Annotated in this window: 35 protein-coding genes (1 of these 35 only partly in view); 14 read left to right on the top strand and 21 right to left on the bottom strand. The window is 71.5% G+C overall.

Translation table 11 applies throughout. From position 1 onward, the window contains the following. Nucleotides 1–205: 205 nt before the first annotated feature. Nucleotides 206–1,261, top strand: coding sequence for a hypothetical protein (locus tag ACN27J_RS27825; protein ID WP_421370755.1), 1,056 nt, complete (start codon nt 206–208; stop codon nt 1,259–1,261). Between the two features lie 105 nt (nt 1,262–1,366). Here ACN27J_RS27825 and ACN27J_RS27820 read toward each other — a convergent pair whose 3' ends face one another. Further along, complete coding sequence (locus ACN27J_RS27820) at nt 1,367–1,663, bottom strand: hypothetical protein (protein WP_421370753.1); 297 nt, start codon at nt 1,661–1,663, stop codon at nt 1,367–1,369. 436 nt (nt 1,664–2,099) lie between these two features. Here ACN27J_RS27820 and ACN27J_RS27815 point away from each other — a divergent pair, with 436 nt between their 5' ends. Next, nucleotides 2,100–3,692, top strand: coding sequence for an acyl-CoA carboxylase subunit beta (locus tag ACN27J_RS27815; protein ID WP_421372538.1), 1,593 nt, complete (start codon nt 2,100–2,102; stop codon nt 3,690–3,692). Between the two features lie 40 nt (nt 3,693–3,732). Here ACN27J_RS27815 and ACN27J_RS27810 read toward each other — a convergent pair whose 3' ends face one another. From ACN27J_RS27810 to ACN27J_RS27800, 3 genes are all read right to left on the bottom strand, one after another. Beyond that, on the bottom strand, nt 3,733–4,461 hold the full coding sequence (locus ACN27J_RS27810; RefSeq protein ID WP_421372535.1) for a M50 family metallopeptidase: 729 nt from the start codon (nt 4,459–4,461) through the stop codon (nt 3,733–3,735). A gap of 39 nt (nt 4,462–4,500) precedes the next feature. Continuing rightward, nucleotides 4,501–4,746: a hypothetical protein gene (locus ACN27J_RS27805; RefSeq protein ID WP_278167086.1), complete on the bottom strand. Its 246-nt coding sequence runs from the start codon at nt 4,744–4,746 to the stop codon at nt 4,501–4,503. A gap of 70 nt (nt 4,747–4,816) precedes the next feature. Beyond that, complete coding sequence (locus ACN27J_RS27800; RefSeq protein ID WP_421370751.1) at nt 4,817–7,069, bottom strand: protein kinase domain-containing protein; 2,253 nt, start codon at nt 7,067–7,069, stop codon at nt 4,817–4,819. 173 nt (nt 7,070–7,242) lie between these two features. On the opposite strand from ACN27J_RS27800, the gene ACN27J_RS27795 reads away from it, so the two are divergent. From ACN27J_RS27795 to ACN27J_RS27785, 3 genes are read left to right on the top strand one after another with little or no spacing between them, the layout of a single operon-like run. Beyond that, nucleotides 7,243–7,464: an acyl-CoA carboxylase subunit epsilon gene (locus tag ACN27J_RS27795; protein ID WP_421370749.1), complete on the top strand. Its 222-nt coding sequence runs from the start codon at nt 7,243–7,245 to the stop codon at nt 7,462–7,464. A 40-nt stretch (nt 7,465–7,504) separates the two neighbouring features. Then, nucleotides 7,505–8,149, top strand: coding sequence for a Maf family protein (locus ACN27J_RS27790; protein ID WP_421370747.1), 645 nt, complete (start codon nt 7,505–7,507; stop codon nt 8,147–8,149). A gap of 19 nt (nt 8,150–8,168) precedes the next feature. Next, nucleotides 8,169–8,822 (top strand): O-methyltransferase, encoded by a 654-nt coding sequence (locus ACN27J_RS27785; protein WP_421370745.1) that lies wholly within the window; start codon nt 8,169–8,171, stop codon nt 8,820–8,822. Nucleotides 8,823–8,962: 140 nt separating this feature from the next. On the opposite strand, the gene ACN27J_RS27780 is transcribed toward ACN27J_RS27785, so the two are convergent. The 3 genes from ACN27J_RS27780 to ACN27J_RS27770 form a co-directional block, all read right to left on the bottom strand. Then, a complete protein-coding gene (locus tag ACN27J_RS27780; protein ID WP_278167079.1) occupies nt 8,963–9,727 on the bottom strand; it encodes an ABC transporter permease in 765 nt (254 codons plus the stop codon). 16 nt (nt 9,728–9,743) lie between these two features. Next, complete coding sequence (locus ACN27J_RS27775; protein ID WP_421370743.1) at nt 9,744–10,703, bottom strand: ATP-binding cassette domain-containing protein; 960 nt, start codon at nt 10,701–10,703, stop codon at nt 9,744–9,746. Between the two features lie 118 nt (nt 10,704–10,821). Next, nucleotides 10,822–11,469, bottom strand: a complete 648-nt coding sequence (locus ACN27J_RS27770; protein WP_421370741.1) for a PadR family transcriptional regulator — start codon at nt 11,467–11,469, stop codon at nt 10,822–10,824. Nucleotides 11,470–11,576: 107 nt separating this feature from the next. Here ACN27J_RS27770 and ACN27J_RS27765 point away from each other — a divergent pair, with 107 nt between their 5' ends. Further along, nucleotides 11,577–13,328 (top strand): acetyl/propionyl/methylcrotonyl-CoA carboxylase subunit alpha, encoded by a 1,752-nt coding sequence (locus ACN27J_RS27765; protein ID WP_421370738.1) that lies wholly within the window; start codon nt 11,577–11,579, stop codon nt 13,326–13,328. A gap of 2 nt (nt 13,329–13,330) precedes the next feature. On the opposite strand, the gene ACN27J_RS27760 is transcribed toward ACN27J_RS27765, so the two are convergent. From ACN27J_RS27760 to ACN27J_RS27745, 4 genes are all read right to left on the bottom strand, one after another. Then, complete coding sequence (locus tag ACN27J_RS27760) at nt 13,331–13,594, bottom strand: hypothetical protein (protein ID WP_421370736.1); 264 nt, start codon at nt 13,592–13,594, stop codon at nt 13,331–13,333. Between the two features lie 4 nt (nt 13,595–13,598). After that, the gene (locus ACN27J_RS27755; protein ID WP_421370734.1) at nt 13,599–24,770 is read right to left on the bottom strand and encodes a LamG-like jellyroll fold domain-containing protein; all 11,172 of its coding nucleotides are present in this window, start codon (nt 24,768–24,770) and stop codon (nt 13,599–13,601) included. Nucleotides 24,771–25,002: 232 nt separating this feature from the next. Further along, nucleotides 25,003–25,440 (bottom strand): hypothetical protein, encoded by a 438-nt coding sequence (locus ACN27J_RS27750; protein ID WP_421370732.1) that lies wholly within the window; start codon nt 25,438–25,440, stop codon nt 25,003–25,005. 63 nt (nt 25,441–25,503) lie between these two features. Then, nucleotides 25,504–36,147, bottom strand: a complete 10,644-nt coding sequence (locus tag ACN27J_RS27745; protein ID WP_421370730.1) for a LamG-like jellyroll fold domain-containing protein — start codon at nt 36,145–36,147, stop codon at nt 25,504–25,506. Between ACN27J_RS27745 and ACN27J_RS27740 the strand changes: the two genes are divergently transcribed. Together ACN27J_RS27740 and ACN27J_RS27735 are read left to right on the top strand one after the other, a co-directional pair. Further along, complete coding sequence (locus tag ACN27J_RS27740; protein ID WP_421370728.1) at nt 36,128–36,622, top strand: hypothetical protein; 495 nt, start codon at nt 36,128–36,130, stop codon at nt 36,620–36,622. The genes ACN27J_RS27745 and ACN27J_RS27740 overlap by 20 nt on opposite strands. A gap of 262 nt (nt 36,623–36,884) precedes the next feature. Next, nucleotides 36,885–38,321, top strand: coding sequence for a GuaB1 family IMP dehydrogenase-related protein (locus ACN27J_RS27735; RefSeq protein ID WP_421370726.1), 1,437 nt, complete (start codon nt 36,885–36,887; stop codon nt 38,319–38,321). Nucleotides 38,322–38,357: 36 nt separating this feature from the next. Here the strand turns inward: ACN27J_RS27735 and ACN27J_RS27730 are convergent, their stop codons facing one another. From ACN27J_RS27730 to ACN27J_RS27715, 4 genes are all read right to left on the bottom strand, one after another. Then, a complete protein-coding gene (locus ACN27J_RS27730; RefSeq protein WP_421370724.1) occupies nt 38,358–39,221 on the bottom strand; it encodes a transglutaminase family protein in 864 nt (287 codons plus the stop codon). After that, nucleotides 39,218–40,171 (bottom strand): alpha-E domain-containing protein, encoded by a 954-nt coding sequence (locus ACN27J_RS27725; RefSeq protein WP_421370722.1) that lies wholly within the window; start codon nt 40,169–40,171, stop codon nt 39,218–39,220. The genes ACN27J_RS27730 and ACN27J_RS27725 overlap by 4 nt, the downstream gene beginning before the upstream one ends. Beyond that, a complete protein-coding gene (locus ACN27J_RS27720; protein ID WP_421370720.1) occupies nt 40,165–41,805 on the bottom strand; it encodes a circularly permuted type 2 ATP-grasp protein in 1,641 nt (546 codons plus the stop codon). The genes ACN27J_RS27725 and ACN27J_RS27720 overlap by 7 nt, the downstream gene beginning before the upstream one ends. Before the next feature lie 852 nt (nt 41,806–42,657). Continuing rightward, nucleotides 42,658–44,061, bottom strand: a complete 1,404-nt coding sequence (locus tag ACN27J_RS27715; RefSeq protein WP_421370718.1) for an NAD(P)H-quinone dehydrogenase — start codon at nt 44,059–44,061, stop codon at nt 42,658–42,660. A gap of 133 nt (nt 44,062–44,194) precedes the next feature. Between ACN27J_RS27715 and ACN27J_RS27710 the strand changes: the two genes are divergently transcribed. Continuing rightward, a complete protein-coding gene (locus ACN27J_RS27710; RefSeq protein ID WP_278167063.1) occupies nt 44,195–44,650 on the top strand; it encodes a gamma-glutamylcyclotransferase family protein in 456 nt (151 codons plus the stop codon). A 44-nt stretch (nt 44,651–44,694) separates the two neighbouring features. Here the strand turns inward: ACN27J_RS27710 and ACN27J_RS27705 are convergent, their stop codons facing one another. From ACN27J_RS27705 to ACN27J_RS27695, 3 genes are read right to left on the bottom strand one after another with little or no spacing between them, the layout of a single operon-like run. Continuing rightward, complete coding sequence (locus ACN27J_RS27705; protein WP_421370716.1) at nt 44,695–45,453, bottom strand: SCO6745 family protein; 759 nt, start codon at nt 45,451–45,453, stop codon at nt 44,695–44,697. A 54-nt stretch (nt 45,454–45,507) separates the two neighbouring features. Next, nucleotides 45,508–46,482, bottom strand: a complete 975-nt coding sequence (locus tag ACN27J_RS27700; protein WP_421370714.1) for a hypothetical protein — start codon at nt 46,480–46,482, stop codon at nt 45,508–45,510. An 11-nt stretch (nt 46,483–46,493) separates the two neighbouring features. Further along, a complete protein-coding gene (locus ACN27J_RS27695; RefSeq protein ID WP_421370711.1) occupies nt 46,494–47,123 on the bottom strand; it encodes an MBL fold metallo-hydrolase in 630 nt (209 codons plus the stop codon). A 127-nt stretch (nt 47,124–47,250) separates the two neighbouring features. Here ACN27J_RS27695 and ACN27J_RS27690 point away from each other — a divergent pair, with 127 nt between their 5' ends. Beyond that, the gene (locus ACN27J_RS27690) at nt 47,251–48,372 is read left to right on the top strand and encodes a DUF4349 domain-containing protein (protein WP_421372532.1); all 1,122 of its coding nucleotides are present in this window, start codon (nt 47,251–47,253) and stop codon (nt 48,370–48,372) included. A gap of 8 nt (nt 48,373–48,380) precedes the next feature. Here the strand turns inward: ACN27J_RS27690 and ACN27J_RS27685 are convergent, their stop codons facing one another. Beyond that, on the bottom strand, nt 48,381–49,640 hold the full coding sequence (locus ACN27J_RS27685; RefSeq protein WP_421370709.1) for an amidohydrolase: 1,260 nt from the start codon (nt 49,638–49,640) through the stop codon (nt 48,381–48,383). Between the two features lie 472 nt (nt 49,641–50,112). Between ACN27J_RS27685 and ACN27J_RS27680 the strand changes: the two genes are divergently transcribed. The 4 genes from ACN27J_RS27680 to ACN27J_RS27665 are packed head-to-tail and all read left to right on the top strand — an operon-like array spanning nt 50,113 to nt 56,397. After that, complete coding sequence (locus ACN27J_RS27680; RefSeq protein WP_421370707.1) at nt 50,113–52,152, top strand: protein kinase domain-containing protein; 2,040 nt, start codon at nt 50,113–50,115, stop codon at nt 52,150–52,152. Between the two features lie 3 nt (nt 52,153–52,155). Beyond that, complete coding sequence (locus ACN27J_RS27675; protein WP_421370705.1) at nt 52,156–53,883, top strand: phospho-sugar mutase; 1,728 nt, start codon at nt 52,156–52,158, stop codon at nt 53,881–53,883. Nucleotides 53,884–53,939: 56 nt separating this feature from the next. Next, the gene (locus ACN27J_RS27670; protein WP_421370704.1) at nt 53,940–55,877 is read left to right on the top strand and encodes a hypothetical protein; all 1,938 of its coding nucleotides are present in this window, start codon (nt 53,940–53,942) and stop codon (nt 55,875–55,877) included. Between the two features lie 28 nt (nt 55,878–55,905). Beyond that, nucleotides 55,906–56,397 (top strand): NUDIX hydrolase, encoded by a 492-nt coding sequence (locus ACN27J_RS27665; RefSeq protein WP_421370702.1) that lies wholly within the window; start codon nt 55,906–55,908, stop codon nt 56,395–56,397. A 10-nt stretch (nt 56,398–56,407) separates the two neighbouring features. On the opposite strand, the gene upp is transcribed toward ACN27J_RS27665, so the two are convergent. Beyond that, complete coding sequence (gene upp, locus ACN27J_RS27660; protein WP_421370700.1) at nt 56,408–57,040, bottom strand: uracil phosphoribosyltransferase; 633 nt, start codon at nt 57,038–57,040, stop codon at nt 56,408–56,410. After that, a protein-coding gene (locus tag ACN27J_RS27655) for a glycosyltransferase (protein ID WP_421370698.1) crosses the window boundary here: on the bottom strand, nt 57,021–57,671 show its end. The gene runs 651 nt beyond the window's last position; the window shows 651 of its 1,302 coding nt (coding positions 652–1,302); its start codon lies beyond the right edge, outside the window; its stop codon occupies nt 57,021–57,023. The genes upp and ACN27J_RS27655 overlap by 20 nt, the downstream gene beginning before the upstream one ends.

The raw sequence follows: 57,671 nt of genomic DNA, 5'->3' as shown, positions 1-57,671 counted from the left end.
TTGCGATCCGATGGACGCAGCTTGAAGGCACCCGTACCCTATGGGGCATGGAGAGCCGCCCGCTTGACCTACTGCTGTCGATGGCAGGAGTGGCTGGGTGAGCACCTCGGCGATCGCCGGAACCAGCTCGGCTCCACGCGGCGGGCGCCTCCGTCGGTGGCTTTCGCTTCCCGACCGTCGTCCCGTCACGGTAGCGGCAGCGGTCGTGGTCACGGCGGTGCTCGGGGCGTTCGGCGCGGCGACCGGATCCATGCTCGGGGCAGCCACCCTGACCGATCTTCCCAGCGACACCGCGATGGTCGACCTGACCAGACGTGCCAGCGGCGTCGAGGCTCCTTCGGTCGTGCTGCGGCAGACCTCGGCACGAACAGCGGACCGGGTATTCACTGCGGTGACCTTGGACGGCAGGTGGGACGCGTCGCAGGCCCGGCAGCGCTACGCCGCCGCCGGCTGGTCGGTCTCAGAGATCGAGGTCGTACACGACCAGGCAGGCGTAGCGGACCCCGCTGCCTGGACCAGCGACTACATCCCCTCCCGTTACGACCGGTTCACCGCCGAGCATCACGGACTGGTCGTCGCGATCGCCGGCATGTCCGTCGGCGGCAAGACCACGGTCGGGGTGGACGCCTGGGCCGCAGGCTCACCAGTGCTGCGCATCCTGCTGGTCGCAGGCGTGGCGCTCGGGCTGTCCGCCGGATGGCTGCTCGCGGCGGCGGTAGCGCGGCGGATCCACTCGACGCACCCCGCGCACCGGATCACCGTAGCTGCGCTGTCCGCTACCACCGTCCTCGTCCTCGCGGCACCCGTCATCGCCCTGTATGTCAGCCTCGCGCACGCGATACGTCCGCACTCTCACACCGGCGGCCCGCTCCCCAGTGTGCACCACGCGCTGTCGCCCGTCCCGTACTGGACAGCGGCACCGCCGTGGCTTCTTCCCGCCTCCAGCGCCGTCGGCGGGCTGCTCGTCATCGTCACCGTCGTGTTCGCCGCCCGGCCGCAGCCGGCCCGACTCGCCGCAGTCGGCATCCCGACTGGCGGCGTTCGCATCGACGACGACTTCGAGGTGGCGGCGAACATGGTCAAGGACTCGATCGCCGAAGCCCGAACCGATCGCCGCGCCGCCCAGCGGTTGTTGTTCCTGTCCGCCTATCCAGACTGGACACCTGACGCGCTCGACCGGATGCGCGGTCATCTCATCGACTCGGGCGTGCCCGCCGCCTTCCTCACCACCACCCAGCCATCCGGGCCACCGCAACCCTGACCCAGGCCCTCTCACTGAGACGCGGGTCCCGGAATCGTGGCTGCTCCGCCGCCTCCCTCCGCAGCGGAGCAGTCTTTCAGGTTGGGCCGGTGTCGCTCCGTCGCGCTACCAGTGGTCGCGCCACTGCGGCACCGGTGCCACGCCGCGGAACGGATGCCCGGTGACGGTCGTACCGACCACCGGCACTGCTACCGGCGGGTCCGACGCGAGGACGGCCGGATCCGACACGGGAACGGCCGGGTCCGAAGGAGGGACGGCCCGGTCCGACGCTCGTACGGGTTGTGCGTAGGCGTCCGTCGGCCGGTCGAACCAGTCGAAATCCTCGTCAGCAGCAGCCGGCGGCGCGGCAGCCGGCGGCACAGCAGCAACCGGCGGCACAACGACGGGCGGCACGGCGGCCACCGGCGGCTCCGGCAGTGCGACGGCGGGTCGGCCGCCCCGACGTTGGCGCGGCACGGCCACGCCGACCGTGTGGCGTCCACCGGGCGTCGTCCGGCGACGGAACAGCCCGGTGCGGGTGGCCCGACGTCGCCCCCGCCCTCGCCGGCGCCGATGCGGCGCGGCGTCCAGACTTCCGGCCCTACGGCTGCCGACGGTGGCCGCCCGCGCCGGCCAGAGCGTCCGCCGCATCACCAGCAGCACCGTCAGACCGGACGCGATCAGCGCAACTCCCAACACTGTCACGTGGTGGTAACGAATCGGGCAACAGGCAGGAAACGTCGTCCCGGGGTCGATCGGGCCGGGCCGGGGCCGGGGCGACGACGGCGTACTGAGGGAAACCGCACACCGTCGGCCCCTGACCGGCGGTCGCGACGTCGATAGCATCCGCGGTGTGGGCGTGACGAGTGAGCAGTCCGGGACCGGAACCGACCTCCACAGCACCGCCGGCAAGCTGGCGGACCTGGAACGCCGGGTCGACGAGGCGGTGCATGCCGGCTCGGCCCGCGCGGTCGAGAAACAGCATGCCCGGGGTAAGAAGACCGCCCGGGAACGGATCGCGATGCTGCTCGACGAGGGTTCCTTTGTCGAGCTGGACGAGCTGGCCCGGCACCGGTCGACCAACTTCGGGCTGGAGCGCACCCGCCCGTACGGCGACGGGGTGGTGACCGGCTACGGCACCGTCGACGGCCGGCAGGTGTGCGTCTTCGCGCAGGACTTCACCGTCTTCGGCGGCTCGCTCGGCGAGGTCTTCGGCGAGAAGATCGTCAAGGTGATGGACCTGGCGATGAAGATCGGCTGCCCGGTGATCGGGATCAACGACTCCGGCGGCGCGCGCATCCAGGAGGGCGTGGTCAGCCTCGGCCTGTACGGCGACATCTTCTTCCGCAACGTCCGCGCCTCGGGCGTCATCCCACAGATCTCCCTGGTGATGGGGCCGTGCGCGGGTGGCGCGGTGTACTCCCCGGCGGTCACCGACTTCACCATCATGGTCGACCAGACGTCGCACATGTTCATCACCGGCCCGGACGTGATCAAGACGGTCACCGGCGAGGACGTCGGCATGGAGGAGCTCGGTGGCGCCCGCACCCACAACGCCACCAGCGGAAACGCCCACTATCTGGCGACCGACGAAGAGGACGCCGTCGACTACGTCAAGGCGCTGCTGGCGTACCTGCCGAGCAACAACCTGGACGAACCGCCGACGTTGCCGACCGAGGCGGAGCCGGCAGTCACCGACACCGACCGTGAGCTGGACACCATCGTCCCCGACTCGGCCAACCACCCGTACGACATGCACCGGGTGATCGAACACGTCCTGGACGACGGCGAGTTCCTGGAGGTCCAGCCGCTGTACGCGCAGAACATCGTGGTCGGCTTCGGCCGCATCGAGGGCCGGCCGGTCGGGGTGGTCGCCAACCAGCCGATGCACTTCGCCGGCTGCCTGGACATCGGGGCCTCGGAGAAGGCCGCCCGGTTCGTGCGCACCTGCGACGCGTTCAACGTCCCGGTGCTGACCTTCGTCGACGTGCCCGGTTTCCTGCCCGGCACCGACCAGGAGTGGGACGGCATCATCCGGCGCGGCGCGAAGCTGATCTACGCGTACGCCGAGGCGACCGTCCCGAAGGTCACCGTCATCACCCGCAAGGCGTACGGCGGCGCGTACGACGTGATGGGGTCGAAGCATCTCGGCGCGGACCTGAACTTCGCCTGGCCGACCGCGCAGATCGCGGTGATGGGCGCACAGGGCGCGGTGAACATCCTCTACCGCGCCGAGCTGGCCGCCGCCGACGACCCGGCGGCGGTTCGGGCGCAGCGGATCGCCGAGTACGAGGAGCGGCTGGCCAACCCGTACGTCGCCGCCGAGCGCGGCTACGTCGACTCGGTCATCGCACCGTCGCAGACCCGGGTGCAGGTGGCGCGCGGGCTGCGGATGCTGCGCGGCAAGCGGGAGACCCTGCCGCCGAAGAAGCACGGCAACATCCCGCTCTGACCGGTACGGGTCGCAGCGGTACCAGTCTCAGCGGTACGGGTCACCCGCCCGGCGGCGTCGGCAGCTCCAGGTCGGCCAGCCACGGGCTGGCGAGCAGCAGTGCTCCGATGAACAGCGCGGCGAGGTTGATCAGGCCGAAGAACCCCACCCAGACCAGGCCGGGCACCCGGGTCAGCCAGGCGAGCTGGTCGGCGTCCGACTCCGGCGAGCGGCCCTGGGCCCGCAGCCGCTGCAGCTCACCGACCGGCCGCACCCCGCCGATCAGCAAAAACCACACCCCGGTGTACGCGAACGCGGCCTGCACGTCCGGGCCGGCGAACCACGAGACGGCGAAGACCACACCGCCGGTGACCAGGATGGACACGATCCCGAAGAGATTGCGGATCATCACCAGCATGGCGAGCAGCAGCGCCACGGCGATCCAGAGCAGCAGGGTGATCCGGTTGCCGCCGAGCAGCAGGGCCCCGGCCAGCCCGACCAGCGACGGCGCGACGTAGCCCGCCAGCAGGGTGAGGATCATGCCCAGCCCGGTCGGCCGACCGGCGGACAGGGTCAGCCCGGAGGTGTCCGAGTGCAGCCGGATCCCCTTAAGCTTGCGGCCGGTGAGCAGGGCGATCAGCGCATGCCCGCCTTCATGGGCGATGGTGATCGCGTTGCGGCCGATCCGCCAGGGCAGCCGGGTGAGCACCGCGACGAGCGCGACGGCGGCGGTGATGAGCACGAGCAGTGGCGGCGGGTCGGTCTGGGCCGTGAAAAGGCGGTCCCACATTTCCGTCAGCCCGGTGATCGACACAGCCAGCGAGCCTACTCACCGCTCGCCACGCCCACCAGACCACCGTCCGCCGGCAGGTAGGACCGTAGGTTCGGCGCCGGCCCGGTCACTGACGGTCACGCGGTACGCGGCAACGGCGGCGACCGTCACGGCCGCACCGCCGGACAGCACCAGCAGTACGGGTATCAGACCGACGCTGGCGACCAGCAGGGCCGCATCGGCCAGGGCCACCAGCATCCACAGTGCCACGCTCGGTTTGGCGATCCGTCGACGGTTGACCATGTCGCACTCTCCTTCCGTCGCGCTCCGGTTGTACCCGGAAGATCGGAAGTTCATGCGGGTGAGCCGTGGCTCAGCTCCCGGCGGGCTGGAATCTGCTCGCCATCAGCTCGAAGTAGACCAGGTCCTGCTGCCAGCGTTCGGCCGTGGTGGACCAGTAGATGGAGTACGCCTTGTCCGGTGCGGTGACGAACCCCCGGTTGCGCACCTGCAGTCGGTTGCCCTGGTTGCTGGTGTAGCGGAACTCCCAGTCGGCGGCGTCGAGGAAGTAGTCGACGGCTTCGATCCGTACCCGCTCGTAATTGTTGTAGGTGCCCCGCCGCGTCTGCTCCTGGTTCTGCCAGTCGGCGACCGGATCCGGCTTCGGGTTGTCGGTCTGGTCGATGATGATCAGCCGGCCGAGTCGACCGTTCTCCCGGAACTCCACCCGGGTTCGTTCGCGGCTGACCGACCAGCCTTCCGGCACCGGCACCGAGAACCCGGTCTGGTCCTCGTGCAACCGCCAGCCGTCGGGCAACGGCGACTGCGGGTCCGGCGGCTGGGGCGACTCATCGCTCTGCGGCGGCACCGCCGGCACCTCGGGCGACGTCTCGGCCGCCGGTGAACTCGGTTCGACACTCGGCTCGGCGCTCGGCGCGCCGGAGGTCGGGGCCGGGGCCGACGGCGTGGCCGAGGCGGCCGGACCGGTGCCAAGCTGCCCGTCGGGCTCGTCCTCGTCGCCGGTGGCAAGCAGCGCGACGGTCACCAGCAGCGCCAGTACGACGACAGCGGCCACACCGCCGATCAGCCAGGTACGGGGCAGCTTGGTGACGGACCGGACAGCCCGCGCGGCGCGGTCGAGCAGCAGGGCCGGGATGGACCAGTTTCGCCGGTCCGACGCGGTGGCGGCCGGCACCGACTCGGGTTGTTCCTGGACCGGTGGCCGCTCGGCGGGCTCGGCGACCGTCGGCTGCTTCGTCGCCGTCGGCTGCTCAGCCGCCTTGGCCGTCGCCGTCGGCTGCTCAGCCGCCTTGGCCGCCGCCGGCTGCTCAACCGCTGGCTGCTCGGCAGGCTCGGCGGCCGGTGCCCGCTCGGCCGGCTTACGGCTCGGCGCCGTCTCCTTGCGACCCGGCACCACCTGGGTGCGCTCTGCCTGGGGCAGCACGGTGGTCTCCGACGGCGGCTCACCGGATTTGGTCGGCAACACACTCGTCTCGGCTGCGCCCGCAGCTGCGGTCGCCGCGCCGGCGGGTTGGTCGGTCGGCGGCACCACCCTGGTCGGGTCCGCCGAGTTGGTCGGCCGGGTGACCGGCGGGCCGTACTTGGCCGGGCCGGGGACCACCGGCAACGCGGTCGGCAACGGGGCCACCGGCGGCGACACCGGCTCCGACGGGACCGGGGTGCGCGGCGTGCCGCCGCGCGGACCGGGCACGATCCCCGACCGGGACTCGCCGGGGCGGACCTCCCGGCTGCCGTACGGGCTGGGTCGGCGTACCCCGTCGAGCAGTGAGCGACCGCGACGCGGACCGCGCCCGGCGGCGCGGGTCAGTAGCCGCTCCGCCTCGTCGGCCTTCATCCGGGTGTACGGGTCCTTGCGCAGCAGCCCGGCCAGCACCGGCTTGAGTGGACCGGCCCGGCGGGCGGGCGGCGGCGGCTCGGTGGCCAGCGCGGAGAGCGTCGCGATGGCGGTCTGCCGGGCGTACGGCGACTGCCCCTCGACGGCCGCGTACAGCGTCGCGCCGAGCGACCACAGGTCGCCTTCCGGCCCGGCACTGCCGGTACGGGCCCGCTCCGGGGCGATGTACGCCGGTGAGCCCAGCACCAGCCCGGTACGGGTGACGTTGGGGTCACCCGGCACAGTGGCCAGGCCGAAGTCGGTGAGCACCACCCGGCCGTCGTGGCCGAGCAGTACGTTGCCGGGCTTGACGTCCCGGTGCATCACCCCGGACAGGTGGGCGGACCGGAGCGCGCCGAGCACGCCGAGGCCGATCTCCGCGGCCCGGGTCGCCGGGACCGGGCCGTTCTGGGCGAGCACGTCCTGCAGCGACCGGGACGGCACGTACTCCATCACGATCCACGGGTCGCCGTCGGTGCGCAGCACGTCGAAGACGCGTACCACGTTGGTGTGGTTGAGTCGGGCGATCGCCCGCGCCTCGCGCAGCGAGCGCTCCCGCATCTCGCGGCGTTCCTGGTCGGTGAGGCCCGGCGGCGGCACCAGCTCTTTGATCGCCACGTCCCGGTGCAGCACCTCGTCGCGGGCCTTCCAGACCCGGCCCATGCCGCCCTGACCGAGCGGCTCGACCAGCCGGTAACGGTCTGCAACTAGTTGCGGGGGCACAGCGGACATCCAAATGACCGTACCCGGAAGGCTTGGGTGCCACACGATCGGCACGCGGCCGGTGTGAGCCGCGCGTCATATGGTACCGGGGTGGCAACCTGACGCCGAGGGTAGCGCGCCAGTAATGATCACCACTCGCCGGCCGGTCGCCGGCCGGCCTGGTCGGCACGTACGCTCGGCCGATGAGCGACGCGGAGCCGGCCTGGCGGATCGTCCGGGGCACCCCGACCCCCGAGGAGTTGGCGGCGCTGGTGGGCGTGCTCGTCGCCCGTACCCGTCCGATTGCCGACAGTGGCACCGACCGGTCGGCACCGTCGCGGTGGGCCCGCAGCGCCCGACCCATGCCGGGTTTCCCGGGCCGGCTCGGTCCGGACGCCTGGCGCGCCAGCGCGCTGCCCCACTGATCATCGGTACCGCATGCTGCGGCCGGTAGCCTGACCACCCGTGGCTACCTCCCTGCGTCCGCGTCTGGTGCTCGCCTCGGCGAGCCCGGCCCGGCACAAACTGCTGCAGGCCGCCGGAATCACCCCTCAGGTGCTGGTGAGCGGCGTCGACGAGGAGTCGGTGACGCTGGACCGGGCCGACGAGCTGTGCCTGGAGCTGGCCCGGCTCAAGATGGCCGCCGTCGCCGACCGACTCCGACCGGACCTCGCCGACGACGACACCGACCTGCTGGTCCTCGGCTGCGATTCGGTGCTCGACTTCGACGGGGAGATCCTCGGCAAGCCGGCCGACGCCGTCGACGCGACCGCGCGGTGGCGGCGGATGCGCGGGCGGTCCGGGGTGTTGTACACCGGCCACGCGCTGACCAGTCTGGCCACCGGCGGGTACGCCGGGGCCGCCGCCGCGACCGTGGTGCACTTCGCCGACGTCACCGACGACGAGATCGCCGCGTACGTGGCGACCGGCGAACCGCTGCAGGTGGCCGGGTCGTTCACCATCGACGGGTTGGGCGGGCCGTTCCTGGAACGGATCGAAGGTGACCACGGCACGGTGGTGGGGTTGTCGCTGCCGCTGCTGCGCCGGCTGGTCAGCGAGGTCGGCTACCGGATCACGGATCTGTGGGGCGAGCCCGACACCGGCCGGTAGTCGGACTACCGTCTGCCCCATGACCACCAAGACCTTGCCGATGACCGACGCCCTGCAGGCGTACGTCATCGCCCACGGCACCCCGCCGGACGAGATCGTCAGTGACCTCATCGCCGAGACCGCCAGCACGCTGCCGGAGAACGCGCAGATGCAGGTCGCGCCGGAGCAGGCGGCGCTGATGACCCTGCTGACCCGGCTGGTGAACGCCCGCCGGGCGGTGGAGGTCGGCACCTTCACCGGGCTGTCCGCGCTGGCCATCGCCCGTGGTCTGCCGGCGGACGGGCAGTTGATCTGTCTCGACGTGTCGGAGGAGTTCACCGCGGTGGCCCGGCGCTACTGGCAGCGGGCCGGGGTCGACGGCCGGATCGACCTGCGGATCGGTCCGGCGGCCGACTCGCTGCGGGCGTTGCCGGGCGAGCCGCACCTCGACCTGGCGTTCATCGACGCCGACAAGATCAGCTACCCGGTCTACTGGGGTGAGCTGGTGCCCCGGATGCGGCCCGGCGGGCTGATCGTGATCGACAACGTGCTGCGGCACGGTCGGGTGCTGGATCCGCAGAGCGAAGAGGACGAGGCGATGGTCGCCTTCAACCAGCAGGTGGCCGCCGACGACCGGGTGGACGTGGTGATGTTGGCGATCGCCGACGGGCTGACCCTGGCCCGACGCAGGTGACAGCGGGTCGACGCAGGTGACGGCAGGTCGACGCAGGTGACGGCGGGCCGGCCGGGACGGCGGTAGCCTGGAGCGGCTGCCCTCTGTGCCGTTGCCGTGCGCAGAGGGCAGCCCCGTGCCCGGCTACCGAAGAGCGGGGACTACCGGACGCTGCGGGCGAAGGCGCGGGCCGCCCAGGTGACCGCGAGACTGGCCAGCGCCAAGGTGATCAGCAGACCCTGCCAGACCGCGTCGTCGCCGAGGTTGCCGGCGAACAGCGCCCGAGTGCCGTCGACCGCCCAGGAGAACGGGTTCCATTGCGCCACCCGCTGCAGCCACAGCGGCGCGAAGGCCAGCGGCAGCAGGATGCCGGAGAGCAGCAGCACCGGCTGGGCCACCGTGTTCATCAGCGGGGCCAACGCGTCCTCGCTGCGCACCAGCAACGCCACGCCGTACGACACCGCCGAGGTCATCAGCGCGATCAGGGCGAGCAGCAGGTACGCCAGCAGCAGGTAGCCGAGGTGCACGGTGAGCCCGAACGGGATCGCCAGCACCGTGATGATCACGGCCTGCAGCAGCAGGGACACCACGTCGCGCAGGCTGCGGCCGAGCAGCAGGGCGAGCCGGCTGACCGGGGTGACCCGGGAGCGCTCGATCACCCCGGCGCGCAGTTCGGCGATCAGGCCGAAGCCCTGGAACAACCCGCCGAAGATGGCCAGCAGCACCAGCAGGCCGGGGACGAAGAGGCGGTAGACCTCCGCGTTGGTGGTCGCCCCCATCGGGGCCAGCGCGGGCTTGAGCAGCGGGGCGAACAGCACCAGGTACATGATCGGCTGGAACACCCCGACGAAGATCCAGACGGGATTGCGCAGCAGCAGCAACGCCTGCCGTTGGAAGATCAGCCAGGTGTCGCGGAAGAACTTCATCGTGCGGTCTCCATGGTCAGCTCTCACGCAGCGAACGGCCGGTCTTGGTGAGGAACACGTCGTCGAGGCTGGGCCGGTGCAGCTCGATCGAGCCGAGTTCGAGACCGGCGCCGTCGATGGTGCGCAGGATCTGCGGGATGGCGGTGGCGCCGTCGTCGACGAAGAGCCGTACGCCGCCGTCGTCGGGGGTCTCCAGCTTGCTGACGTACGGCTGGCTGTCGAGCAGTTGCGCGGCGGCGGCCGACTCGTCCGGGCGCAGCCCGACGGTGACCACCTCGCCGGCGACCTCCCGCTTGAGCGCGGCCGGGGTGCCCTCGGTGACGATCTCGCCGTGATCCATGATCGCGATCCGGTCGCAGAGCGCGTCCGCCTCGTCGAGGTAGTGGGTGGTGATGAAGACGGTCATACCTTCGGCGCGCAGCCGGCGGATCTCGTCCCACATGTGGGCCCGGCTCTGCGGGTCCAGCCCGGTGGTCGGCTCGTCGAGAAAGACCACCTTCGGCTCGTGGATGATGCCCAGCGCGATCTCGACCCGGCGGCGCTGACCGCCGGAGTACGTCTTGCACTTGCGGTCGGCGTACTCGGTCAGCTGGAAGGCGGCGAGCGCCCGGGTGGCCCGACGTTGCGCCTCGGCCTTGCCGATGCCGTACATCCGGGCGTGCATCACCAGCTCTTCGCGGCCGGTGACCTCGTCCCACGTACTGCCGCCCTGGGCCACGTAGCCGATCCGCCGACGGACCTCGCCGGGGTTGCGCAGCAGGTCGGCCCCGGCGATGACGGCCTCCCCGCCGTCGGGCTCGATCAGCGTGGCGAGCATCCGCAGCGTGGTGGTCTTACCGGCGCCGTTGGGCCCGAGGAAGCCGAAGATCTCCCCCTGCTCGACCAGCATGTCGACGCCTCGGACCGCGTCCACGGTCTTGGCGCCGCGCCCCTGTCGGGAGCGGAACGACTTCCGCAGCCCTTTGGTCTCGATCATGAAGTGTCTCCTGGCTTGCCGAGCCGGCCGGCCGCCGGCCGCTCTCCCCCGTGGGCAGGCCGGGCCGCCCAGCTCCCCACGCTGCGTCTGGCACGCTAGACCCCGGCGATCGGGCTAGTCAACGTTGATTATTGCCGGGTGATCTGGCCGACTCCCGGTCGGCGGCGTCCAGGTCAGCCTGCCACCCCGCCCAGGTGCCGTCAGCCGGCTCCTCCGCCGGGTGATACGACGCGCCCGACTCGATCAGCCCGGCGATCCGGTCACACCACGCGATCTCCCCGTCGACCCGGGCGATGGTCAGCTCCAGCATCCAGCCGACGTACGACGGTTTCTGCCGCAACCATCCGGCGGCCAGGTCGTCACGGGCCACCGCGTTGCCGGCCCGCAGCATCGCGGCCCGACCCCGCAACGCCGCGACCGCCTCCGCGCGGGGCAGCGCCGGCAGAAAGGCGAATGCGCTGAGGAACGGATCGGCCGACGGCCGACAGTCGCGCCAGTGCTGCCGCAGCAACGAGTCGAACTCGTCGACCCCGGTGGGGGTGATCTCGTAGCTGGTCCGGGCCGGCCGGGCACCCACCTGGGCGGTGCCGACCTGGCGGAGCAGCCCTTCCTCGGCGAGCTTGCGCAACGCGTGATATATCGACCCCGGTGCAATGTTGGCCCAGCTGTCCGCCCGCCAACTGAGCAGCTCACGGCGCACGTCGTAGCCGTGCACCGGTTGCATCCATTTGACCAGACCGAGAATCATCATCCGGGTGGCAGACACATCCGGGAGCCTAATCGCCAGTGTGTCATCCCACACTGAGCGCCGGTTCAGTTGATCAAGCAGGCCGTTAGACTCCGGCTTGATCCGTGAGCAAAGGAGAACAGGGCGTGCGCAAAGTTCTCGTCGCAAACCGGGGCGAAATCGCGGTCCGGGTGGTCCGCGCCTGCCGGGACGCCGGGCTGGCCAGCGTCGCCGTGTACGCCGACCCGGACCGCTCGGCGGTGCACGCCGGGCTGGCCGACGAGGCGTACGCCCTCGGCGGGGAGACCGCCGCCGACACGTACCTGCGGATCGACAAACTGCTCGACGTCGCCGCCCGGTCCGGAGCCGACGCCGTCCACCCCGGCTACGGGTTCCTCTCCGAAAACGCCGACTTCGCCGCCGCGGTAATCGACGCCGGCCTGACCTGGATCGGCCCCAGCCCGCAGGCGATCCGCGACCTCGGCGACAAGGTCACCGCCCGGCACATCGCCCAGCGGGCCGGCGCGCCGCTGGTGCCCGGCACCGCCGATCCGGTCGCCGGCCCGGACGAGGTGACCGCCTTCGCCGAGCAGTACGGCCTGCCGGTAGCGATCAAGGCTGCGTTCGGCGGCGGCGGACGCGGCCTGAAGGTCGCCCGCGAGATGGCCGAGATCGCCGACCTGTTCGAGTCGGCCACCCGTGAGGCGGTCGCCGCGTTCGGTCGCGGCGAATGCTTCGTCGAGCGCTACCTGGACCGCCCCCGGCACGTCGAGGCGCAGGTCCTCGCCGACCAGCACGGCAATGTGATCGTGGTCGGCACCCGGGACTGCTCGCTGCAACGCCGCCACCAGAAGCTCGTCGAGGAAGCACCGGCGCCGTTCCTCACCGACGCCCAGCGTGCCGAGATCCACGCCAGCGCCAAGGCGATCTGCCGCGAGGCCGGCTACCACGGTGCCGGCACCGTCGAATACCTGGTCGGCGTCGACGGCACCATCTCCTTCCTGGAGGTCAACACCCGGCTGCAGGTGGAGCACCCGGTCACCGAGGAGACCGCCGGCATCGACCTGGTCCGCGAGCAGTTCCGGATCGCGGACGGCGAGCCGCTGCGGTTCACCGAGGATCCGACCCCACGCGGGCACTCCATCGAGTTCCGGATCAACGGCGAGGACCCGGGCCGCAACTTCCTGCCCGCGCCCGGTGCCATCACCGCGCTGCGGTTGCCGACCGGCCCAGGCGTACGGGTGGACACCGGCGTCACCGCCGGCGACGTCGTCAGCGGCAACTTCGACTCGCTGCTGGCCAAGCTGATCGTCACCGGCGAGACCCGCACCGAAGCACTGGAACGCGCCCGGCGGGCGCTGGACGAGATGGTGGTCGACGGGATGGCCACCGCTCTGCCGTTCCACCGCCTGGTGGTCCGCGACCCGGCGTTCACCAGCGAGCCGTTCACCGTGCACACCCGGTGGATCGAGACCGAGTTCGACAACACTGTCCCGGCGTTCACCCCGCCGGCGGCGGCCGACACGCCGGCCGAGGCCCGCGAGACCGTCGTGGTCGAGGTCGGCGGCAAGCGGCTCGAGGTCAGCCTCCCCGCCGGCTTCGGCGGCGGTACGCCGCCAGCGGCGACCGCCGAACGCCGGGCGACGCGCCGACGCGGTGGCGGCACTGCGGCGGCCGCCGCCAGCGGTGACGCGCTGGTCTCACCGATGCAGGGCACCATCATCAAGATCGCCGTCGCCGACGGCGACCAGGTCGCCGAGGGCGACCTGGTCGTGGTGCTGGAGGCGATGAAGATGGAGCAGCCGATCAACGCGCCCAAGGCCGGCACGGTCTCCGGCCTGGCCGCCGAGGTCGGCGCCGTGGTCAGCGCCGGTGCCACGATCTGCTCGATCAGCTGACCTCACTCGCCAAACTGACCTTTTAGCCTCCGGCTCTGCACGACATGGTCGCTCGTCAGCCGACCGAGGAGGTCCGTGCAGGCGTCGGCTTCGGTGGGGTGCCGCACCTCGTCGGTGCGGCGGCCCCGTTCGCTGTAGTAGACGCTCCACCGGCCACCGTCGTGGACCAGGCAGTACGCCTCGTCACGGTCGCTTCCGACGCTGTACGCGTCGGCGGGCACGCCCGCCGCCGGTAGTCGTGCGGTCAGCTCAGCTGAGTTGATCACTAAATCACCCGATCTTACTCAGGTAGCCGGCGTCCAACAGTCCCTGGACACTAGCTGGCAGGTAATACTGGACGCCCATGCCCATCTCGCCGAACCACGGCGCGATCGTGGCCTCCCGGGCAACGAGACGACGCTCGACCTGGTACACGGTGTACGGCTTGAGCTGGGTCCCCGGCGCCAGGGCCCGGTTGGTGTACGGAGTCCCCGTCGGCGACACGTACCGCCCACCCGGGTAGCCGTACCGGTCGACCCGCTGACCCGGCGTCAACACGGTCACCTTCTCCGCGCCGAGTGCCCCGTTGTTCGGCGGCCAGACGACCCCACCGTCCGGGCCGACCCCGCACGTGCAGGACTCAGGATGCCCAGGCGACGCACCACCGCAGTTGTGCACCAGGACCGGCCGGTCGGCCGCCACCACATAGTAGGTGTGGACGCCGGCGACGGTGAGGTCGTTCATCCACTTCAGGCCGGTCCACACCCGGACCGCCGCGACCCGCTGGGTGGTTTCGCCGTCCGGGCTACGCAGCCGGTCACCAGGCCGCAGATCTTCGGCGTCGGTCCACCGGTTGGTGGTGGCGCTCCAGAACGGGTGGTGCGCGGTCGTCTCGACGACCGTGCTCTCACCGGTCTCCGTGTCGGTGACCGTGACATCGGTCAACTCCCGGTCGGCGTGACCGTGCAGCAGCCGCACCGGCCGGGCGGTGGTCCGCCCCGTCGCCGGGTCGGTGGCCAGCACCTGGTCGTCGAGCTCGACCTCGGCGATCGGCTTGCTGCTGCCGTCGGCCATCCGTACCCGGGTGTCCGGGGCGAAACTGTGCCGGACACAGCTGGCGGCCGTGTCTGCGGCGTCGTCGACCCGGCTGCCACCAGTCCGGGCGGCGTCGTCGACCCGGCTACCGCCAGCGCGGGCGGCGTCGTCGACCCGGCTACCACCAACGCGGGCCGCGTCGTCGGCGTAGTCGGCCACCTCCCGGGTGGCCCGGCTGGTGCCGCGCGACACCGCCTGCGACAGGTCGTCGAACTTGCGCCCGACGGCCTTGCCCGCCGACGCGACGGCCCTGCCGGCCGATGCTGCGGCCTTACCGGCCGACGCCGCAGCCTTGCCGACACCGGTGCCGGCGACCTTCTTCGCCCCGGCGGACCCGGCCTTGCTCAACGCCTTGCCCGCTGCCGGGCCCATCATCGGCAACGCCGCGCCCAGACCACCGGCGACCCCACCCAGTACGGCGGTGCGCAGCAGCTCGACGCCGGTCTGGCCCTGCATGGCACCGGTGACCAGGGCACCGGTCACGCCGGAAGCCACCCCACAGGCGACCGCTCCGACCCCGGTCCAGCCGATCGCGACCATGCAGGCGGCTTCGACGAAGAACCCGACCAGCGCGCCGACGATGTCGGCCTTGTGCTCGACGATCCAGTCCCGGGCCGTACGGGCCCACTGGCCGACCTGGTCGACGGCCCCTTTGATCGCCTCGGCCATCTTCTGATAGGCCTGCGACAAAGCTTGCTTGACGTCGTTGAACTTCTCAGCGATCTGTTCGCGGGCCGCCTGTGCCCACTCAGACACTCGCTCCCACGCCTGCTGCACCCCGGCCTTGACCGTGTTCCAGGCCTTCTGCACGCCGGAGGAGATCTTCTTCCAGGCGTTGCGCAGCCGCTTGCCGAAGTGACCGGTCGGGTCGGTGACCGTCAGCGAGTTGCCGTCGCCGTACTGGTAGCGGTTTGCCCGGATCGAGTCGGGCACCGGGCTGACGGTGACGCTGTCGCGGCTGTCGAACTGACCGACGGCCGGGTCGTACCAGCGGGCGTGCATGTTGACCCGATCCGACCGGGGATCGGTCCACTCCGACTGGTAGCCGAGGTTGCCCTCCATGCCACTGGTGGCGGTCACCTCACCCAGCGGCGAGTAGGTGCGGTTGCCGGTCACCGACGTACCGGCGGTGTTGAACTGGGCGACGATGTCGTCGTGCAGATCGGTCCAGAGCATCCGGCTGGTGCCGCCCGCCCGGACCGCGACGGCACCGCCGTCCGGATCCCGCAGGTACTTCGCCGCGCCGTCCATGGCGAGGTCGTTGCCGAGCCCGGTGTACCGGAAGTCGCTGCGCAGCGCCCGGCCCAACGCGTCGTAGGTGTACTCCCGGGCGTTGCCGCCGTCGGTCGGCTGCTGGCTGACGATCTGGTCGAAGGCGTCCGCGACCCCGACCGAGGTGGTGCCGCCGGTGACGGTCTGCTTACGGGTGCCCCGGGCGGTGTAGGTGTAGCTGGTGCCGGTGCTGTCCGAGACGAGCCGGTTGCGGGCGTCGTGGACGTAGTCGACGTCGCCGACCCCGGTCCGGTTGCCGGCGGCGTCGTACCGGTAGCCGACCGTGGTGTTGCCGTCGTCCCAGGAGGTGAGCCGGTCGGCCAGGTCGTACGTGTACGTGTTGCTGACCGTCGTCGAGCCACGGGTGACCGTCTTGCTGGTCTCGTTGCCGTTGGCGTCCCACCCGTAGGTGATCGTCCCGAGGACCTGCCCGTTGGACCGCACCAGCCGGTCACTGGTCAGCCGGTGCAGATCGTCGTAGGCGAACACCCGCCGGTTGTTGGTGCCGCCGTAGGACATCGACGACACCGCCGACATCTCGTCGTAGGAGTAGCCGATCGAAACCCCGGCGCTGCTGTTGCTCAGCGACGCCAACCGGCCGGCGCTGTCGTAGCCGTACTGGGTCAACCCGGCCGCGTCGTCCCGCGAGGCCATCGACCCGTCCGGGGTGTAGGTGAACGACGCGTCCCCGGACGGGCCGGTCACCGACAACGGCAACCCCCGGTCGTCGTACACGACCTGGTTGGTGCCCCCCGGCGCGGAGAACTCCACCATCCGACCCGCCGGGTCGTAGCCGTACGTCCGGTCCTGGGTCGCCGCCTCGGCACCGGAGCCGGACTGGCGCTCCAGCCGACCGGCGTCGTCGTAGACCAGGGTCCGGGTCACCCCACCCGGGGCACGCTGCGACACCGGCTGCCCGGCCACGTCGTACACAGTGGTGTATGTGCGGTCCGCCGCGTTCGGGTACGCCGCCGTGGCCGGCTCGATCCGCGACTGCGGCAACCCCCACACGTTGTACGTCGACCGGAACGCCTGCCCCCGCCCGTCGGTGAACCGGGTCGGATTGCCGGCCAGGTCGTAGCCGTACGACGAGTCGATGGTGGTGCCGGCAGCCACCGGCTCGGACTGGGTGCGCAGCAGGCCCGTCGCGTCGTAGCTCAACCGGGTCGTGGTGCCCCGCGCGTCCGTCGCCGACACCATGTTGCCGGCGGCGTCGTAGGTCCAGGCCGAGGTGGCCAGGGCGGCCCCGCCGGTCGCCCGGTACGCCGCCGTCGCGGTCGGCTGGGACAGCGGGTCGTAGATGGTGGTGGTGTAGGTGCCGTCCGGGTTGGTCTGTTTCACCGGCCGACCCAGGGCGTCGTGGTCGACCCGGCTGGTCTGCCCGGCACCGTCGACGACGCTGGCCAGCTCACCGGCGGCGGTGTAGCCGTACCCGGTGGTCACCCCGGCCGGGGTGACCACCGTCGACAGCCGACCGGCGGTGTCGTAGGCCATCGTGGTGGTGTGCGTCTTGCCGGTCTGGCGGACCGCCTCGCTGACGCTGGTGGTCCGGCCCAACAGGTCGTACGTGCTGCCGGTCACCGCCCCGGTGGGGTCGGTCACCGCCAGCAGGTTGCCCGCCAGGTCGTAGCGGGCGGTCGTGGTGGCGTCGTCCGGCGCCACCTGGGTCACCGCCCGGCCAAGTTGGTCGTAGGTGAACTCGGTGGTCCGGCCCAGCGGGTCGGTCCGCGACACGACCTGGCCGAGGCTGTCGTACACCGTCGTGAAGACCGGGACGACCGGGGTCGACCCGCCCGGCGGGGTGTACGCGGGCGGCCGGGTCTCGAAGGGCCGGCCGGCCCGGTCGTAGGTGTACCGGGTCACCGCGCCGTTCGGGTCGGACTCCGCGGTGACCTCGCCGAACGTGTTGTAGCCGATCCGCTCCACCGGTCGGGCCGTGACCACCGCCGCGTCGAGTTCACCGGTCTCGGCCTGCACCTCGGGGCCGGTCGACACCGCTGGCCGGTCGGCCTCGTCGTGGGCCACGTTCGTGGTGTTGCCCAACGGATCCAGCACCGCCGTGGCCAGACCACCGTCGTCGAGCACGTGGCTGGTGCGCGACACCGTGGCGTCGGCCGCCGGTACGGTGCCGGCAACCACCCGGTCGGCCCAGCCGGCGTCCGCCGACACGCCCTGGTACAGCTGCAGGTCGGAGATGGCCCCGTCGAGCCCGGAGCCGATCCGTAGCCCGCCCCTCGCCATGCTGTGGTAGCGCGCGCCGGTGCTTTCGCCGACCTTGTCGCCGTCGATGAACACGGTGAACCGGTCGGCCTGCGGGTCGACGCCGACGGCCAGGTGCTGCCACTCGTTCTCCTGCACCGCGCCTTCCCCGAAGGGACATTCGCACCGGATCAATCCGCCCATCTGCTGCTCGTTCGTGGACACCCGCCATCCGTCGATGGTGTGGTCGAACCGGAGCTGGAAGGCGAAGTCGCGGTTTGCGGTGGACGCGCTCAGCCGGGCGGCACCGGGCACGGTCAGCACCGCGCCGGACTTGCCGTCGTTGTCGACCCGTACCCAGGCTGCCACGGTGTACGGCCGGGTGGTGTCCACCGCTGGCGCGGCCGTGGTGATCTGCGACGACGACGCACCGGTGAACGCCGCGACCCGCCCCCGCTCGGCGTCGTTCTCCCAGGTCACGCCGGTAGCCGTACCGGGGCTGTTACCGGCCGAGTCGGCCGCCGCCGTACCGCTGGTCTCGTTCAGCCGCCAGCGGGCCACCGGCGTCGTCGTCCGGTCCGTCGCCCGGTAGCGGGTCTGCGAGACCTCCCGGCCGAGGATGTCGTACGCGTGGTCGGTGACGGCCAGCGTCGCGCCGGAGCCGTCCCGGGCGACGCTGGACAGCACCTGGTCACCCGGCGACAGCGTGGTCTCGGTGACCCGGTGCAGCCCGTCGGGGTCGAGCACGCTGCGGATCTGCCGGCCCGCCGCGTCGTAGGCGTACGTCATGACGGTCTGTCCGTTGTCGGTGCGCTGCTCGACCAGGTTGCCGGCCGCGTCGTAACGGTTGTCTTCCAGCAGGAAGGAACTGTCCCCGTCGGTGCGGGTCACCGTCGCGGTCCGCCCGTCGTCGGTGTACGTGTACGTCGTGACGTGCCCCATCGCGTCGGTGGTCGACGCCAGCCGGCCCGCCGGGTCGTAGACGTTCGACTCCACCACCAGGTCCACGGCAGGAGTCGGATCGTTCGGGTCCCCGGTGTAGCCCTTCAGCGTCCGCGACAGCAGGTCGCCGTTGGCATCCACCTGGTAGGCGTTGACCGTCCCGTCCGGGTCGGTCTGCTCCACCAGGTGTCCGTAGACGTCGTAGCGGTAGCCGGTTGTGGCGTCCATCGGGTCGACGGCCTGCGACCGACGGCCGTGGTCGTCGTAGGACCATCCACTGACCCGGGCCACGTCCCCACCGGTGGCGTCGCTGACCCGCTGCTCGGTCAGGAACCCGTCCGGGCTGTACGCGTGCTGCGTCACCGCCGTGTGCACCGCGCCGGTCACCCGGTCCGTCACCGCCGGATCGGTCCGGGTCGCCACCCGACCCATCGCGTCGTACGTGTACGTGGTGGTCCGCCCCTGCGGGAACGACGGCGTCACCACCGTCTCGGTCAGTTCCCGACCCAACCGGTCGTAGGTGTAAGTGGTGGTCGCGCCCGCCGGGTCGACCACCGTCGCCACGTCACCGGCCGAGGTGTACGTGATCAGCTGCCAGCCCTTCGACGGGTCCAGCACCTGTGCGGGCAGCCCGGCCGGAACGCTCCCGCCGGTGGTGTAGGCGATCTCCGTACGCCGGCCGAGCGGATCCACCGTGCTGCGCAGGTCACCGTTGGAGCTGTCGTAGAGGTAGAGCGTCCGGTAGGTGTCGTCCTGCGCGCTGGACGAGCCCGGCCCCCGCGCCTCCGTCAGCCGGTCGCTCTTCGGATGCGTCGGGTCGCTGCTGTAGAAGGTGTAGGTGGAGTAGCTGCTGGAACACTTCTCGGCGGCCTGGTCCTGGCAGGTCACCTCCTGGATGGTGTTGCCGCGCTCGTCCTGCACCGACCGGGTGACGATCCCGTTTGGGTCGTACTCCAGGCTGGTGAACCCGCCGGTGTCGTACCCGTACAGAGTGGTGCGGCCCAGCGCGTCGGTCTGCGACACCTTCCGCCCGGAGACCAGGTCGTAGGAGTACGACACCTGATGCCCGCCCGGGTCGGTCACCGACACGATCGTCACCGGGTTGGCCACCGTTGTGGTCTGCGTGTCCTGCGCCGCCGAGTCGACCTGCGTCGCACCGGGCGGCAGGGCGTCCGCCGGCAATTGGCCGGCCGCCGTCTCCGACAGCCCAGGAGCCTCCGTGCCGCCGCCGGTCGCTGCGGTGACCACCAGCGGCACCGTCTGCCCGACCGACCCGTGGTGCAACGTCACCTCGTCGGTGCCCAACGCCCGGTGGTAGAACGCCACCTCCGCCAGCGACCCCGCGTAGTACGCCGTCGCCCCGACGGCCAGACCCGACCAGCCGTTGCCGGTGTACCCCGCGCCGAGATACCCCTGCCCCTGCGGGCCGGCGGCCGGCAACGCGCCGGTGCTCGACTGCACCGGCACCCCGTCGAGATACAGCACCTGCGTCGTGGCGTCGGCGGCGTCGGTCGTGGTCAGTACGGCGTGGTGCCACGCGCCGTCGTTGACCGGCGACGGTGACGTCAGCGCCAGCGCCCACCGCTGCTTCGCCTGGCTGGTGGCGCAGCTGCGGATGGCCAGCGCGGTGCCGTCAGTGGTGGACGAGCCCGGCACCTCCAGGCAACGGCCCGACCCGGTGTTGCGCCAGCCGCCCTGGTGCGGCGTCCACTTCTGGTTGGCGCTGGTCGAGCAGGTCTGTGCCTGGACCAGCGTGCCGTTGCCGGTGGCCTGGCCGGTCAGGCCCAGACACTTGTCGCCGCGCCGCAGCTGCTGGCTGGTGCCGACGTACCGCCAGCTCTGCGCGGACGTGGCGGCGCAGGTGCCGACCTGCACCTTGGTGCCGTTGGTGGCCAGCTCCGCGCACTTACCGGCGAGCCCCGACGTCAGCGGCCCGGTCGGCTCGGTCGACGGGGCCAGGCCGCGCAGCCGACCGTCGGCGTCGATCCACAGCACCGGCGATCCCGCCGACGGCGTACCGCCGACCGCCGCGTCCTGCGTGCCCAGCAGCACCCCGGCGGTCGCCGTGGTCTTGAACCACAGCTCCTGTGACTTCGCGCCGGTCGGCGTGACCCGGGCCCCGGGCACCGACACCAGCGACGATTCCCCGTCGAACGACACCGCGGTGCCGTCGGCGAACGGCCCTGCCGCGCCCAGCGTCACCGCGCTGAACGTCGCGGTCTCCTGCCACGTCTCGTTGACCGCGTCGACCCCGGCGGCGTCGCGCAGCCGCCAGTAGTCGGTGGGTGCCGAGCCCAGCACGGCCGCCGCGTACAGGGCGCTGGTGCCGGCCACCCGGGGCGTGCCCATCGTCCAGGTCCCGCCGTTGCTGTCGGTCAGCGACGCCAGTTTGCCGGTGACCGGGTCCTTTGCCAGCTCTGCCAGGGTCCGCCCTTCGGCGCTGGTCACCGTGGACAGCTGCCAGCTCTGCGCGCGCGCCGTACCGTTGATCTCGGTGACGTCGGCGTCGGTCAACGTCCGGTCGAAGAACGCCACGTCGGCGATCTGGCCGGTGAAGAAGTTCGCGTGCCCGGTGTTGTTGGCGGAGCCCTGATGCGGCTGGTCCGGCCAGTTCCCACCGACGAACCCGGCACCCACGTACTCGTACGCCGACCCGCCGATGTCGAACATCTCGATCAGGCCGTCGCGGGTCGCCTGCCGGGTGCCGTCCAGGTACAGGGCCTGGCTGGCGCCCGCCCCGGCCAGCACCACGTGATGCCACTGGCCGTCGTCGACCCGACCGGACGACTGCATGGTGGTGCCGGCGAAGCCGTCGTAGAACTTCGCGTGCAGCTTCCCACTCGTCCCGACGTAGATCGCCGGCGTGTAGTTGCGCGACGTCGTACCGTCCGAGACCGGGTCGTGCTGGTAGGAGAACAGCACCCCGGCCCGCGACGACGCGCCGGTGCGGAACCACATGCTGACCGACTGGTACGCGCTGTCGTTGACCAGCCCGCTGGGCAGCCGCACCCGCGACGACGTGCCGTCGAACGCCGTCGACGTCGATGTCGAGCCCGGCCACACCGTCGGCGTCGGCCCCGGCGTCGTACCCTCGTAGAACGCCACGTCGGTGCCGCCGCGTTCCAGTACGTCGCTGGCGGCCCAGGTGGATCCGGCGGGCTCGTTCAACCGCCAGTACGACGACGGCGCGTGGTTGCGCACCGCGTTCGCCCCCTGATTGACGTTGTTGCCCCAGCCGTACGTGGTACACGCCGACGTCGGCGTACACGCCTTCGTCAGGCGGTCGTGGCTGCCGTAGGTGTACTGCCACACGTAGCCGCTGCCGCCAGCGGTCGGCGCGTCCGTCGTCACCTTGGTGACGTGCGACCCGACTGACGGGCTGGCGGTGCCCGCCCAGGTCAGCGTCAGCGACCGGCCTGAGGCGTTGGTCAGCTTCGAGATCAGTCCGCTGCCGTTGTACGTCGCCGTCAGGGTCCGGTCGTTGGCGTCGGTCACCGCCGTGAGCCGGAAGACCCCGCCGCCGGCGGACCGGCCGAACACGTACGTCGTGCCGTGTTTGACGGTCAGCCGGTACCCGGTGACCGTCGTACCGGACTTCGTCTCGGTCAGCACCTCGTAGCGCCCCGGCGGCGGCACGAAGGATCCGTCCGAGGTGGGGCCGAACGCGGCCTCCGAGCCGTCCGGGTAGGTCACCACGACGCTCTGCAGCGCCGCCGTCGTGCTGGTCCGCCCGGTCACCTGGGCGTCCAGCAGGCTCGACCAGCCCTGCCCGAACGCCCCGGACCGCCGGGTGTCCAGCGTGTTGTACGACCGGGTGATCGCCAGCTCCGGGCCGACCCCGGCCACCTGTGCGTCGGTCACCGTGGTCGTGTAGTTGCCGATCTCCGGGTGGTAGCCCACCCCCGGGTTCTGCGCCAGCCGCGATCCCAACGCCGGTTGTGGCACCCGGGTGTAGAACGTGTACCTCGGATACCGGGCCCCGTAAACGGCACCGTCGAACGGCTGCACGACCCACGAGTACTGCTTGTTCGACTGCAGCAGCCCGGCCGGGACGTCGTAGTAGGAGCCGGTGCCCTCGGTGACGTGCAGGACCGTGCCGGCGTCGTCGTGCAGCCAGAGCTTGTAGCTCACCGGCCCGGACTTGTCCGGGTCGTGGCCGTGCACGTACAACCGGGGGGTCAGCGTCGACACGACCGCGCCATGCACCGGGGAGCGCCGGCTCACCTGCGGCGGCAGGTTGGCCGTCATGGTCAGCTCCAGCCGGGGCGCGTGCGCTCCGTTGCCGTAGTTCGCCGAGGTGAACCTCGCCCCGGCGGCCGTGACCTGCTCGTCGTCGATCAGCGCCAGGCCGAGGTTGCGCTGCCCGAGGGCCCACCCCGAGATCAGGTCCCGGACGTCGACCTGCACCCACTGGCCACTCGTCGGGCCCGCCGACGGGTTGGCGCACGCCTGACCGTTGTCGGTGTAGTAGCGGTACCGCACCGAGCCGGGTTCGAGGTCCGGCCCGGGCAGCGCGGCGGTCGCCAGATCGCTGACCGTCCACTCCTGATCGACCAGGCCGACCTGCAGATCCTTGGCGTCGCAGCGCACCCGGTGGTTCAGGAACAACCGCAGGTACGCCGAGGCGATGATCGGCTTGGCGGGGGTCAACGCGGACGAGATGTCGAAGTTGAGGAACGTCCGGGAGCCGACTCCCCCGTTGTAGCCGACCTGCAGGTGGTTGCCGTTCTGCACGGTCGCGCCGGTGGCCGGGTCGGAGTCGACGAACACGTCCCCGTCGGGGCCGGTGGTCACCGTCGGATCCACCCGTACCGGGAAGACCCGCGCCGGGTCGGTCAGCCACGACCGGTCGGCGACCAGCCGCAGCGCCGGCCCGCCGTCGACCTCGGTCAGCTCCATCGTGACGGCCGCCGACTGCGCCGGCAGCCCGGTCTCCGCGTCGACCGACGAGTCCTGCATGAACGCCGGCGGGATCGACGCCACCACAGTGCCCGCGTCGTCGACCAGCTCGACCGAACCAGCCGAGGAGATGCGGGCCGTCACGCCCCGCAGCGTCAGCGGGAACACCCACTCCGACGCGGCCTGCGGCGACGCCAGGATCAGCGTCTCCTTCACCCCGTCCGGCCGGGCAACCAGCTCCAGGTCCGTGCCCGGCAGCACCTGCCGGTACGTCGCCGTCGCGCCGTCGACCTCCGGGGTCACCGCCGCCGCGTCGGCCAGGCTCCACCCGAACCCGCCGCCGCCGGGCAGCGGCAACTCGACCAGCGGCTCCCCCGCCGCCGTGTCGGATGCCGCTGCCCTCGCCCCGGATGCCGCCCCAGCCCCGGATGTCGACCCCAGCGACACCCCCATCGGGTTGTCGGTGACCCCCCACCGGTCACCCCGACGCACCAGGGTCGGATCGATCGGCCGCCACGACCCGTCCGCCGCCCGGTAGTTGACCTGACCGGTGCTCAGCTGCGCCGTCGTCGAACCGTCGGCGTTGTCGTACACCGTCATGGTCGACCGTGACGACCGGGCATCGCGGCGGCTCGTCGCCGGATCGTGGCGCGCCGCCGTCACCGGCGTCACCGACTCGTCCACCGCCGGCTGCCCGGCGTACCCCGGCAACCCGTCGACCAGCTGCTGCGCGGTGCCGGCGCCGCCGCTGGCCCGGGTTGCCGCCGTCGAGGTGTACCCGCCGGGGCCGGCACCGTCGCCGACCGGCGACACCGGGAGCTCAGCCGTCGCCGGGCCGCCCCACGGCAACCAGCCCGGCCGATCGGTGATCCACGACGTCAGCCACCCCACCGGGAATTCACCGTCGGCGGGCACCGCCCCCGGCGGCACCGACGATGACAACCCCACCAGCGCGGCGGCCACCACCGCGACTCCGCCGGCGCACCGCCGCCACCGGGCGAACGTCCGGGTGGTCCCCGTTCGACGACGGCGGTGCGGATCCTGGCTCGTTCCCATCGGTGGCGGCCTTTCTCGCTGCGGTACGCCGTTCGCCCAGTTAGGACCAGGAACAGATCGTGCCGGCTCGGGGCCGCCGAGTATTGAGGGAAATCTGAGGAAGCCGTTGGGGAAAACCAGGGAAGCGCTGAGCGCGCGCCAGCAGCCGGCCAGGCATGATGGACAGAGTGCGTGGTGCCGGCGGCGATGAAGCTGGAGCAGCCGATCAACGCGCCCAAGGCGCGTCCACTCATCAGTGCTGCCGGCGACTCCACTCGCGGCCGTTTGCCGCGCGTAGCAGGGTCAGCGCCGACTCGGCTCCGATCCGCAGGTGAAGCGCCCTGAGGTACTTGGCCTGCCCGGTCAGGGCCTTCCGGAGGCTGGTCAGCGTATGCGCGGACCGCGAGACCTGGTTACGTGGGCCGAGTCCCGCGGCCGCGACAAGATCCGGCAGGTCGGCGACCAGGGTCTTGGCGCCGACGTCCATCGCGACCTGGGTCAGCACGAGCTTGTCGACCGGGTCGAGCATGACGGCGTACCGGGCCACCGGCGACGTGAACGTGACGGTCTGCAGGACGACATCGTCGTACACCGGTCCGACCAGCCCGAACTCGTCGCCGAGGAAGCCGAACGCGGTTCCCGCTTCCTCGGCGAACGACTTCTGAACGGTGACGAACCCCTTACCAGCCACCGCACGTCCACCTTCCACCCCGGTCACCCCGACCGGGACTGTCTCCTACGGTCGGACCTTCTCCTACGGTCGGACCTTGGTGACCAACCAGTGGTCACCCACGGGTGCCCACCCGTACCCCTTGTCCCGAAGGTACTTCAACTCCCGCTGGAACACGTTCCCACCCGCATAGTTCGGAACATTGGGGTTGGTCACGATACGCACCTCGTTGCCGTTGGCGAAGGCATCGTTGATGAACCGCTTGTTACGCGTCCAGTTCCAGCCACCCACGCCACCCTTGCCGTTGTTCAACGTCCCCTTGATGTTCAGGAAGTCCGCGTCAAAGGCTCCGCTGGGCCGATCGAGCATGTACCGCTTGATGTCCGCGAACCGGCCGAGCAACGTGGTCTTCCGGTTGCAGTTGTGCACCAGCACCGGCCGGTCGGCCGCCACCACATAGTAGGTGTGGACGCCGGCGACGGTGAGGTCGTTCATCCACTTCAGGCCGGTCCACACCCGGACCGCCGCGACCCGCTGGGTGGTTTCGCCGTCCGGGCTACGCAGCCGGTCACCAGGCCGCAGATCTTCGGCGTCGGTCCACCGGTTGGTGGTGGCGCTCCAGAACGGGTGGTGCGCGGTCGTCTCGACGACCGTGCTCTCACCGGTCTCCGTGTCGGTGACCGTGACATCGGTCAACTCCCGGTCGGCGTGACCGTGCAGCACCCGCACCGGCCGGGCGGTGGTCCGCCCCGTCGCCGGGTCGGTAGCCAGCACCTCGTCACCGAGCTCCACCTCAGCGATCGGCTTGCTGCTGCCGTCGGCCATCCGTACCCGGGTGTCCGGCGCGAAACTGTGCCGCATGCAACTGCCGGCCCCGTCCGCCGCCCCGTCGGCGGCATCGTCGACCCGGCTGCCACCAGTCCGAGCGGCATCGTCGACCCGGCTGCCACCGGCGCGGGCCGCGTCGTCGGCGCGTTCGGCGGCCTCCCGGGTCGACCGGTTGGTGCCGCGGGACACCGCCCGGGACGCGTCGTCGGCCTTGCGGGTGACTGCCCGGCTGAACGACCGGGCTCCGGCGACGGCCTTCGCGCCGACCCGGGCGGCGGCCTTGCCGGCACCGGTGGCGGCGGCCTTCTTCACGCCGGTGGAGGCGGCCTTGCTCAACGCCTTGCCGGCGACCGGGCCCATCATCGGTAGGGCAGCGCCGAGACCACCGGCCAGGCCGCCGATCACCGCGTCCTGCAGCAGATCCATGCCGGTCTTGCCCTGCATGCCGCCGGTGACCAGGGCACCGGTGATACCGCCGACCATGCCGCAGGCGACCACGCCGACCCCGGTCCAGCCGATCGCGACCAGGCAGCCGGCCTCGACGACCATGCCGACGATCGCGCCGACGATCTCGGCCTTGTGTTCGACGATCCAGTCCCGGGCCGTACGGGCCCACTGGCCCACCTGTTCGGCGGCGGCTATCAGCGCCTCACCGGCCTTGATCAGATCCTGATAGTTCTGCTCCACCGTCTGCCTGATGACGTTGCCCGCCTCGACGAGCTGCTCCTGCGTCCACCTGTTGGCCGCCCCCAGGCCGTCGCCGACCCAGTCGGTGAAGTCTTCGAACCGGTCGCCGAACCAGTCGACGGCGCCGTGGTAGGCGTCCTCGATGTCTTCGTACCGGTCGCCGACCCAGTCGGTGAAGTCGTCCCACGACCTCGCGAACCGTTCTCCGACGTGGCCGGTGGGGTCGACCACGGTCAACGGGCTGCCGTCGCCGTACTGGTAGCGGTTGGCCCGGATCGAGTCCGGCACCGGGCTGACGGTCAGGCTGTCCCGGGCACCGAACTGTGCCGTGACCGGGTCGTACCAGCGGGAGTGCATGTTGACCTGCCCACTACGAATGTCGGTCCACTCCGACTGGTAGCCGAGGTCACCGACCATGCCGGTGTCTGCGGTCACCTCGCCCAACGGCGAATAGGTGCGGCTGCCGGTCACCGTCGCCCCGGCCGGGTTCAACTGGGCGACCACGTCACCGTGCAGATCCGTCCACACCAACCGGCGCGTGTTGTTGTGCCGCGCCCCGACCACGCCACCGCCCGGGTCCCGGGTGAAGAACGCGTTGGAACTGTCCCGGGCGAGGTGGTTACCGAGACCGGTGTACTCCCAGCCGTCCCGAAACGCCCGACCCAGCGCGTCGTAGTCGAACACCCGGGCATTACCACCCGCCGGGGTGTGCTCGACCGCCTGGTCGAACGCGTCCGACACCGTCCTCGCCGCACCAGCCGCGCTGCGGGTGCCCCGCGCCGTGTACTGGTAGCCGACACCGGTGCTGTCCGAGATCAGCCGGTTCCGGGCGTCGTAGACGTAGTCGACGTCGCCGACTCCGGTCCGGTTCCCTGCCTTGTCGTAGCGGTAACCGACGGTCGTGTTCCCGTCGTCCCACGACGTCAACCGATCCGCCAGGTCGTAGGTGTAGGTGTTGACCGTCGTCGACGACCCACGGGTGACGGTCCTACTGGTCTCGTTACCGTTGACGTCCCAGCCGTAGGCGATCGACGCGATCGTCGACCCACCCGAGGACACCAGCCGGTCGCTGGTCAACCGGTGCAGATCGTCGTAGGCGAACACCCGCCGGTTGGTGGTACCGCCGAAGGTCATCGACGACACCGCCGACATCTGGTCGTACGTGTAGCCGATCGCGGTGCCCATGTCCGTGTTGTTCACCGACGCAAGCCGGCCCGCACCGTCATACCCGTACTGCGTCAACCCCGCCGCGTCGTCCCGCGACGCCATCAACCCGTCCGCCGTGTAGGTGAACACCGCGTCCCCCGACGGGCCGGTCACCGACAACGGCAACCCCCGATCGTCGTACACGACCTGATTGGTGCCCCCCGGCGCGGAGAACTCCACCAACCGACCCGCGGCGTCGTAGCCGTACGTCCGGTCCTGCGTCGCCGCCTCCGCACCCGACCCGGACTGGCGCACCAACCGGCCGGCGTCGTCGTAGACCAGGGTCCGGGTCACCCCGCCCGGCACCCGCTGCGACACCGGCTGCCCCGCCGCGTCGTACACCGTGGTGAACGTCCGATCCGCCGCACCCGGATGGGCCGCCGTCGCCGGCTCGATCCGCGACTGCGGCAACCCCCACACGTTGTACGTCGACCGGAACGCCTGCCCCTCCCCGTCGGTGAACCGGGTCGGATTCCCCGCCAGGTCGTACCCGAACGACGACTCGATCGTCGTCGTCGCATCCACCGGCTCCCGCTGCGTCCGCAGCAGGCCCGTCGCGTCATAGCCGAACCGCGTCACCGTGCCGCGCGCGTCCGTCGCCGACACCACGTTGCCCGCCACGTCATACGACCAGGCCGCCGTCGCCAACGCCGCCCCACCGGACGCCCGGAACGCCGCCGCCGACACCGGCCGCGACAACATGTCGTACCCCGTCGTCGTGTACGTACCGTCCGGATTGACCTCCTTGACCGGCCGACCCAGACCGTCATACACCAGACTGCGGGTCTGCCCCGCGCCGTCGACCACACCCGTCACCTCACCGGCCGCGTTGTACCCGTACCCGGTCGTCACCCCCGTCGGCGACCGCACCGACGACAACCGACCGGCGGAGTCGTAGCCCACCGTCGTGGTGTGCACCTGACCGGTCTGCCGCACCGCCTCACTACCGGTCTGCCGCACCGCCTCACTCACACTCGTGACCCGACCCAGGAAGTCGTAACCGCTACCGGCCACCGCACCCGTCGGATCCGTCGTCGCCAACAGGTTGCCCATCAGGTCGTACCGCGCCGTCGTCGTCCCGCCGTCCGGCGCCACCTGGGTCACCACCCGACCCAACTGGTCATAGGTGAACGTCGTCGACCGGCCCAGCGGATCCGTCTGCGACACCACCTGGCCCAGCGGGTCGTACACCGCCGACGCCACCGGCGTCACCGACGACGACCCACCCGGCGGCGTGTAGCTCGGCAGCCGAACCGCCACCGGCCGACCCACCCGGTCCACCCCGAACGTCGTCACCGCCCCGTTCGGATCCGATTCCGCAACCACCTCACCGAACGTGTTGTAACCAACCCGCTCCACCGGCCGGGCCGTCACCACCGGACCGTCCAACTCACCCGACTCCGCCTGCACCTGCGGACCCGTCGTCACCACCGGCCGGTCGGCCTCGTCGTACTCCACGAACGTCGCCTGACCCAACGGGTCCGTCACGGAGGTGGCAAGACCCGCGTTGTCGACCACGTAACTGGTCCGCGACACCCCCGCGTCCGCCGCCGGCACCGTGCCCGCCATCACCCCGGCGGCCCAGCCGTCGTCGTCCGGCACCCCCTGATACACCTGCAGATCGGAGACGGCCCCCTCGAGGCCCGAGCCGATCCGCACCCCGCCAGCCGCCACGCTGTGGAAGCTGCTGCCGGTGAAGTCGTCGACTTTCTCGCCGTCGAGGAACACAATCCACCGGCCGGCCTGCGGGTCCACGCCCACCGCCAGGTGCTGCCACTTGCCCGCCTGTGTCGAGCCCTGCCCGAAGGTGCGGCGGCGTTGTAGTACGCCGCCGCCTTTGAACACGAGTTGCTCGTTCGTCAGCGCCCGCCATGCGTCGTCGGTGTGGTCGTAGTTGAGCGCGAACGCCGGTGCGCCCCACCCGGACACGCTCGTCCGGGCGCGGCCGGGCATCGCCAGCACCGAGACGGGCGCCCGCAGATCGTCCAATCGCACCCAGACGGCGACCGTGTACGGCCGGGTGGTGTCCACCACCGGTGCATCGGTCGTGATCAACGACGACGACCCATCGAACGACGCGACCCGACCCCGCTCGGGATCCGACGCCCAGGCCACGTCCGTGGCCGTACCCGGACTGTTACCCGCCGAGTCAGCGGCCGTCGTCCCACCCGTCTCGTTCAACCGCCACCGCGCCACCGGCGTCACCGACCGGTCCGCCGACAGATGCCGGGTCTGCGACACCGGCCGACCCAACACGTCATACGCGTAGTCGACGACCGACAACGCCTCCCCCGCAGCGTCGCGATCCACCCGCGACAACACCCGGTCGGCCGGTGACAACGCCACCTCGGTCACCCGCTCCAGGCCGCCCGGATCCAGCACACTCCGCACCTGCCGACCCGCAGCGTCGTACTCGAACGCCGTCACCGTCGCACCGTTGTCCGTCCGCTGCTCGACCAGGTTCCCCGCCTCGTCGTAGCCGTTGCTCTCCAGCAGGAACGAGCTGTCCCCGTCGGTGCGGGTCACCGACGCGGTCCGCCCGTCGTCGGTGTACGTGTAACTCGTGACGTAGCCCATCGCGTCGGTGCTCGACGCCAACCGACCCGCCGGGTCGTACACGTTCGACTCCACCACCAGATCCACCGGATCCGTCGGATCATTCGGATCCCCGGTGAACCCCTTCACCGTCCGCGACAACACATTCCCGTTGACATCCACCTCGTAGGCGTTCACCACCCCGTCAGGATCGGTCTGCTCCACCAGGTGCCCGTACACGTCATAGCCGTAGCCGGTCACCGCGCCCTCGGCGTCCACCGACGCCGACCGACGACCGTGCCCGTCGTACGACCAGGTACTGACCCGGGCCACATCCCCACCCGACGCGTCACTGACCCGCTCCTCCACCAGGAACCCGTCCACGCTGTACGAATAACGCGTCACCGCCCGATGCACCGCCCCGGACACCCGGTCCGTCACCGCCGGACCCGTCCGCGTCACCACCCGACCCACCGAGTCGTACGTGTACGACGTCGTCCGCCCCTGCGGAAACGACGACGTCACCACCGTCTCCGTCAACGTCCGGCCCAACCGGTCGTACGTGAACGTCGTCTCCGCCCCCGCCGCGTCCGACACCGTCGCCACGTCACCCGCCGAGGTGTACGTGATTGCCATCCACCCCTTCGACGGATCCAACACATTCCACGGCAGACCGGCCGGGGCGTACCCGCCGTCGACCGCAGGCACATCCGTACCGTCGGTGTATTCGATCTCTGTCTCCCGGCCAAGCGGGTCCGTCACGCTGCGCAGGTTGCCCGCGTAGTTGTCGTAGGCGTACGTCGTCAGGTAGGTGTCGTCCTGGGCGCTCTGCGAGCCCGGCCCCCGCACGTGGGTCAGCCGGTCGCTCTTCGGGTGCGTCGGGTCGCTGCTGTACAAGGTGTAGGTGTAGTAGCTGCTGGAACACTTGTCGGCGGTCTGGTCCTGGCAGGTCACCTCTTGGACCGTGTTGCCCCGCTCGTCCTGCACCGACCGGGTCACGCTCCCGTTCTGGTCGTACACCAGACTCGTGAACCCACCCGTGTCATAGCCGTACAACGTCGTCTGACCCAACGCGTCGGTCTGCGACACCTTCCGCCCGGTCACCAGGTCGTACAAGTACGACACCTCGTTGCCACCCGGATCGGTCACCGACACGATCTTCACCGGATTCGACACCGTCGTCGTCTGCACATGCTCCGCCGCCTCGTCGACCTGCACCGCACCCGGCGGCAACACCTCGACCGGCAACCCACCCGCTGCTGTCTCCGACAACCGGGCTTCGGCAGCCCCGTCGCCCGCCGCGGTCACCACCAACGGCACGGTCCGACCCACCGACTGGTAGTGCAACGCCACCTCGTCCGCGCTCAACGTCCGGTCGTAGAGCGCGACCTCCGCCAACGAACCCTCGTAGTACGCCGTCGAGTCCGAGGGCAGCCCCGGCCAACCGTTGCCCGTGTACCCCGCGCCCAGATACCCGTGACTGAGCCTTTCGACCCCGCCGGCCAGGGCGCCGGTGCTGGACTGCACCCGCACCCCGTCCAGGTACAACGCCTGGACGGTGTCGTCGCCGGCGGCGGTCTTGGTCAGCACCGCGTGGTGCCACTTGCCGTCGTTGACCGGCGCCGCCGACACCAACGCCAACGCCCACCGCTGGTTCGTCTGGTCGTTGCAGTTGCGGATCGCCAACTGGGTGCCGTCCGTGGCCGACGAGCCGGGCACCTCCAGGCACCGGCCCGCCCCCGAGTTGCGCCAACCGTTCCCGGACGTTTCCCACTTCTGGTTGGCGCTGCTCGAACAGGTCTGCGCCTGGACCAGGGTGCCGTTGCCGGTCGCCTGACCTGCCAGGCCCAGACACTTGTCACCTCGACGCAGCTGCCGGCTGCTGCCGACGTAGCGCCAGCTCTGCGCCGTCGCACCGTCGCAGGTGCTCAGTTGCACCTTCGTGCCGTTGGCCGCCAACTCGGCGCATTTGCCGGCGAGCCCCGACGTCAACGGCCCGGTCGGGTCCACCGACGCCGACAACCCCCGCAACCGGCCGTCGGAGTCGATCCACAACACCGGCGATCCCACCGACGGCGTCCCGTCCACCGCCGCGTCCTGCGCCCCCGCCAGCACATCGCCGGTACCAGTGGTCCTGAACCACAGCTCCTGCGACCGCGTCCCGGCCGGCGCCAACCGCTCCCCCGGCACCGACACCAGCGACGATGACCCGTCGAACGACACCGCCGTGCCGTCCGCGAACGGACCCGCCGCTCCCAACGTCACCGAACTGAACGTCGCGGCGGACTGCCAGGTCTCGTTGACCGCCTCCACACCGGCCGCGTCCCGCAACCGCCAGTAGTCCGTCGGCGCCGACCCCAGCACCGCCGCCGCGTACACCCCGCTCGTCCCCGCCACCCGCGGCGTCCCCAACGCCCAGGTCCCACCGTTGCTGTCGGTCACCGAAGCCAGCTTCCCGGTCACCGAGTCCATCGACAACGACGCCAGCGTCCTGCCTTCCTGGCTGGTCACCTTCGACAACTGCCGGCTCTGCCCCCGCGCCGTCGCGTTGATCTCAGTGACCTCGGCCGAGGTCAAGGTCCGGTCGAAGAACGCCACATCGGCGATCTGCCCGTCAAAGAAGTTCGCATGCCCGTGGTGGTTCGGCGAACCATGATGCGGCTGGTCCGGCCAGTTCCCGCCGACGAACCCCGCACCCACGTACTCATGCGCCGACCCACCCACGTCGAACATCTCGATCAGGCCGTTGCGGGTCGCGTGCCGGAGCCCGTCCACATACAGCGCCTGACTCGAGCCGGCCCCGGCCAGCACGACGTGATGCCACTGCCCGTCGTCCACCCGACCGGACGACTGCATCGTCGTCGAGTTGCCGTCATAGAACTTCGCGTGCAACTTCCCACTCGACCCGACATAGATCGACGGCGTGTAGTTGCGCGACGTCGTACCGTCCGAGATCGGATCATGCTGGTACGAGAACAACACCCCCGCCCGGGACGCCGTCCCCGTCCGGAACCACAGACTGACCGACTGGTACGCGCTGTCGTTGACCAGCCCGCTGGGCAGCCGCACCCGCGACGACGTGCCGTCGAAGGCCGTCGACGTCGACGTCGATCCCGGCCACACCCCCGGTGTCGGGCCCGGCGTCGTACCCTCGTAGAACGCCACGTCGGTGCCGCCGTTGTCCAGCACGCTGCTGGCCGCCAGGGTCGACCCGGAAGGTTCGTTCAACCGCCAGAACGACGACGGCGCATGATTCAGCACCGCGTTCGCCCCCTGGTTGGCGCTGTTACCCCAGGTGTACGTGGTGCACGACGCCGTCGGCGGACACACCTTCGTCAACCGGTCATGGTTGCCGTACGTGTACGTCCACACGTAGCCACTGCCACCGGCGGTCGGCGCGTCCGTCGTCACCTTCGTCACATGCGACCCGACCGACGGACTCGCCGTCCCCGCCCAGGTCAACGCCAACGACCGCCCCGACGCGTTGGTCAGCTTCGACACCAGTCCGCTGCCGTTGTACGTCAACGTCAAGGTCTGGTCGTTGGCGTCCGTCACCGACGTGACCTTGAACGCGCCACCCCCGGCCGCGCGGGAGAACACGTACGTCGTCCCGTGCTTGACGGTCAACCGGTACCCGGTCACCGACGAACCGGACTTTACCGCGGTCAGCACCTCGTACCGCCCCGGCGGCGCCACGAACGACCCGTCCGACCCCGGCCCGAACACCGCCTCCGACCCGTCCGGATACCGCACCACCACACCCAGCACCGCACCCGCCGAGTTGGTCCGCTCGGTCACCCGCGCGTCCAACAGACTCGACCAGCCCTGCCCGAACGCCCCCGACCGCCGGGTGTCCAGAGTGTTGTACGACCGGGTGATCTCCAGCGCCGGCCCCACCCCCGTCACCTGCGCGTCCGTCACCGCCGACGTGTAGTTGCCGATCTCCGGGTGATAGCCCACCCCTGGGTTCTGCACCAGCCGGGACCCCAACGCCGGCTGCGGCATCCGCGTGTAGAACACGTACTTCGGATAGCGGGCGCCGTAGACAGCCCCGTCGAACGGCTGCACCGCCCACGAGTACTGCTTGTTCGTCTCCAACAACCCGACCGGGACGTCGTAGTACGACTTGGTGCCCTCGTTGACGTGGATGAGGGTCCCGGCGCTGTCGTAGATCCAGACCTTGTAGCGCACGGTGCCGGACTCGTCGAAATCGCGGCCGCGCACATACAACCGGGGTGTCAACGTCGACACCACCGCACCGTGGGCCGGCGCCCGCTGGTCCACCTGCGGCGGCAGATTGTTCGACAAGGTCAGCTGCAACCGCGGCGCGTAGTCACCACCGGCATAGTTCGCCGAGGCGAACAAGGCCGCCGCCGCCGCAGACAAGTCCTCCTCGTCCAACAGCGCCAGACCAAGATTCGGCTGACCGAGCGCCCAGCCCGAGATCAGGTCCCGGACGTCGACCTCGACCCACTGGCCGACGGACGGATTCGCGTTCGGGTTCTCACACGCCCGCCCGTTGTCGGTGTAGTACCTGTAGTGGTTCGGCCCCAGATCGATCTTCGGGCCCGGATGGGCGGCGGTCCGCAGATCACCGACCGTCCACTCCTCCTCGACCAGCCCGACCTTGACCCGCTGGACGTCACACCTCGCCCGGTAGTTCAGGTACAGCCGCAGGTTCGCCGAGGAGATGAACCAGCCCGACTTCGCAAACTCCGCTGGGATGGTGAACTTGAGAAACGTCCGGGACAGGACGCCGTCCCGGTTACCGATCGCGAGACGGTCACCGTTTTGCACGGCCGGGCCGGTGTCCGGATCGGTGTCGACGAACACGTCTCCGCTCGTCGAGATCAGCGCGCCCACGTCCGCCCGCGCCGGGAACACCCGCGCCGGATCCGTCAACCACTCCCGGTCGGCCACCAGCTTCAGCGCCGGGCCACCGTCGACCTCCACCAGCTCCATCGCCACCGCCGGCGACCGCGCCGGCAGCCCCGTTTCCGGATCGACCGACGAATCCTGCATGACCGCCGGCGGGATCGACGCCACCACCGACCCGGCGTCGTCGACCACATCGACCGACCCACCGTCACCGGCGCGGACCGACACACCGTCCAGCGTCAGCGGAAACACCCACTCCGACCCGGCCTGCGGCGACGCCAGCACCAGCCCCTGCTTCACCCCGTCCGGCCGCGCCACCACCTCCAGATCGGTGTCCGCGAACACCTCCGGATACGTGGCCGTCCTGCCGTCGACCGCCGGCACCACCGCCGCCGCACCAGCCAGACCCCAGCCCACCGAGCCGCCACCGGGCAGCGACAACTCCACCGGCGGACCACCCGCCGACGTACCGGCCAGCGACACCCCCAGCGGGTTCTCCCGCACCACCCACCGGTCACCCCGACGCACCAGAGTCGAGTCCACCGGCCGCCACGAACCATCCGCCGCCTCGTAGTTGACCCGCCCCGTACTCAACTCCGCCGTCGTCGAACCATCCGCATTGGCGTACACGTCGGCATTCGCCCCCGACGCCGACGCGTCCCGCACACTCGACTCCGGATCGAACCGGCCCACCGTCACCGGCGACACCGACTCGCCCACCACCGGCTCCCCGGCATACCCCGACAGACCGTTCACCAATCGCTGCGCCGAACCCGCCCCACCCGACGCCCGCGTCGCCGCCGACCCCACATACCCACCTGAACCGGCACCGTCACCGACCCGCGCCGCCGGCAACTCCACCGCCGGCCCGCCCCACGGCAACCACCCCGACCGACCGGTGAACCACGACGACAACCACCCCACCGGGAACTCACCGTCCGCCGGCACCGCACCCGGCGGCACCGACGACGACAACCCCACCAGCGCCGCGACCACCACCGCGACCCCACCCGCCCACCGCCGCCACCGAACGAACGTCCCCGCTGTCCTCAAGCGACGCCGACGGTGAACAGCACGACTCGCAGACATCAGCGGCTACCTCTTCCCACCTCGAAACATTCGGTCGCGCAGCAATCGACCGTCAGGAATCATCTACGGAGGACGATGCCGGAACTTGAGGGAATGCTGAGGATCGCCTGGGGATTCGCTTTCAGAAGTTCTGAGGAAACGTCTCCGACTCTTGATCGCCAGGGCATGACCCTGGCCCCGCTGTGCTCGCGATCGGCTCCGGAACCCCCGCGCCGGGCCGCCCGGGCGGGCATGATGGCCGGGTGCGGTTCACTTCCGACGTGCCCGGCGGGCACGAGCTCACCTACAACGACGTCTTCCTGGTGCCCAACCGCTCCGACGTGGCGTCCCGCCTCGACGTCGACCTGGCCACCACGGACGGCACCGGCACCACGATCCCGATCGTCGCCGCCAACATGACCGCGGTGGCCGGCCGGCGGATGGCCGAGACCGTCGCCCGGCGGGGTGGTCTGGTGGTGATCCCGCAGGACATCCCGATCGAGGTGATCGCCGAGGTGGTCGCCTGGGTCAAGCGGCGGCACCTGGTGCACGACACGGCGTTGACCCTGGCTCCCACCGACACCGTCGGCGACGCGATCCACCTGCTGCCCAAGCGGTCCCACGGCGCGGTGATCGTGGTCGAGGCCGGGCGTCCGGTCGGCATCGTCACCGAGTCCGACTGCGCCGGCGTCGACCGTTTCGCTCAGCTGCGCGACGTGATGTCACGCGAGCCGTTGACCGTGCCGGAGACCACCGACCCGCGTACCGGATTCGACCTGATGGCGCAGGGCCGGCGGCGGGCCGCGCCGGTGGTCGACGACGCCGGCCGGCTGGTCGGGGTGCTGACCCGGGCCGGCGCGCTGCGCGCCACCCTGTACCGGCCGGCAGTCGACGCCGACGGCCGGTTGCGGGTGGCCGCCGCCGTGGGCATCAACGGCGACGTCACCGGCAAGGCCACCGCGCTGCTCGCCGCCGGGGTGGACACCATCGTGGTGGACACCGCGCACGGCCATCAGGAACGGATGCTGGCCGCAGTCCGCGCGGTGCGCAAACTGGACCCGGCGGTGCCGGTGGTGGCCGGCAACGTGGTCACCGCCGCCGGGGTCGACGACCTGATCGACGCCGGTGCCGACATCGTCAAGGTCGGCGTCGGACCGGGCGCGATGTGCACCACCCGGATGATGACCGGGGTCGGCCGACCGCAGTTCTCCGCCGTGCTGGAATGCGCGGCGGCGGCCCGCCGACGCGGGCGGCACGTCTGGGCCGACGGCGGGGTGCGGCACCCGCGCGACGTGGCGCTCGCCCTGGCCGCCGGTGCGGCCAACGTGATGATCGGGTCCTGGTTCGCCGGCACCTACGAGTCGCCCGGCGATCTCTACACCGACCCCGACGGCCGCCGCTACAAGGAAAGCTTCGGCATGGCGTCGGCCCGGGCGGTCAGCGCCCGTACCGCCGACGACAGCCCGTTCGATCGGGCCCGCAAGGCGGTCTTCGAGGAAGGGATCTCGGCGGCGCGGATGTTCCTCGACCCGGCCCGGCCCGGCGTCGAGGACCTGATCGACGAGATCGTCGCCGGGGTACGCAGTGCCTGCACCTACGTCGGGGCGGCGACCCTGACCGAGTTCCACGACCGGGCGGTCGTCGGGGTGCAGAGCACCGCCGGCTACACCGAAGGACTGCCGGTAGCCGGCAGCTGGTGACCGTGGTACGGCGGTCGGGCTCGGCAGCGGGCCGGTTCAGCGCAGCCGGGTGATCGCCACCTCGACGCCCTGACCGGTGTTCGCCGGGCCGGCGTACACCCCTTTAAGTGGTGGCACGTCGCCGTACTCCCGGCCCCGGCCGACCACCACGTGCCGCTCGCCTACCGGGATCCCGTTGGTCGGGTCGAACGCCGTCCACCGGCCGGCCCACCACTCCACCCAGGCGTGGCTCTGCCCGACGACCCGTTCGCCGGTCGCCGCGTCCGGGCTGGGGTGCAGGTAGCCGGAAACGTACCGGGCCGGTGTGCCGATGACCCGCAGCAGCCCCACCACCAGGTGGCTGATGTCCTGGCAGACGCCTTTTCGTTGCCGCCAGGCGTGCACCGCGTCGGTCTGCACCCCGGTCGAACCCGTGGTGTAGGCGACCTGCTCGCGGACCTGCTCGCAGATCGCCAACGCGGCGGCGTGCGGGGTCGGGTGGGCGGCCCGCACCGACTCGGCCAACGCGGTCAGCTCCTCGTCCACGGCGGTACGCGGAGTGGGCAGCAGGAACTCGTGCCACTGGTCCACCTGCTCCGGTCGGGCGAGATCGGCCCAGCCGGCCGAGTCCGCCGCGTCGAGCAGATCCCCCGGCGGCAGGGTCTCCACCGTGGAGATCGCGGCGACCTCCAGCGCGTCGTGCGGGGAGTGCACGTCGAAGGCGGTCACCCCGGTGCCCCAGTAGTCCTCGTACCGGTAGGTCCGGGCCGGCGGGAAGACCTCGACCCGGGCCTCCAGCACCGCCTGGCGGGCCTCGTTACGCGGCGACATCCGGGCCTCGTTGTACGACGACCCGACCGGACCGGCGTAGCTGAACCCGGTGCGGTGCTCCACCTTCAGCCGCCAGGAGTGCACGCTCACGCCACCGCCTCCGGAAGCCAGAGCACCGCCGCGGTCTGCCGGAAGTACCGCCGGGACACCGCGTCGTTGAGATGCGAACAGGTGCGCTCCAGGCTGTCCAGTACGGCGGCCAGGTCGGCGAGGAGTTCGTCGGCGCCGCGGAACTCCAGGTTGGTCCGGGCCCGCCCGATGATCCGCTGCGCGTCGGTGACCGCCCCGGACCGGCCGGTCGGCCCGGTGCCGGCGGTCCGTTCCAGCTCGGCGAGGCAGGACTCGGCGGCGGTCAACGCGGCGAACACCGACCGGGGGAACAGCCGGTCCAGCAGCAGGAACTCGGCGGCGTGCTGGTCGTCCAGCGAGCCACGGTAGGTGCGCAGGAAGGTCTCCCAGGCACCGCAGGAGCGCAGCAGGGTCAACCAGGACGGAATGCTGCCACCGGCCCGTACGTGGGTGGAGAGCAGCCGGGCGGTCATGTCGACCCGTTCGATGTTGCGCCCGAGCACCAGGAACAGCCAGCCTTCGTCGCGGCTCATGGTGGCGTCGGTGAGCCCGGCCATCAACGCGCAGCGTTCCCGGGTCCAACGGAAGAACGTGTGCACCCCCTGCTGCTCGACCCGACGGCGGGCGCCCGGCAGCCCGTGCCAGGTGGCGTTGAGGCACTCCCACATCTCCGATGAGATCGTCTCCCGGGCGCCACGGGCGTTTTCCCGGGCGGCGGCCAGCGACCCGACGACCGAGCTGGCGTTTTGTCCGTCGAGGCCGAGCAGACCGACGAGCCGCGCCGACGACACCGGCTGGTCGTCGACGTCGACGCCCATCACGCCGAGCAGCGACCGGCAGGCGGTCTCCTCGGCCACCCACGGATCGGAGATGATCCGGTGCAGGTGTACGTCGAGGATGCGGGAGGTGTCCTCGGCCCGCTCCACGTACCGGCCGATCCAGTAGAGCGACTCGGCGATCCGGCTCAGCATCGACCGCCCTCCCCGCGTACCTGTCGTCCCTGTTCCTGCTGTTGCTGTTCCTGCTGTTGCTGTTGCTGCTGTTGCTGTCGGGCGGAGGTCTCGGCGATGCCGGGGCCGGGGTCCGGGGTCGGCGCGGCCGGTGACTGGTCGACACCGCCGACGGTCAGGTCGGCGAGCACCGGCGCGTCGTCCGGGTGCGGCGTTGCGGTCGGCGACGCCAGCACCCAGGTGTCCTTGGAGCCACCGCCCTGGCTGGAGTTGACCACCAGGGCGCCTTCGGGCAACGCCACCCGGGTCAGCCCGCCGGGCAGCACCCAGACCCGTTCGCCGTCGTTGACCGCGAACGGGCGCAGGTCGACGTGCCGGGCCCGCAGCCGGTTGCCGATCAGCGTCGGCACCATCGACAGCGCCACCTCGCGCTGGGCGATCCAGCCGCGCGGGTCGATCAGGATCCGCTCCCGGACCTGGGCCAGCTCCTCGTCGCTGGCCTGGGAACCGATCACGATGCCGGCGCCGCCGGAGCCGTCGACCGGCTTGAGCACCAGCTGGTCGAGCCGGTCGAGGACGTGGTCGAGCACGTCCGGGCCGTCATCGAGGCGGTATGTCTCGACGTTCGGCAGGATCGGCTCCTCGGCCAGGTAGTAGCGGATCAGCTCCGGCACGTACGTGTAGAGCAGCTTGTCGTCGGCGACGCCGTTGCCGACCGCGTTGGCGATGGTGACCCGGCCGGCGCGGGCCGCGTTGAGCAGCCCGGCGACGCCGAGCACCGAGTCGGCCCGGAAGTGCACCGGGTCGAGGAAGTCGTCGTCGATCCGCCGGTAGATCACGTCGACCCGCTGCTCGCCGCCGGTGGTACGCATCGCCACCTCGTTGCCGACGCAGACCAGATCGCGCCCCTCGACCAGCTCGACGCCCATCTCCCGGGCCAGCAGCGCGTGCTCGAAGTAGGCCGAGTTGTGCACCCCGGGGGTGAGCACCACCACCGTCGGGTCGACGACGCCGGCCGGTGCGGCGGCCCGCAGCGCCCGCAACAGTTGCGCCGGATAGGACTCCACCGGCTGGATCCGGGTCGAGGCGAAGACCTCCGGCAGTACGTGGGCCATCGCCCGCCGGTTCTCCATCACGTAGCTGACCCCGGACGGCACCCGTACGTTGTCCTCCAGGACCCGGAAGGTGCCCTGCTCGTCGCGGATCAGGTCGACTCCGGCGACGTGGATGCGCACCCCGTTGTGCGGCACGATGCCGGCCGCCTCCCGGTGGAAGTGGGCGCTGGTCACCACCAGCCGGCGGGGCACCACGCCGTCGGCGAGCACCCGGGCCGGACCGTAGATGTCGGCGAGGAACGCCTCCAACGCGCGTACCCGCTGGGCGACGCCGGCCGAGACGGTGCGCCACTGGTCGGCGGCGATGATCCGGGGCACGATGTCCAGCGGGAACGGCCGCTCGACGCCCTTGAGCGCGAAGGTGATGCCCTGGTCGAGGAAGGCCCGGGCGAGGACGTCGGCGCGTACCTCCAGCTCGGCGCTGGACAGGGGTTGCAGGGTGGCGTGCAGGGCCTCGTAGGTCTGCCGGGGCATGCCTGGCTCGCCGAACATCTCGTCCCAGCCGGGGCCGAGGTGGTAGTCCTCGAACAGATCGGCCATCGGCCAGCCCCGCCCTTCATCCGACGACTGCGGTCCGCTCCCTGTCCCCGATGGTTATCACACCTGCCTGCATCACACCACGGGGCGCGGCAGCCTGCATCTTCACGGTCCCCGCACGGTACGCCGGGCTCGTTGCGTACGAGTAACGCGACCGGACGCCCGGCGAGGTCACGGGCCGTCGGTCCTGCGCGATTCCGGTGCCCGCAGCTGGCTCCGGGAACCAACGAGTTACACAGCGTTGCCTCGTCTGGTCCGGGTGTCCGACTGACCCTGATGCCACAGGTGCATCAAGATGCACCTGTGGCATCAGCCTTGGAAAGCATCATGGGTCCGGCAGCGGCGACGTCCAACCGGAACAGCTGATACGTCACGGCCCCGGTCACCATCGCCAGCTCGACCTCACGCATAGCCACAACCGCCGGCGCGAACGTGGTCCAATGTGTGACGTGCGGCGAGCTGTAACCAGATCGTCACCCTCCCGCACGAGGGTTGCTGGCTGGCCAACGCACCGGCGCCACCGTCTCGTCCGGGTGCTCGCCAGTTGATTCGAGCCATCGAGGGAACCGTCATTGTCGTCAAAACGGGCCCGAGACAACAATGTGGGTTCCCTCGGCACCGCAGCCCCGCAGAGTCTCGGCACCGCAGCCCCGCAGAGTCTCGGCACCGCAGCCCCGCAGAGTCTCGGCACCGCAGCCCCGCAGAGCGGGGGCGGGCTGCCGGCACGGGACCTGCCGGCAGCCCGGGCGTCGTCCGCGACCGCCGGGAACGGGGGATCCGGGGGTAGCAGATGTTGCCGTGTCAACCGTACGCCTTCCTGGCCGATCCGCGCCGCCCCCGAAAGTTCCTAATCAATCACTCTTCGTCATGCCACATGAGCTGACGTGCGGCTTCAGCGATTGATCCGGACAACGAAGGATAAATTGTGATTGTGTGCGCCAACTGGCTCACCGTCATGTGGTTCTCCACCGCGACGGTGATCGGCATGATCAACTCGCTGGCCTTGGGAGCCACCACCACCCCGCCGATGATCTGCCCGCTGGCTGGCCGGCAGAACAGCTTGACGAAGCCGTCCCGCAGGTCAGCCATCTTCGCCCGGGCGTTGCCGGCCAGCGGCAGCATCACCTGCCGGGCCTGCACCCGCCCGTCGTCCACCTCGTCCTGGGACACCCCGACGGTGGCCAGCTCCGGATCGGTGAAGACGTTCGCCGCGACGGTACGCAGCCGCAGCGGCACCACCGCCTCGCCGAGCGCGTGCCACATCGCGATCCGGCCCTGCATCGCCGCGACGCTGGCCAGCGGCAGCACGCCGGTGCAGTCGCCGGCCGCGTAGATGCCCGGCACATTGGTACGCGACACCCGGTCCACCGGCACGTGCCCACTGTCCGCGACGGTCACCCCGTACTCGGCGAGCCCCAGGTCCGCCGTGTTCGGCACCGAGCCGACCGCGATCAGCGCGTGCGAGGCGGTCACCGTACGGCCGTCGCTGAGCCGCACCTCGACGCCGTCGCCGACCCGGGTGACCGCGTCGGCGCGCGAGTTGTTCAGAATCGTCATGCCCCGGGCCCGGAACACCTGCTCGATCGCCATCGCCGCGTCGGCGTCCTCGTGCGGCATCACCCGGTCCCGGCTGGAGACGAGGGTCACCGGCACCCCCATCGCCAGGTACGCGCTGGCGAACTCGGCACCGGTCACCCCGGAGCCGACCACCACCAGGTGCTCGGGCAGGGCCGGCAGGTCGTACACCTGCCGCCAGGTCAGGATGCGTTCGCCGTCGGGCACGGCGGTGGGCAGCTGCCGGGGCGTGGCGCCGGTGGCGACCAGTACGGTCGACGCCTCGATCGGGTACTCAGCGTCACCGCTGTCGGGGCTGACGAGCACCCGGTGGGTGTGACCGAGCGTGTCCTCACCGAGTCGGGCCCGCCCCGCGACGAATGTCACACCAGCTTTGACGAGTTTGCTTTGCACGTCGGCCGACTGGGCCAGCGCGAGGCGCTTGACTCGGGCGTGCACTGCGGGCGCGTCGACGGTGACCGCGTCCAGCCCGTCGGAGTCGATGCCGAACTCCTCGGTGTCCCGGTACCCGGTGACCACCTCTGAGCTGGCAATGAAGGTCTTGGACGGGACGCAGTCGGACAGTACGCAGGCGCCGCCCGCCCCGTCCGCCTCGACCACCGTGACGTCAGCCCGCAGCTGCGCCGCGACCAACGCCGCCTCGTAGCCGGCCGGGCCACCGCCGATTATCACTATCCGCTTCAAAACGACTCTCTCCCCAAACTTGAACTTATGCTGACGAACCACCCGGCTGACTACGGCCGCCGACCGGTTGCCCGACACGCGACACGCTCACTCGTATTCTCCCCCACCCCTCTGCCGGGCTATCGTCATCGCCGTGCGTCACTACGCCGCGTATGGCTCAAACCTCGACCCTGCTCGGATGCGTGCTTACTGTCCGCATTCGCCGATGGTGGGCACCGGCTGGCTGGAAGGCTGGCGGCTCACCTTCGCCGGTGAGGGGGTGATCGGCTGGGAGGGAGCGGTCACCACCATCGTGGAGTCGCCCGGCGACCGGGTCTTCGTCGCACTCTACGACGTGCACCCGTGGGACGCCGCGCAGCTCGACGAGGTCGAGGGCGCGTTGTCCGGCACCTACCGGCGGCTGACCGTCCGGGCGGTCACCCTGGACGGTGCGGTCACCGCCTGGGTCTACGTCTTCGACGGGTACGAGGGCGGGCTGCCCACCGCCTGGTACCTGTCGGAGATCGCCAATGCCGCCGAGAAGGCCGGCGCGCCGGACGACTACGTCGCCGAGCTACGGAAGCGACCCACCCGTACCGCCACCGCCTGACCTGCCTTCCACCGGCCGAGCAGCAGGCGCCGGCCGTACGCCCGTCAGTCGGCCGGCCGACCGGTCGCCGGCCGTACGTGGGACAGCGCGTCGTGCAGCAGCTCGACGAGTTCCCGCCGGTGCTCCGCGCGCAGCGCGGCGAACGCCTGACCGGTGATCCGGTTGGTCACCCGGTCCGCCCACAACCGGCGGCGGATCAGCGGGCCGACCGGCGGCCACGGCGGCGACCACCCGGCCGCGACCGCAGCCTTCGTCCCGTCCGGGCCGCCCAGCAGCGCCTCCACCGGCGTCAGCCCGGCCACCCGTACCGCCATCAGGTGTGCCCCGGAGCGGTGCTCGGCGAGCAGCCGCACCGCGACGGCGGCCCGCGCCCCGGCCGTGTCCTCCGGCCGGGACATCGCCCGCCAGGCGGCGAACAGCGGCATCGCGGTTGCGTCCGCCGCCCCCACCACCGCCTCTGCCAGCTCGACCAGCCGGTCCACCTGCGGGCAGTCGCCGAGTTGCTCGACACCCCACCGGCAGCATTCGGCCATGCTCACCGCCGCCACCTCGGTCGGGTCGGTCACCGCGCTGGCGGCCTGCCAGCCGTCGGCCACCGCGTCGGCGGCGATGAACCCGAGCACGGCCGCGACCGTTTCGGCCGGTACGCCGCCGAGCACCCCGGCCCGGCCGGCGATGTGGAACGCCCAGCCGCTGAGCCCCAGTTGGCGCGCCCGGCTCAACGTGCGCGGACACTCCTGGTAGGCCGTACTCAACTCGTGCAGGCTGCGCCGGCACGCGCCGGCCGCCTGATCGGGAATCACCGCGTCATCGCCTTTCGCCCACCCGCCGGCCGGTCACCGCCACCGACTTTCCGGTCAGCGGTCGGTCTGCGGCCCGGGCAGGTCCTCCAGCGCGGCTGCCACGTCGCCGGCGTACCGTCGGGCGGCGACGGCTGCCCGTTCCGCAGTCTTGCGCGCCACCTTACGACGGACATGCTCCCGCTCGGCTGCTGAGCGTCGCCGTTCCCATTCGGCCAGTTGACGCTGCGCCTCGGCGACGGCGTCGGCCGCGGCCTGCTCGGCGGCGACGGCCCGGTCGAGTTCGGTGCGGGCGGCCCGCTGGCCGGCCTCGGCTTTGTCCAGCTCGTCGACCAACCGCTGCCGGCGGGCGGCCAGCGCGCGAGCAGCCTTGTCCGCCGCCCGCTCGCGCTCCCGCTGCGCCGCTGCCGAAGACTCCCCCGCCCGCGAAGACCCTGCCTTCCGCGAAGACTCCCCCGCCCGCGCGGGTCCGGCCGCCCGGGTCGGCTCATCGGCGGCGGCCACCTCGTCGTCCGGGCCGACCAGCCGCAACCGGGGCCGCGGGACCTCACCGAAACCGGCGTAGTCGACCGCGCGGACCAGCCGGCCGGACCGCACCTGGGCGGCGATCTCCTCGTCGGCGAGGGCGGCGGACAGGGTCGCCTCGACCTCGCCCAACGGCAGCTTCGTCGACGCCAGCGCCGGATCCTCCGCGACGGCCAGCTCCCGGCACTCGGCCACCAGCCCGTCGACCAGCGCCCGCCGCCGGGCCGACAGCTCCCGCAGGGCGGGACCCCGCAGCTCCCGCTGGGCGGCGCGCAACTGCCCGGAGAGCTCCACCAGGCCGTCGAGCAGGTCGGCGCGGCGCAGCGCGAGCAGGTTGACCAGCCAGGCGGCCACCGTCGGTTTGCGGAGCTTGCCGATGGCCCGGGCGGTCTCCGGGTCGCTGCCCCGGGCGGCCGAGACGGCCTCGGTACGGGCCGCGACGAACCGCGCCGGCGGTACGGCGTACAACTGTCGCACCACCTCGGCGGGCACTCCGCTGCCGGTCACGGCGCCCCGGCTCAGCGCACCGAGGTGCCGGCCGGCAGCCGGGCGTAGTCGCAGCCGGCCAGCTTGGTCATGTTGCCGTCGGTGACCTTGTGCCCGGCGTCGTTGAGCAGCCCGTCGTGCAGGGCGAGCGCCCGGCGCGGGGCCACCGCGCGGACGAACTCGACCGCCTCGGAGAGCTTCAGCCAGGGTGCGGAGACCGGCACGAACAGGGTGTCCACCTCGGCGTCGGTCGGCACGTCGAACGAGTCACCCGGATGGTAGACGGAGTCGGCGATCAGGAAGCCGAGGTTGGGCACCCGGGGCAGGTCGGGGTGGATCTCGGCGTGCCATCCCCCGTACGCCCGGACCGGGATACCGGCGGCCTCGAAGCGCTCCCCGGACTCGACCGCGGTCGCCACCTCGCCGAGCCCGTCGAGCTTGGACACCACCGAGGGATGAGTGTGGATGGTCACCGAGGGTCGTCGGGCGAGCGCGTCGGTCAGCTGGCCGACGTCGAGGTGGTCGAAGTGCTCGTGGGTGACGAGGACCGCGTCTACGCCATCGAGCGCGGCCGGCTCGCTGAACGCGCCCGGGTCGATCACCAGCACCGCGCCGTCGTGTTCCACCCGTACGCAGGAATGGCCGAACTTGGTCAGTCGCACCGTGACCCCCTGTGAGCCGAATCGTGATCTGCCGACTCGCAGTCTGCCGGAACCGGCCGGCTCGCGCCGCACGTCTGAACGACACCTGGTGAAAGCGTATGACGATTCCGAGGAGCACCCCTTGACTGTGAACAACGGAAGACAAGGCCGGTGGCGCCTGCGTGGCCGGCGCGGCGCGTCAACCGGGACGGCGGCCCTGCTCGCCCTGCTGATCCTGACCGGTTGCTCGGGGTCGGAGGACTCCGGGGTCAGCAGTGCCGCGGACATGCCGCAACGGGCCGAGCCGGCCCCGGCGGATGCGATGCCGGGCGACGGCGGGCTGACCGGCGGGGACGACGCGGGCGGCGAGGAGGCGGCCGGTGCGGACACGGCCGGCGGCGGTGAGCGGGGCGGCCAGGCAGACCGGCCGGACGGGACCTCACCGGTCGACCTGGCGGTGGGCAACCGGTCGATCATCTACTCCGGGTCGATCACCGTACGGGTGACCGACGTGCCGGCAAAGGCCGGCGAGGCGGCGACGATCGCCACCTCGGTCGGCGGGTTCGTCGGGCGCGACCAGCGCTCCGAGTACGAGTCGTACGGCCGGGCCACGCTGGAGCTACGGGTGCCGGCGGAGCAGTTCGACCAGGTCGTCGACCGGCTGTCCCGCCTCGGCGAGGAGGTCAGCCGGGAGTTGACCACCCAGGACGTCACCGAGGAGGTGCTCGACCTGGACGCCCGGATCACCACCCAGCAGGCCCGGGTGCGCAGCGGCCGGGCGCTGCTGGCCGAGGCGGAGACCCTCGCCGACCTGGTGATGCTGGAGTCGGAGCTGGCCAAACGGGAGGCGGACCTGGCGTCGCTGGAGGCCCGCAAACGTGGCCTGGACGACCTGGTGACACTGTCGCGGATCACCGTCGAGCTGGTCGGCCCGGACGCGACGCCACCGGTCGACGACGAGTCGGAGCTGGGTTTCCTGGCCGGGCTGGGGGCCGGTTGGCGGGCGTTCGTCGGATCGATGCAGGTGCTGGTCACCGTGCTCGGCGCGCTGCTGCCGTGGCTGATCGCTCTCGGCGTACCCGCGGTGGGGGTGTTCTGGTTGGTGCGCAGGGCGCGGGGCCGGTCCCGGCCGGTCCCGGCCGTCACCGCACCGGCCGTCACCGCACCCGCTGGCGGCGCACCGGTGCCGGCACCGCGAGGTGACGACGGCGGTACGGAAGGTCACCGCACGGACGACGACCGGGTCGCTGGCGACGCGACGACCAGCTGATTCGCTGGTCAGTCGGCCTCGGCCAGCTGCAGCACGGTGTGGACGAGCAGGCGGACGCCGACGGCGATCGCCCGCTCGTCCACGTCGAACGAGGCGCGGTGCAGGTCGCTGCCGGCCTCGGCGCGGCCGACGCCGAGGCGGGCCAGAGCACCCGGCACATACTCCAGGTACCAGGAGAAGTCCTCGCCACCCATGCTCTGCGGGGTGTCGGCGACGGCGGCGGGGCCGAGGGCCGCTGCGGTGGCGGCGGTGAGCGCGCCGATCGCGGCGGCATCGTTGATCACCGGCGGGCGACCGCGCAGGTACTCGATGTCGACCGTCGCGCCGGTCGGGGCGACCACTTCCCGGATGATCTGGGTGACGATGTCCGGTGCGGCGTCCCAGGTCGGCCGGTCGAGCACCCGCAGGGTGCCGGCGGCGCTCGCCTCGTTGGGGATCACGTTGTACTGGGTGCCGGCGGACGCCTGACCGAAGACCAGCAGCAGGCCGGCGTTGGCCGGCACCCGCCGGTTGACCAGCGCGGGCACCTCGGTGACCAGCCGGCCCAGGGCGTTGACCAGGTCGACGGTCAGGTGCGGGCGGGCGGTGTGACCGCCCGGCCCGGTCAGCCGCACGCTGATGTTGTCCGCCGCTGCGGTGATCGGGCCGACCCGCAGCCCGACCCGGCCGACCGGCAGGTTCGGGTCGCAGTGCAGCGCGAAGATCTGGGTGACGTCCTCGAGCCCGCCGGCGGCGATGACCTCCAGCGAGCCGCAGGGCAGGATCTCCTCCGCCGGTTGGAAGATCAACCGGACCCGCTGGCGCAGCTCGCCGCGGTCGGCGAGCTGCGCGAGCAGCATCGCCACGCCGAGCAGTACGGTCGTGTGCACGTCGTGCCCGCAGGCGTGGCAGACGCCCGGCACGGTCGACCGGTACGGCACGTCCTTGACGTCGGCCAGCGGCAGTGCGTCGATGTCGGCGCGCAGCGCGACCACCGGGCCGTCAGCGGGGCCGGCGTCGATGTCGCAGATGACGCCGTTGCCCTTGGGCAGCAGCCGGGCGGTGAGCCCCATCCTGGTGAGCTGGTTGGCGATGAACGCGGCCGTCTCGAACTCGTGGCCGGACAGCTCCGGGTGGGCGTGCAGGTGCCGCCGGATCGCGGTCAACTGCCGCCCGCGGACATCGAGCAACTGGTCCAGCCCGGCCGGCAGGGGTTGGGCACCTGGCAGTGGATCGGGCCAGGACGACGCCATCTCGCTGCCGGTGGGCAACGTCAACGCACTCGTCACGTCAGATTCTCGATCACTGTGGATGGGATGGGACTCCGACAGCCTAGACCGGGGACGGTAACGCTGCGCAACGTCATTCGGGTAGTGACCGCATCGCGTATTGTCATGGAATGCCTGGTAGAGGCGATCGGACCGCTGCGGTCCGCCCCGAATGTCACCATCGTAGGCAGCCATGGGTCCCACACCTCCTACGCCGAGTAACGAGCCACGCAGCGACCCGGCTGCCGGTTCGACCAAAAACTGACAGATATCTGACTGTCGCGACACCCCCCGGTCCGGGCATGCCATCTGATAACGACACCGTGACGGGTTGCGCACCTAGAGTCCGATCCGGTGTACATTGGGCTACCACACAACGACACAGAGTGGACTTCTCACCAACCTCGGCGCGTAGCTTTCGTTCCGCCGAGCGACCCAGCAAGATAGAGGGGTTGGTTCCCCGGCCCCTCAATTTCTCTCGGCGGCATTTCCTGTGACTCAGATTCCGACGTGGAGTGGCGGACCAGTCAGCTCTACCAGCGCACGAGCGGCACCCGGCACCACCATCGGTGGCCGGTACTCGCTGCGTGCCGCGGTCGGGCACGGTGGCATGGGCACCGTCTGGCGCGCCACCGACACCCTGCTCCGACGCGACGTGGCGGTCAAGGAGGTCGTCCTCCCCCCAGGGCTGGCCCCCAGCGACCGCGACGCGATGTACGAACGCACCCTGCGGGAGGCCCGCGCGGCGGCCGCACTGCAACACCCGGCCGTGGTCCAGGTCTACGACGTGGTCACCGAGGGTGGCCGCCCGTGGATCGTGATGGAGCTGCTGGACGCCCGCAGCCTCGCCGACATGGTCATCGAGGACGGCCCGGTCGCCCAGCGCGCGGTCGCCAAGATCGGCATCGCGTTGCTCGGTGCGCTGGAGGTCGCCCACGCCATCGGCGTCCTGCACCGCGACGTCAAGCCGGCGAACGTGCTGATCTGCACCGACGGTCGCTGCGTACTCACCGACTTCGGTGTCGCCCGGATGCCCACCGACGTCCAGCTCACCACGCCCGGGATGGTGCTCGGCTCGCCGCACTTCATTTCCCCGGAGCGGGCAATGGGCCAGGACTTCGGGCCGCCGAGTGATCTGTTCTCCCTCGGCGTCACGCTCTACACCGCCGTCGAGGGGCGCCCGCCCTTCGACAAGGGCGACCCGATCGAGACCATGCACGCCGTCGTCGAGGACCCGCCCGCCGTCCCGGTGCGTTCCGGCCCGCTCACCGAGGTGCTCTTCGGCCTGCTGGAGAAGGACCCGGCCCGGCGCTTCGACGTACCGACCGCCCGGAGCATGCTGCGCGAACTGCTCGCCGGGCCGCTGGCCAGCAAGGCCCCGGCCAACCTGGTCACCGACCCGTACGCGGTGGTCTCGGTGCAGCGGCCGCCCAGCTGGCAGCAGCAGGCCCCACCGGCACCGCCGGCGCAGCCCCAGCCGAGTGGCAAGATCGGCGGCCGGGCGATGATCGGCCCGGATGAGTCGCTCACCGACCGCCTCGCCGAGCTGCGCAAGGCCGGCCGGCAGATGCCGAGCGCGGCGCAGTGGTCCGCCGCCGGGCTGGACAACGCCAACCCGACCTCGCCGGCGGCCGGAGCGACCGCCGCGATGCCGATCAGCCAGGCCGGCGTACCCGGTCCGCGTGGGCAGCAGCCGGGCCGGCACGGCCACGGCCAGCAGAGCGGTCACGGCCAGCGGGGCGGCCAGGGCGACGCGCTGCTCAGCCCGACCGGGGCGATGCCGGCGCCGAGCTGGGGCGACGGGCAGCCGGGCTGGGATCAACCGCCGGCCGGTCGGTCGGCACCGGGAGGTGCCACCACCGCCGGGGCGATGCTGGACAAGGCGATCGCCGGGCTCCGGCAGGGCACCGGCAGCGCCGTCGACAAGGTGAAGAGCTGGGACCGGAAGGTGCAGATCGGCGCGGCGGCGGGTGCCACCCTGCTGATCCTGCTGATCTCCACCGCGCTGTTCAACAGCGGCTCCGGCGAACCCCGGCAGCCGACGCTGACCGCGCCGCAGATCACCGAGGAGCCTGCGCCGGCCATCCCGACGAAGACCGTCAACGAGCGCGGCGTCACCGTCGACGTGCCGGAAAACTGGGAGAAGGCCAGCGGCGGGCTGTACACCGACTTCACCGACCCGGACGACGCGGGCCGGAAGGTCCGGATCGTGGTCGAGCCGTCCGGTTCATCGGTGCAACGCTGGGCCGAGGTCGCCGAGAAGGGCCTGAAGCGGCCGGAATCACAGTCCTGCGCCCGGCCGTACGCCCAGCTCGACATGACCACCGACGTCGAGCTGGCCGGTCGGCAGGCCGTCCAGTTCGAGTACACCTGCGGTGACGGCGACAACAAGCGGCACGGCGTCTGGCGGGCGGTCGTCGCCAACGGCAAGGCGTACTCGTTCTTCCTCACCACGCCGGACGCGCGGTTCGAGGAGAGCCTGCCGGTCTTCGAGGAGATGGTCCGGACCTTCCAGCTCGCCGAGGCCGGCTGACCGATGCCCATCGACCAGTCGGCGGCAGCCGGCGACCCGGCGACGTTACCGGCGACAGCCAGCGACCCGGCGGCGTTACCGGCGCGGGTGGCGGCCTGGCTCGGCGACGAGCCGGACCCGGCCGCCCGCGCCGAGCTGCTGACGCTGCTGGACCAGCTGCCGGGCAGCGCCGCCGAGCTGGCCGACCGGTTCGCCGGGCCGTTGACGTTCGGCACCGCCGGGCTGCGCGGCCCGCTGCGGGCCGGCCCGAACGGCATGAACCTGCAGGTCGTCACCAGGGCCGCCGCCGGGCTGGTGAGCTGGTTGGCCGAGCAGGGCGGCTCCGGACCGGTGGTGATCGGCTACGACGCCCGGCACGGATCACGGGCCTTCGCGGTCCGCACCGCCGAGGTGGTCACCGGTGCCGGGCGGGACGCCTACCTGCTGCCCCGCCCGTTGCCCACCCCGGTGCTGGCGTACGCGATCCGCGCGCTCGACGCGGTGGCGGCAGTGATGGTCACCGCCAGCCACAACCCGCCGCAGGACAACGGCTACAAGGTCTACCTCGGTGCCCAGCTCGGCGGACCGGCCGGTGCGGGCGCGCAGATCGCGCCGCCGGCCGACCAGCAGATCGAGGCGGCGATCCGGGCGGTCGGAAAGCTGGTCGACGTGCCGCTCGGCGGCCCCGGCAAGACGCTGGACGACGAGATCGTCGCCGGCTACCTGCGGACCGCCGTGGCGGTGGTGGACCGGGCGACCCCCCGGGCGCTGACCGTGGCGTACACGCCGCTGCACGGCGTCGGTGGGGCGGTGCTGCGGGAGGCGTTCGTCGGTGCCGGATTCCCGGCACCGCTGGTCGTCGCCGAGCAGGCCGAGCCGGATCCGCAGTTCCCGACCGTGGCGTTTCCCAACCCGGAGGAGCCGGGCGCGATGGACCGGGTCGTCGCGCTGGCCCGGGCACACGGAGCCGACCTGGCGATCGCCAACGACCCGGACGCCGACCGGTGCGCGGTCGCGGTGCCGCACGGCGGCGACGGGTGGCGGATGCTGCGCGGCGACGAACTGGGGGTGCTGCTCGCCGATCAGCTGATCCGGCGGGGCCGGCACGGCCGCTACGCCACCACCATCGTCTCGTCGTCGCTGCTCGGCGCGCTGTGCGCGGCGCGCGGCGAGCCGTACGCCGAGACCCTCACCGGCTTCAAGTGGATCGTCCGGGCCGGCAGCGACCTCGCGGACACCGCCGAGGTGCCACTGGTCTACGGCTACGAGGAGGCGCTCGGCTACTGCGTGGCGCCCGACCAGGTACGCGACAAGGACGGCATCACCGCCGCGTTGCTGCTCGCCGAGCTGGCCGCCGAGCTCAAGGCGGCCGGTCAGGGCCTGACCGACCGGCTCGACGAGCTGGCCCGCGAGTTCGGGGTGTACCAGACCGACCAGCTTGCGGTGCGGGTCGACGAGCTGAGTGAGATCGCCACCGCGATGGCCTACCTGCGGGCGCACCTGCCGACGACGCTGCTCGGCGAGCCGGTCACCGCGACGCAGGATCTGCTGCCCGACGCCGACGTGGTGATCCTGCGTACCGGCACTGCCCGGGTCGTGGTCCGTCCTTCCGGGACGGAACCGAAGCTGAAGGCCTACCTGGAGGTGGTCCAGCCGGTGCCGGGCGGCGACCCGGCTGCGGCCCGCGAACGGGCCGACCGGGCGTTGGCACAGCTGCGGACGGAGACATCGGCCGCCCTGAACATCAAATAATGTCCGTTTGACCCGTTAGGCGCGACCAATTCATATTGCTGCTCGTTTAGCTGGTTATGCTGGCTAGCCGCTGCTTCGCCTACCTGACCGCCGCGACGCACCGGCGGTACGCACTGCTCCCCTTCCACCGGCAGACCGCCCTGTTTCGGCTGACCCGTCGGCCCGGCCGGGCCGCCCGATGCTGGCTGGCCCGACGTCTGCGGCCGGCCCGACCGACCGCCGCCGGTCTCCCCCGCCGATGGTCCGTACTGGACGGGCGCCCCGTCCTGGCCGTCGTCGACGACACGATCAGCCCGCTCAACGCCCACCGGCGCAACCTGCACCTCGTCACCGACGCACTGACCCGGGCCGGGGTGGACCACTTCGTCATCCCGGCCGCATCCGGGCTCAGCAGCCGGGTCGGGGTGCCGGCCGGCGAGCGTACCGCCGCGCTGCGGGCCCTCGGTGGTGTCGGCGGTCTAAGGGCGGCGGTCGCCGAGCGCCGGCACCGACGGCTGCCGACCCGGCCACGCTGGCGGCTGCGCCGGACCCCGGTGATCCGGATCTTCCAGGCGGTGACCAGCGTCGACGGTCAGCTGACGTACGGCGGGCAGGCTGCTTGCGAGATCGAGTTCTGGACCGTCGACGGCGACCGGCTGCACGCGCCCCGGAGCAACGACGTCACCGCCGTGGTCCCGGCCCGGTCGGCCCCGGTACGGCTGACCGAAGCCGAGGCCTGCTCCTTCGCGCCGGAGGACCGGATCGCCCGGCACGTGACCCGTACCCCGTTCACCCGTCGGCCGGCGACCTGGCCCGACTTTCCGGTCGACCTGGTCTGCTGCTGGACCGACCCGACCGATCCGCGGTGGCGGTCCCGCCGGCAGCGGGCCATGGCCCGCACCGCCGGGCCGGTGCCACGAGCCCGGCGCGCCGACCGGCACCGCCGCCGCAGCGGTGCCGGCGGTGCCGGCGGTGCCGGCCCGACAGGCCGCGCCGACGACGAATGGGTCGGCTGGGACGGCACCGAAGAACTGCGTCACCTGCTCCGCTCGGTGCACCTGCACGCGCCCTGGATCCGGCGGATCTTCCTGATCACTGCGGACCAGGTGCCGGGCTGGCTCGACGTGGACGATCCACGGTTGACCGTGGTCGACCACCGCGATCTGCTCGGTGGCCACACCGTGCTGCCCACCTTCAACCCGTACGCCGTCGAATCCGCGGTGCACGAAATCGACGGTCTGGCGGAACGGTTCCTCTACCTGCCCGGCAACGTCTTTCTCGGCCGGCCAGTCGACCGGACCACCTTCTTCGAGCCCAACGGGATCCCCAAGGTGCTGCTCGATCCGGGTGACACCTCGGCCGTGGCCGCTGCGCGGCGCGTCTTCGCCGACCAGTTCGACCGCCTCGTCGACCCAGGCACCCCGCTCGGCGTACCGTTGCCGGTGCGCCGCTCCACACTGGCCGAGATCTGCACCAGCATTCCCGACGTGGTCGCCCGGATTCGCGGTCACCAGATCCGGCAACCGGACGACGTGTCACTGATCCGCTCGCTGCACCAGCACTGGTCGTACCTGCGGGGCACCGCGATCCCCGGGTCACTGCGCCGGCACCACGTCGACCCGGCCGCCCCCGACGCCGCGCTGCGGCTGCACCGGCTGCTCGACCAGCGCGACGCCGACGCCTTCGGGCTGGACACCGAACTCACCGACGCGGTCGACTCCATCGCCCGCCGGCTGCGGGTCGAGTTCCTCAGCCGCTACTTCCCGACCCCGTCACCGTACGAGGTCGACGCGGAGACCGCGGCGGCCCGAGCCCCGTTCACCGCGACCGAACTGGCGCAGCGCCTGCTGCGCCCGCCGGTCGGCCGGTTCCCGGCCGGACCGCAGCTACAGCTGGCCGCCGCGCCGCAGCAGGCCCGCCACCGCGACACCGGGTATCCCGCACAGCCGGACCCGCTGTCGGCGGCCGACCCGGTCCCGGCCACCGAGGTGCTGGTGGGACACCGCTGCGGCTGACCGGCCACCGGGTACCTATGGTGACCAGGTGCAGGCGATCATCGCGACCCTCGGCTACGTACTCTCCCCCGACGGACGTCAGGTGCTGATGCTGCGCCGCGACACCCGGCCGGACGACATCCACTACGGCTACTACAACGGGCTGGGCGGCAAGCTGGAGCCGGGCGAGGACGTCATCGCCGGCATGCGCCGGGAGATCCGGGAGGAGTCCGGGTTGGAGTGCGGGCGGGTCGAGCTGGCCGGGACCATCTCCTGGCCAGGCTTCGGCCGGCACAGCGAGAACTGGTTCGGATTCCTGTTCCGGGTGCCGACCTGGTCCGGCGAGCCCTGGCCGGACTGCCCGGAAGGCACCCTGGTCTGGACCGACCTGGCCGACGTCCTCGCCGGCCGGGTGCCGATGTGGCCCAGCGACCGGCACTTCCTGCCGCTGGTCTTCGCCGAGCAGCCGACCGTCTTCCACGGCGTGATGCCGTTCACCGACGGCGTGGCGACCAGCTGGAGCTGGACCGCCGCCAGCTGACCGGTACCCGTCAGAAGCGCGGCATCCCGCCGAACTGGCGGTCACCGGCGTCACCGAGCCCCGGCACGATGAACATCTTCTCGTTGAGCCGTTCGTCGATCGACGCGGTCACCAGTCGCAACGGCAGGCCGGAGCGGTCCAGCCGGTCGATTCCGGCCGGCGCGGCGAGCACGCACAGCACGGTGATCTCGGTGGCGCCCCGGTCGGCAAGCAGCCGGCAGCAGTGCTCCAGCGAACCGCCGGTGGCCAGCATCGGGTCGAGCACCAGCACCGGGATGCCGGCCAGGTCGACCGGCAGCGACTCCAGGTAGGCCCGGGGCTCGTAGGTCTCCTCGTCACGGGCCAGCCCGACGAAGCCCATCGACGACTCCGGCAGCAGCGCCAACGCAGAGTCGGCCATCCCGAGCCCGGCGCGCAGCACCGGCACCAGCAGCGGCGGGTTGGCCAGCCGGGTCCCGTCGGTCGGCGCCACCGGGGTGGTCACCGGGAAGGATTCCACCGGGAAGGATCGGGCCGCCTCGTACACCAGCATGGTGGTGAGTTCGTGCAGCGCGGCGCGGAACGCCGCCGAGTCGGTCCGGGTGTCGCGCATCGCGGTCAGCCGGGACTGGGCGAGAGGGTGATCAACGACGAGTACGTCCACGGTCGTTGAACCTACTCGCCAGCCCGGCGGCCGACGCATACACCTCACGGATCGCCTCGGCGTAGCGGGCCGGGGTGTGTTCGGCGCAGCGGGCCGCCGCCGCGGCCGCCTGCCGGCGGGCCGTGTCCGGGTCGAGCAGCAGCCGCAGCACGCCGGCGGCCAGCGCACCCGGCTGCGGCTCGGTGCGCAGCGCGGCGCCGGCAAGCGCGCCGTGCGCGTGCAGCGCCCGGTCGACCAGGACCACCGGCACCCCGGCCAGGCCGGCTTCCTGCAGGACCAATGCCTGGGTGTCGGTCTGCGAGGCGAACGCGAACACCTCGGCGGCCCCGTACGCCGCAGCCACCACCTCCGGGCCCTGCTGGCCGGTGAGGGTGATCCGGGCAGCCACCCGAGGGTCGATGGTGCGCAGCAGCGCGGCCAGCCAGCGCGGCTCGTACAGGGCACCGACCAGCACCAGCCGGGCGGTCGGGCAGCCGACCAGCACCCGCTCGAACGCGGTGATCAGCAGGTCGATGCCCTTCTCCCGGTTGATCCGACCCACATAGAGGACCACCCGGTCGCTGGGCGTGATGCCATGGCCGTACCGGAAGGCGTTGATCTCGTCGGCGGTGGTGCGGCGGGCCGCGACCCC

The organism is Solwaraspora sp. WMMB762, assembly GCF_049179115.1.
Taxonomy (GTDB): Bacteria; Actinomycetota; Actinomycetes; order Mycobacteriales; family Micromonosporaceae; genus Micromonospora_E.
This window is presented reverse-complemented; position numbering and strand designations above follow the sequence as displayed.

Coding starts and splice junctions, on each gene's coding strand:
- ACN27J_RS27720 (WP_421370720.1), bottom strand. CDS start 41,805: ATGGCCGATCTGTTCGAGGACTACCACCTCGGCCCCGGCTGGGACGAG.
- ACN27J_RS27670 (WP_421370704.1), top strand. CDS start 53,940: ATGCTGGCTAGCCGCTGCTTCGCCTACCTGACCGCCGCGACGCACCGG.
- ACN27J_RS27725 (WP_421370722.1), bottom strand. CDS start 40,171: ATGCTGAGCCGGATCGCCGAGTCGCTCTACTGGATCGGCCGGTACGTG.
- ACN27J_RS27775 (WP_421370743.1), bottom strand. CDS start 10,703: ATGATCGAGACCAAAGGGCTGCGGAAGTCGTTCCGCTCCCGACAGGGG.
- ACN27J_RS27785 (WP_421370745.1), top strand. CDS start 8,169: ATGACCACCAAGACCTTGCCGATGACCGACGCCCTGCAGGCGTACGTC.
- ACN27J_RS27805 (WP_278167086.1), bottom strand. CDS start 4,746: ATGGTCAACCGTCGACGGATCGCCAAACCGAGCGTGGCACTGTGGATG.
- ACN27J_RS27795 (WP_421370749.1), top strand. CDS start 7,243: ATGAGCGACGCGGAGCCGGCCTGGCGGATCGTCCGGGGCACCCCGACC.
- ACN27J_RS27780 (WP_278167079.1), bottom strand. CDS start 9,727: ATGAAGTTCTTCCGCGACACCTGGCTGATCTTCCAACGGCAGGCGTTG.
- ACN27J_RS27800 (WP_421370751.1), bottom strand. CDS start 7,069: ATGTCCGCTGTGCCCCCGCAACTAGTTGCAGACCGTTACCGGCTGGTC.
- ACN27J_RS27810 (WP_421372535.1), bottom strand. CDS start 4,461: ATGTGGGACCGCCTTTTCACGGCCCAGACCGACCCGCCGCCACTGCTC.
- ACN27J_RS27755 (WP_421370734.1), bottom strand. CDS start 24,770: ATGGGAACGAGCCAGGATCCGCACCGCCGTCGTCGAACGGGGACCACC.
- ACN27J_RS27675 (WP_421370705.1), top strand. CDS start 52,156: ATGCCCATCGACCAGTCGGCGGCAGCCGGCGACCCGGCGACGTTACCG.